This window comes from Bacteroides timonensis (assembly GCF_000513195.1).
Classification (GTDB): domain Bacteria; phylum Bacteroidota; class Bacteroidia; order Bacteroidales; family Bacteroidaceae; genus Bacteroides; species Bacteroides timonensis.
In genome coordinates this window covers 1-41,567 of sequence record NZ_CBVI010000018.1, presented here as the reverse complement: position 1 = coordinate 41,567, position 41,567 = coordinate 1, and the positions used below count along the sequence as shown (strand labels likewise).

Below are 41,567 nucleotides of genomic sequence, written 5' to 3'. Positions count from 1 at the left end.
TACGAGGTGTCTCCTTTTTTATTATCCGTACAGATGGAGCGCGTAATTCGCCAAAATATAGTATCTTTGCGTCCGGAAAATACTTTTAAATCATGAATATAGAAGATAAACTGGTAGCGTCCGTCATCAACGGACTGAAAGCGCTGTATGGACAGGATGTGCCTGCCGCACAGGTGCAACTGCAAAAAACCAAGAAAGAATTTGAGGGACACCTCACGCTGGTAGTTTTTCCTTTCCTGCGCATGTCGAAGAAAGGACCGGAGCAGACAGCACAGGAGATTGGCGAATACCTGAAAGCTAACGAGCCTTCGATAGCTGCATTCAATGTAATCAAAGGTTTCCTGAACCTGACTATCGCTTCTTCCGCCTGGATTGAATTGTTGAATGACATTCATGCCGATAAGCAATACGGTATTGTTGCTGCCACGGATAAATCTCCGTTGGTGATGATTGAATATTCTTCACCCAATACCAACAAACCACTTCACTTGGGACATGTACGCAATAATCTTCTGGGTAATGCTTTGGCCAACATTGTGATGGCAAATGGTAATAAAGTGGTAAAGACAAATATTGTCAACGACCGTGGTATTCATATTTGTAAGTCCATGTTGGCCTGGTCTAAATATGGAAATGGTGAAACGCCTGAATCATCCGGTAAAAAGGGCGATCATTTGGTGGGTGACTATTATGTAGCTTTCGATAAACACTATAAAGCCGAAGTGAAAGAGCTGATGGCTAAATTCCAGGCTGAAGGTGTGACGGAAGAAGAAGCTAAAGCGAAGGCAGAAGCTGCCTCTCCTTTGATGAACGAAGCTCGTGAAATGCTGGTGAAATGGGAAGCCGGTGATCCGGAAGTACGTGCACTTTGGGCAAAAATGAATAATTGGGTGTACGAAGGTTTTGATGAAACTTATCGTAAGATGGGTGTGGGCTTTGATAAAATATATTATGAGTCAAATACCTATCTTGAAGGTAAGGAGAAAGTTGTGGAAGGTCTTGAAAAAGGTTTCTTCTATAAGAAAGAAGATGGTTCTGTATGGGCCGACCTTACTCCTGAAGGTTTGGATCACAAATTGTTGCTCCGTGCCGATGGAACTTCAGTTTATATGACTCAAGATATCGGTACAGCTAAGCTGCGTTTTGCGGATTATCCTATTGACAAAATGATTTATGTTGTAGGTAATGAGCAGAACTACCATTTCCAGGTGCTTTCTATCTTGCTCGATAAACTTGGCTTTGAGTGGGGAAAGAGCCTTGTGCATTTTTCGTATGGCATGGTGGAATTGCCTGAAGGTAAGATGAAGAGTCGTGAGGGCACGGTAGTGGATGCCGATGACTTGATTGAAGAAATGGTAAGCACGGCTAAGGAAACTTCTAACGAACTGGGTAAACTGGACGGACTGACTCAGGAAGAGGCTGATAATATCGCCCGAATTGTAGGACTGGGTGCTTTGAAATACTTTATCCTCAAAGTGGATGCCCGCAAGAATATGACGTTTAATCCGAAAGAGTCAATCGACTTTAATGGGAATACAGGTCCGTTCATTCAATATACGTATGCGCGTATTCAATCTGTATTGCGTAAGGCGGCTGAAGCCGGCATCGTAATTCCGGCTGAAATCCCTGTAGGTATCGAGTTGAGTGAGAAAGAGGAAGGACTTATCCAAATGGTGGCTGATTTCGCAGCTGTTGTGAAGCAGGCGGGCGAAGATTATAGCCCGTCTATTATAGCCAATTATACTTATGACCTTGTGAAGGAATACAATCAGTTCTATCATGATTTCAGCATCCTGCGCGAAGAGAACGAGGCCGTGAAAGTGTTCCGCCTTGCTTTATCGGAGAATGTGGCGAAGGTAGTTCGCCTTGGCATGGGACTGCTGGGCATCGAGGTGCCGGACAGAATGTAAAAAGGGTGTTGCGTTTAGTATAGGAAGATATAAAAAGAGCGGAAATCAAATTTCCGCTCTTTTTATATCTTAATTTCTTAACACTCTATATTAAAGTACACGGAATCCCATGACAAATTCACTACCGTCTTCCTCGTCATAGGCTTTGAGGAACATGAATAGTTTGTGGTTGCTCTCCGTTGCCCATGTACCATGTTTTCAATGCTGTCTCATTCTTTATACCATACCCAGTCAAATACTTCGCCTCCATCCTCTTCATCATCTGTTATCTGCATTATCAAGAAGTCTTTGTTCAGACATATAACGGGCATTTGCTCGGTTTCACCACCTATATGGAATGTAATCATCTTGGTATTTGTGTCATAAGTATAGTTCCCGGACATGGTACCTTCTTCTGATAGAGAGAAAGTACCGTTGCTGCGAAGCGTTAACTTTTCATTATCATAGCTTCTCCATACACCTTTTAACATCTGTTTATTGTCACGGTTATCCTCCATTTGATAACCGGTTAAGTCATCCTTTAACCGTGCCAATGGAGAGACGATGTTGTCGGGGGCAAAGAAAGGAGTAATCAACATATTCTCAGTCAGTTTTTTAATGACGATGTTCACCGTACTTCCATCTAAGACTGTTGTGATTGTTTTGGTTGCCTCATTATACGAATATGCTCTCGTAATAGTTGAAACATGGCCTTCACTGTCATAGCTATAGAAGGTTATGCCCCCTTCTCTTATTACCAATACAGGCTGTTTCATTATTCCCCAAGCTCCATATAGCAGATTTGCTTTATCTCCTTCCATAACGACAGTATAGGTGGCTGTCTTTTTATTGGAAGCCAGCTGGGCGGTCAGTATGTCTCCTGTTTGGGTAGGTGTCCACATCACAGATACTTTTCCGTCGGCATCTGTAGTAGCGGAATTGCTGCTCAATGTTCCGGATGTTGCAGAAAAGGTTACAGTTTCCGAAGCGCAGGGAGTACCTGTATTGCCTTGGGCTACCTGGAAGGTTACGGTGACCGGACTTCCCTTCTTCACTTTCTCATTGCTTTCCGGAGAAATTCTTTTGATTTCTTTGGTTACAATCGTAGGAGTGAATACCTTCTTCGTAATACTGTTTCCGGCTTTGTCCTTGATTTCAGCGATTAGTCTGTCACCGGTGTTTTGGGGAATCCAATGAAGGGTGACTGTACCGTCTTCATTCGTCTTATGAACCTCAGATACCCCTTCAGCAGAAAAGTGGACGTCACATAAAGCATAATCAAATGTCTTTCCGCCGGTGGAATACTGGACTCTAAAGGTAACGTCAACAGCTTCCCCCTCGTTTATTTCTATTCCATCAGCGGGTGCTACAATAGATATCCCCGACTTGATGGCAGTGGGTGCAAAGGACTTTTCTATCAGCGTTACCTGTTTCTTGTTTCCTTCATTGTCTGTTATTTCGTTTATGACCTTGACCGTAAGCTTATCTCCTTCCTTTTGAGGCGCCCAACTGACGGTAACGATACCCGATTCGTCTGTAATGGCAGAAACCGAAATGTCGGCGGCTGTGAATATCACTGTCATGCCGCTTTTGGGAGTCTCCTTATTGTCTGCGTCAATGGTTTTTACGGAGAAATGAATGTCTTCGGCATGGCCGATTTCCATCTTGTCGTTGTCCTTATGTGAGTCTAAGTCCAATTTCAACTTTTGTATGACAGGCTCGAACACCACTTCCCCTATTTCTTCCCCGTTTTCATCCTTCAGTGTTTCTCCATTCTGGTCAACTATTTTAGCAGTAAGTTTGTCCTTATTCCCTTTGGGAAACCATTTCACGGTGGCAAGACCTTCTGCATCGGTGGTTACAACCTCTTTGTCCAGCTTTCCGCCCGCTTCGGAAGAGAAGCTGACAAAGGCTAATGGGCAATTGAAACTTTTATCTTGAGTAAATGCGCAAAAAGAAGTGACCCGGAATGTGACTTCCGTTTCATCGCCTTCCATGAGGCTCATGTTGTTTTCCGGAGAGACGAGTTCTATCTTGTAGGGAGCTTCAACAAGAGTTTTGTCATAAAGATTGAAAGGGCAGTCCGGTATTGATATGTCTTCCGGATCCCCGAAAATGCCAAAGTCCAAAGACAATCCAAAGTCTAAATCAACCCCTGTGTTGATTTTTGCTTTCCAACCGGTATAGCTGTCTTTGCCGGATGCCGTTGCTTGTGTTTTGGCATCCAATGCCCCTTCCAGATAGGGTTTTACCGCCAGACTTGGCCCGATGACATTGTATATTTTGACAGAGAGTTCCGGATAATAGGAAACTTTGCTGTGGAGAGAGGCTTCGGCAGAAAAAGTGGGTGGATAGACAGTAAATTGCTTGTCGAAATTATGTATTGCTTTGGCTCCGGCTTCTTTACTCCACGAAACTCCTAATTTGGCACTCGCATTTAGTTCAAAGCCCGTGCTTATGGATATCTTTCCACTGGCAGTGGCTTGATATTCTTTTTCGAAATCGATTCCGGCCGTAAGAGAGACAGGCACAGAGCCTACGGGAAATGTAATAGGTGGAAATAATTGGCTATAAAGAGTTTCGTTGCCCTCTTGCTCTAATTCTCCGGAAATGCCATATTCCAGTTGGTACCTTGCGTTGAAGTTTCCTTCCAGATAATATATGAAAGCGTTCAAATCTCCCAAAAAACCTTCTGCCATTACATTCTCGCCAAAAGAGAAATAAAATATCCCTTTCAGGTTGATGTCGTAATTACATTCTCCCCAAGAGAGATATCCGTCATCTACTTTGAAAATGTCTTTAAAGTCATCTGCAAGATTGCGGCTATCACTGAATATTTCATCGCTGCCCTGATAGTCAACTCTTGTGGCATTACTTGCGTTTCGGGCAAAGGGAGTGATTACCCTTATTCTTTTCTTGCCCGAACGAGTGCGGACGTCATCTATGGAAAGCGACGGGTCGGTGGTAAGGATGAAATCTATGTTTCTGAATATGTTGCACATATTGCCCTCTTCCGTCTGGAGTGTGACACTGTTTCCTGATACGGTGACATCCTTCACTACACGTATGGCCGTGCCATATTCTTGCGGCAAGACGATGGCTTTTCCTTTTTCTATTGCTGGTGGAGTGGACTGGCTATATTGCACCTTCAGTTCTCCGCTCTTTTCATCATAATTCGTAATGGTTGCATCTTTGTCAAATCCCATATCCAGATAGTTGGTTTCTGCCGCGGCATATTGAAAGACTTCCACTTTAGCGGTGGCTTCGCCGCAACTGAACACCAAGGCGCAAGTACGGTCTTCGGAGGAGGTATTTGCCGACACGCTTACCGAAACCGTTTGCCCGTCGGAGCCTTTGTCGGGAGAAACCTTGCACCATTCTGCCTGACCGCTAACCGTCCATTCGTCACTGCTTGAAACGGTCAGAGTCTGCAAGTCTTCGTTCGAATCGAAAGTTAGCTCGTTGGTGCTGACTATAATGGATGATAATTTGTTTTCGTCTTCACTATTGCAGCTCCAGATTAGTAGCAATAGTAGTAATGGCAGGATTTTAAGTGTGAATTTCATAACTCTTTCATTCTTTTAGTTTGTTCTACTTATGTTTCAATAATCAAATGCCTGTTATATGCTGTATCAAGGATGTTTTTCTAATGTATATTCTATCGAATAACTTCCAGATTCACTACAGTATATCATTCTAAGTTCATTGGCTGTCCACTTCTGTATGGTATATGTTTGGGCCATTCCGGCTGGTAGCCCAGTGTCAGATTAAAAAACAAGTCCGAATCTTTCAAGTCTCTATCATAGACTACATTTTCGTAGGCATCCACTTTCTTGGCGTGTGTAGCCACCCATAGCCCCATATATGGTGCTTGGCTATCTATCTCATTGTCCTCATTGCCGCAAGAGGTAAATAGTAATGGAAGGAAAGCCATAAATAGTAAAAGTTTCTTCATGGTTATGTGTCTTTTTCTCATCAATATTCGTTGTAATGGTTTTGCGTTTCAGGCATCAGATAGCATCGTTTCCTAATTAACATGGCACCTTTTACCTAGTAGGGAACTGTTGCCGTTAGCTGTATCAGCCGTATCTCCGTCGATATTAATCAATGTTAGTATTCTTTGTAAAACTGAGTCCCTTATCACGCCAATGGAAATAATGTAATGACTTATCAGTTCGTACATCGCCGTTTGTCGTTTTCAAAACTATCCACTCCAAATTTTCGTCATAATGATTTTGTTGAATGGTACTGCTCAATTGCCGAATACGTTGTGTGTTGTCGCCGTCAGACACTATTAAATCATTGTAACCCGAATAAACCAGCCCATTGGCATAATGTTGTTCTTCAGGACCGTATTCGTATTGCATAATGTGATATTGCCCCTGCACAACGAATGGTGCACCTGTTACTGTGTAGTGCAAATCGTAATCATACCATGCTGAGCCAGGAACTTCCTCATTTCTTCCCGTTTCTTCATTGTAGCTCACTGCTGGATAAGGACCTTGTATTACTTCGCATGAATCAAATTTAACTGAAACTGGTTTATCGTAAATCAGCCATACGTCGATGGGGGTGCTGTACTCGAATTCTGGCGCACCGTTCTGAACGTCAAGAATGTTTCGTCTGATCCATGTTCCAACATGAATTTTTTTCTTCGCCAAATGCTCTTCGTAACTGAAATAATCAAATTCGTTCTCTATGAACTTAAAATGCATTTCATCGGTGTAAGCATTAGAACCGCTGGGTGCATAGTATTTATCATAAACGCCATTTTGCAGTAAATATATTCCCCATTCTCTATAATCTTTATAGTCGCTTACCACTACAGATATGTTTATGCCAAACGTTATTACTCCCATTAATCCATTGGCATACGATATATTATAGTCAACGATTTCTGCATTGGGAACTTCGGGAATAACTTCTTCCTCTTCTTCATCATCATTGCTGCAAGAGGATAGCCCGATGAGGAGTATAGAGACCAATAATAATGTGATTTGTTTGGAGTATCTTATAGCTCCTGGAGTTAAAAAAAAGTTTTTCTTAAATGATTTTGTTGTTCTCATAACCTTTTTCTTTTTTTAGATTGGTCCTACTCGTATAGCTTTTCGGTTGCGCTTTAAATGCCACCAAATTTCGATAATAATATTTTATTGAGCAACAGCGGAAAATAGTTTTCCTGTATGAAGTGTCGGAATCCTTGAATAAGATTCTCTATTTTGTGAATAACTTGACTTTTTTCTTATATTTACTGGTTGTAGTTGTATGAATAAGGTATATAGATGCAGACCTCTGTACCTTCTTTCTCATGAATATCGAAAGTGATGTGTTCCCTGTTGCGGGCATTCATCAGTACGAGGGTCTGATAAATGACCTTCAGGCCTGTGCCGGTGTTGCCGTTGTCGCCGGATTGGAATGGAACGTACTTCTGCCCGTTGTTCCACACGGTGATTTGTATGCCGTTCGGCATTCTTTTGACGGAGAGGTCGAGGATGCCTTGTCCTATCCCTGCGAAACCGTGTTTGATGGCATTCTCCACGGGAATCTGAATAATCATGGAGGGTACCTTTACGGCTGCTGTGTCCACGTCTTCTTCTTGGTAGAGGTGGAAGCTGAAGTGCGTGCCGGTGTCTTGCAGCAGGCTGACGTAGGTGCTCACAAAGTCCAGTTCGTCTGCCAGCGGAATGGCAAGCTGGTTGGATAGCGACAGACCTTTGCGCAGCAGTTTGGTGAGCTGCATCAAGCGGCTGTATTCCATTTCCGATTCGGGATGGGTGTTTATTTCACGGTTCAGCACATTGAAGATAAAGTGCGGTGATATCTTTTCCCGGATGTTCTGCATCTTCAATTTGCTGATTTCATACAGATGCTGTTCGAACTGCTGCCTGCGGCTTTTCTGTATCTTCTTACGGTATTCGATGAATCCGACAATCAGTATGAACATGACAGCGAATCCGGAAATCACTTCCAGCCGGAGAAGGGCTATCTTGTTTTCTTGGGTGGAGATGGTTATTCGGTTTCTCAGGTGAGTGGTGTCATTCATATAACGCAGGTTCAAGTCTGCCACATATTTTTTCTGCCGGTCGCTTCTCAGGGAGTCTTCTATCAGTGAATTGGCTTCATAAAGGGCGAGTGCCTTCTCGTAGTCGTGCATCTTCTTGTAGTAGGCTATCAGGGCAGAGTTTCGGAAACTCAGGTGGTCTATCTGTACGTTGTCCGTAGGCTCTTTTTCAAAGCGGGCAACAAGTTCCTGCGCTTCCTGCAGGTCGTTCTTTGCAATGGCCAGCGATAATTGCATACTCTCCAGATAGTAGTTGATGAAGGTCACTCCCACGCTTGCAAACAGTGTCTTGGATTCTTTGATATACTCTTCAGCTTTCTCCATGTTTTTCCCCGACCGGAGGGCGAGGTCAGCGTAGTTGCCTTTTATCATGGCATCTTCATAGGGCATGCTGTCCTTATGAGGTTCTATGAGCTCGTACAGCATTTCCATGTATTTCCAGGCTTGGTCATATTTCTTTTGGTAGTAATAGTAGTTGATGTAATTGTTGAACGCAAGAAACTGCTCTTGCAGGGTGAGCCGGTCCTTCAGCTTGTATGCCTTGGCCAAGTACTCGCCTGACAGTTCGAAATCTCTGACAGACAAATAGCTGGCTCCAAGTGCAGAGTAGCAACTGAATTTCTCTATTTCGGGGATGTTGAGCGAATCGGCCACAAGCAGTCCCCTTCGATAATAGTAAGCTTGCAGGGGGAAGTCATTCTTCATGCCGTAAAGGTCGCCTAGCTTGCAATAGACTGCCGGAATCCATTTGGGGTACATGCTTTTCAAACTGTACTCCGCCACATGGCGATAGACGGCGATGGCAGAGTCGGCTTGTTGCCGGTATTGCAAGATGAGCCCCTGGTTATACTCAGCCATAGTCAGCATGGTATAGTGAAGTATGTTGAGGCGAGGTTGTTGCGAGCAGAAGTTTTTGATTCGGTCGATGCAGTTCAAGGCGGAGTCCACGCTGATGTTGTTCAACAGCAGTGATGAACGGACGGATTCTGCCAGGTAATATTCGCTGCTGTCCTTGGCTTCCTTCTGGGCCTTGTTGATGTACTCTTCTGCTACTTCGGGCTTGGCTTGCAGAATGGTGTCTTGTGCCAGTTGCGAAAGCGTTATGGAAGGTGTATTCGTGAGATCCTTTTCATTGTCTTTACATCCCGACAATGTTATGAGGGCGAGGCACGCCGCACCGTACAAGAGGTGAATTGCTTTTTGCGTCATGATTGTTGTTCCTTATAATGGGTTTGTTCTGCATGTTGTTGTCCCAAACAGTGCCTGTATTGATGGACAGCGCAAAAATACTCTTTTTTCTTGAAAGTCCTGCCTTTTTTGAATTATCTGCCTTTTTTAGCGCATAAGATGCCGTTTTGGGCTGATAGAGGTTGAAAAGTTCGGTATAAGGAGATTCTTTTGTGGATTGTAAGACTTGTTAATTACGTTTTGAGATGTTACTTTTGCGTAAAAATATGATAGGAAGTCCGGTTATGGAGAAGATGTATAAGGTATTGATAGTAGAAGATTCGGAGGAAGATAGTGAGAGATTGGAGAAGAGCTTGGAGACATACGGCTTTTTCCAGGTGATGGGAAGTGTATCTTCGGGATTTGCTGCACCTGCCATAATCAGAGGCATGCATCCGGACTTGCTCTTTATGGATGTGGAACTATCGGGAACCAAGGGCTACGATGTCTTGGGCAAGTTGCGCGGTCTCGTCACTTGGGAAATGGAGATAGTGTTCTATACGGCTCATCCGCAATACATGATTGATGCCATACGTATTTCCGCTTTCGATTATCTCCTGAAGCCTTTTGAAAAGAAGGATCTGGATTTGATAGTCAACCGATTTATGCAGGCAAAAGTGGGGGGACAGACCCTGTCTTTGCGGCCGCTTTTGCCGGAAGCACGGGCAGAAGGGGATAAGGTGACATTTACTATCCAGCTTCCTATGGGTGATATTCATATATTGAGGCTTACCGATATCGGCTACTTTAGGTTCAATGCATTGCGCCGTTGTTGGGAGGTCTTTCTCTATACGCAGAAGTCACTGGTGATGCGTACCTCTATCAATGCTGCACAGATACTCTGTTTCTCTTCGCAGTTTGTGCAGATTCATAAATCGTATATCATCAACATTCAGTATTTGGCGGTTATCCATAGTGATGTATGTATAATGTTTCCCCCTTTCAATAAGGAAGAACTACCTATTTCCGGAAAGTATAGGAAGGAGTTACAAAACAGTTTCATTCAGTTCTGACATATTCTCTTGTTTTTGTTTCACTGTCTCTTTTTAAAGATCAGCCCCAAAATGGATATTCTACATTTTGGGGCTGATTCTTTGTATGATTAAAAATAACTTTATGCTTTCTTCTTGGCATATTTCCCTCGTTTTGCTTTTGCCGGAGCTGATGCGGCTTTTTCACTTTGCAGTTTGACGATTTCCAAACAGGCGTCCAGATTTAAATCTTCCGGAACGATATCCTTCGGGATTTTGTAATTACTGCCTTTATAAGCAATGTAAGGGCCATATCTTCCGTTCATGATTTCCAATTCAGGCTCTTCGTCGAACTTCTTGAGGTGTTTCTTTGCTTCTGCTTCCGCTTTTTCCTTTATTAATTCCAAAGCCTCTTCCAATTCTATTTCCATCGGATCTACGCCTTTGGGAAGTGAAGTATAAGTCCCGCCGTAGTAGATGTACGGTCCGAAACGTCCGGCATTGACGGACACCGTTTTGCCTTCATGCTCGCCAAGAGTACGCGGCAGCTTAAACAGGTCTATTGCTTCCTCTAAAGTGATTGTTTCGATGGATTGACCTTTCTTTAAAGGAGAGAAGCGGGGTTTTTCTTCATCTTCGGCGCTTCCAATTTGTACTACAGGGCCAAAACGTCCGATTTTGACACTTACAGGCTTGCCGCTAACAGGATCATCTCCCAATACGCGTTCTCCTGTTTTGTGTGCATTCTTGGCGGCGAGAGTACTTTCTACAGACGGATGGAAGGTTTTATAGAACGTCTTCATGATAGTCGTCCATTTTGTATCTCCCTCGGCAATCTCATCAAATTGCTTTTCTACACTGGCTGTGAAGTTGTAATCCATGATGCTGGGGAAGTACTGCGTCAGGAAGTCAGTCACTACTGTACCTGTATCTGTAGGTAGCAGTTTTGCTTTTTCTGCTCCGGTGATCTCAGTACGGGTGGCGTCTGTAATCTTGTTTTTCTTCAGGGTAATTACATTGTACGAACGTTCCTCACCTGTTTTATCTCCTTTTTCTACGTACTCACGTTGTTGAACGGTAGAGATCGTAGGCGCATAAGTAGAAGGACGGCCAATGCCTAATTCCTCCAGTTTGCGCACCAAGCTTGCTTCTGTATAGCGGGGTGGATGTTGTGTAAAGCGTTCAGTGGCAGTAATGTTTTGGTACTCTAACTTCTGGCCTTTCTTTAACGGTGGCAGCAGATGAGTTTCATCTTCCTGTTCCACATCGTCATCATAAGATTCTCTGTATACACGCAGGAAACCGTCGAATTTCACAACTTCTCCCGTGGCACTGAAAGCCTCGGATGTATTGCTTATACTGATGGTTGCTGTTGTTTTTTCCAGTTCGGCATCTGCCATTTGAGAAGCAATGGTACGTTTCCAGATCAGATCGTATAGTTTCTTTTCTTGTGCACTACCTTCTATCTGTGCATTCTCCATATATGTGGGACGGATAGCCTCATGCGCTTCTTGTGCTCCTTTGGTTTTGGTGCTGAAGTGGCGTGGATGTACGTATTTGTCTCCCATCATATTGGCAATGGCTTCTTTGCTGCCGTTGATGGCGAGTTCCGATAAGTTTACGGAGTCGGTACGCATATAAGTAATACGTCCTGATTCATACAACCGTTGAGCTACCATCATCGTTTGTGCTACAGTGAAGCCAAGTTTGCGTGCGGCTTCCTGTTGCAAAGTAGAAGTAGTGAACGGTGCAGCTGGGCTCTTCTTTACCGGACGTGTCGTAATATCTTCAATGGTAAATATTGCCGATTGGCAGCTTTCCAAGAGCTTCTGCGCCTCAGCTTTGGTCTTAAGGCGGTGTGCAAGTTCCGCCTTCATTTCAACGAGTTTTCCGTCAGTGTCGGGAACAAGGAAAACAGCAGTGACTTTATAGGATGCTTCACTTTGGAAAGCATGTATTTCACGTTCGCGCTCCACAATGAGTCGTACGGCTACGGATTGTACACGTCCGGCAGAGAGTGCGGGTTTCACTTTTTTCCATAATACGGGAGAAAGTTCAAAACCTACAATACGGTCAAGAATGCGGCGTGCCTGCTGGGCATTGACAAGATTGATATCAATATTGCGTGGTTGCTCGATAGCTTTCAGTATAGCGGTTTTGGTGATTTCATGGAATACGATACGTTTGGTATGTTCCGGTTCCAGTTTTAATACTTCATACAAGTGCCAGGCGATGGCTTCTCCCTCGCGGTCCTCATCGGAAGCCAACCATACGGTATCAGCATCTTTTGCTTCAGCTTTCAGTGTCTTAACCAGTGCTTTCTTATCTTCCGGAATTTCATAGTCCGGTTCAAAGTTTTTTTCAACGTCAATGCTGAATTCTTTCTTCTTCAAGTCGCGTATATGACCATAGCTGGAAAGAACCTTAAAATCTTTTCCCAGGAACTTCTCAATTGTTTTTGCTTTTGCCGGTGACTCGACAATGACAAGGTTTTTTGGCATAAATTTCTGTTTTATAGTGGCTCCTGCCACTGAATTTGCCCGCAAAAGTAGAAAAAAACAATTGTTTCCACCTTATAATATGTGGAGAATATATTCTTTTTTAGCAAAAATGACTTTTTTTGCCATGCTGTTTGTTAAAAACGGAAACTGACTCCGCCCATGAAATTGACGCCTTCTGTGGGGTATCCCCAATAATATTGATAGTCTTTGTTCAATAAATTGTTTGCACGCACATAGATTGATATGCCTTCAAAGACTTCGTAGCTACCGCCAAGGTATAGATTTCCAACTGGATCTACACGCTCGTTGCCTATCTTCTCACGAGTGATGTGCTGATAGCCGAGGTTGATCAGGACAGAAGAAATCGGACGAATGTCTACCTTGAAATTTGCTTCGAAAGAAGGCATGTAATAGAGTAGCTGGTCTCCGCTGTTATTTTCTGTCTTAGCAGTTTTCCAGTCACGGTAAACACCCGAAGCGGTGAAGGAAATAATATCCTTATAGCTGTAGTTGACTTCGGCGCCTGCATATATGTTATGCATATTTCCTTGGAGCAATTGAAGGTATGAACCGCTATAGTTCGCAATTGCGGCAGAAGCAAGATTATTCTTTAAATCCTGATATCCACCATAAATATTAAACCATAAACCTGTTACTGGACTGGTCTTGAAGCCGAGGGCGGCATTCAGCTGTTCGTAGGTGGCATCCAGTTGTGTATTACTCTGGCCATAAGGTGAAATCATTTCTAGCCTGCGGAAATCATTAGCCTGTCGTCCGCCTGTAGCCTGGGCGTAGAGAATGTAACTGTCAGAGAAGATATATTGGGCTGTCACGTCCGGTGCTACCCGGAATTTCTTGCCAAATCCGAATGCAAAATCCACGTGAGCGCCGAGACGGATTTTCCAGTCTTCGCTCTGATACAGATAATAGGGATTTAATTCCACAGAGGTATAGTCTTCAAAAAGATTGTTCTTGTAGAACGTATTGTCCATGGAGAGATCTACTCCAACAAACTGCTCTTCAGAGATCGTTCCCATTGCACCGGCTTTTGTCCGTACCATAACTTCCTGTGCGTTCTGATATTGTATATCGTGTTGGCGTTCGTAGAACATCAGGTTGGTTTCGGCATGAAATTGAAGCGGTAATTCTTCGCTGGTTGATTTTATTCCGAAATGTACATCACCCGACAGGAATTTCTGCTTATTATTTGTGCTGCCGGGCATGAAGTTGAAGTTGCTTAGCCCGAAGTTTCCGGCTACATTTAAGTCCATTTTCCGGAAAGCATGTACATAATCCATGCCCGCATGTGTACGGTAATAACGTGCATCCCATTTATCCTTGGAATCAGGCAGATCTAACTTGCCATCCATGCCGTTCATGTGGAAATTCAGGTTCAGTTTGTCACTGTTAGGCAGGATGAACAGATAATTGGCACGAGCGTCCAGGTTGCCGTAGTTGCCATATCCCAGACGGGCGTAGCCGCGTTTGGCTTTATCCTGGCTTTCGGCTCCTGTATACGCCTCCATGGTAGTTGCAGGGATATTTCCCGCAGGTGCGAGTGTGGCATCATATTCCACAGTCTTTTTGCTGACTGTTGGCGGCATTACCTTGGGCAGTACGTTTACTTTGGAAGCATCTATGATGTCCGGATTATATTCTTGTTCTACCACGACCGTGCGGCTCAGGGTAGTATCTTTAGCTTGCGTTTGGGCTTGCACCCAGTTCGGTATGGTTATAAGTGCCAATGCCCCGAATATATATTGTACCTTTTTCATATTTATAATTGACGAGGTTTTTACTTCAGTTTTTCTAATCTTTCATTAATCATCTGTTCGATGTCATCGTCGGCATGGTAATTCTGTTGCAGGCTCAGCAAGTATTGGCGTGCATCCAGTTTTTTATCCATTGCTACATATACATCCGACAGCAGAACGAAACTTCTTGCCAGCCAGTAAGCGTGTGGTGTGCTCTGATCAATGAAGTTGAGTATTTCCTTTTCAGCAGCAGCGTATTCACCTGCCTTATACAGTTGTTGAGCAACCAGATATTTGGCTTCGGCCCCATAAAGTGTGCGTGTATCCTTAGCCAGTGTCTGAAGGTCGTTCATGGCTTTCTTGTCGGCGCGTTGGTTCAGATAAGCCTTGGCACGGAAATACAGGGCTTCGTTGCGTAGCTCCGGTGTCAATTTGGTTTCGGCAAGCAGGTCGGTGGCAGCAGCGATTGTTTCCACGTCATCCTGCATCAGGGCGGCACTGCGCAGCATTCCTGTTTCTGCAAGCTGTCGGCGTTCGGGAGTGGTAGCTTTTGCTTTCAACTGTCTGTAGTCATTCAATGCCTGGTCAAACTGCTTACGGTTGAACAGGATTTCCGCACGTGCAATGAGTGCTTCCTGTGAATAAGGATTATCTGGATATTCCAGCAGTTTGCCGGCATGTTCCAATACGGCGGCTTCATCCTTCTGTTCTTTGCCAATCACACAAAGATAGTAATGGGCGTTCAGACTGAATGCACCGTTGGGGAAGCTTTGCAGGTAACGGGTAAAGCTTGATTTGGCAGGAGCGATCTCTCTCTTCATATATACCTTTTCTGCGGCGATATAAGTCAGAGAATCCTGCTCACTGGCATCAAAGCGGATTTCTCCCGGCATCTTGGCTGCCAGGGCGGCAAATTCATCTACGCGGTTAGCGTCTACATAGATCGATTTCAGGTCACGCATGGCGAGACGTGCTTCTTCACTACCCGGATACTGGGTTACTACATGCTTGTAAGCATCTATCGCGCGATCATATTCATCGTTTTGGTAATAAAGCAGGCCGATTTCAGCAGCGGCTTTACGGCTGACCGGGCTTTCGGGATATTTATCCAGCAATTCTTTAAATGCTGCGATAGCCTGGCGACTGTTGCTTGTCTGTACATACGAACGGCCTTTTTCGTAAAGAGCATTTACGGTATAGGGTGAAGACGGATATTTGTTTGCCATGCGGTTGAGCAATGCAACCTTACCATCATAATCTTTTTGCAAGCCGGCAACCAAAGCCAGCTGATAGAAAGAATAATCACCTGCAGGAGCTCCCATGTTTTCTGCTTTGGTATAATACTGCTTGGCTTCATCGAAACGGCGTACGTGCAGATAACAGTCACCTATGCGATTGTAAGCATCTGCGAGTGCAGTGGGATTTTCTCCTTTTTCCAGTTGTGTGAATTTCAGGAAACGGTTCTGGGCAAGTGTGTAATCTTTCTCATGAAAAGCTATGTAGGCCAGATTATAGTATGCCAGTGCATAAGTTTCCGTATTTCTGTCCGGAGTAAGATTCAGATATTCACTGAAGTTACTTGCTGCTTCCTGCATCCGGTTCAGACGATAATAAGCTTCTCCTCTCCAATAAATAGCATCCGCCTTGTTTTGCAGATTATATTGTCCCAAGGCTACAGACTGGTTAAAGTAACCGATAGCTTCCTGGAATTGTGCATTGGCAAAAGACTGTGTACCGAGATGGAACAAGATTTTCTGTTTCGCCTCCAGAATTGCAGTGCTCGGGTGAGTGATTCGTTCGATGGATTTCAAGGCGGCTTCGTAACTGCGGGTATTCATGTATACCTCTACCAGATAACTGCTGACTTTGTCTACATATTGGGAGCTCGGGAATTCATTAAGGAATTTCTCGAAAACAGTAACAGATTCACCGAAAGCGGAATAGGAGGTTTCGTGAATACAAAGGGCGTAATTGTAAGCCGCCTGCTCTTTGACTTGCATATCTGCATTGGAGGCAGCAGCTTGCTCAAATGCCATGCGTGCCTTGTTCTTATCTGACATTTGCAGATAAGCCAACCCCATGTGCAGATAGGCATTTTGTGCCAATGCGTCATTTTCAGCGGTTACTTCACCGAGGGTATTGGCCGCTTTGGAGTATACACCGCAGTTGTAGTACGAAAGTCCCAGCATATAGAGTGCATCCCGACGGGGGGCAGCCTCTTTATTGTTTTCCAGATACTTTTCAAATGCCTCCATGGCTTCGTGATACTTTCCGAAGTGATAGTCGGCATCACCGAGAACACGGTACATTTCAGCTGTATATTCATTATTCGGGTAGGCGGACAGATAATTCTGCGCTACTATTTCCGCTTTATCATAATTCTTTTTAATCAGGTAAATCTCTGCGATATAATAAGGCGCAAGCGCTTTGTATTTGGCGTTATCCTGTAAAGACAGGAAGCCGGTCATTGCTTCGTCATAACGTTGCTGGGTGTAGCGGATATAAGAAATGTAGTATGTGCAATCGGCTGCATACTTTTTACTGGTGCTACGGAGAGTTTCGAACCATATGGCAGCTTCTTTCACATTACCTGTTTTCAAATAACAGGTTGCCAGACGGTACGTCATATCGTCGCGTTCTTCATTTCCCAACAGATCGAGACGGGAAGAATTGAACATGGCCATGGCCTCATCGTATTTTCCTTCGAAGAAATATACGGATGCCATAAGTGCATAAATGCGATTGGCATAGGGGGTATCGGGATATTCATCCAGATAGGCCTGCAATTTGTCTAAACTTTTAAGGTCTTTTAGTTCGTAGGCAGCACATACCAGCATATACTCGGCTTCCATCCGTTCGCCTGCGACAGGCAGGGGCTTGCCTTCTGCATCTATCTGGCGTACGAATGCTTGCAACGGTGGGATGGCAGCTGCATACGCTTTTTGTTGGAACAGTGACTGTCCTTCCTGGTAAAGTCGTTGAGGGGAAGTGATATTCTCGCTGGTCTGTGCCGTAGCGAGCAAAGGTGCACAGCAGAGTGCCGTGCATAGTATTCGGGAGAGTTTATTCTTCATAATGCAACGCGTTTTTACAAAAGTACGGGTTTTAAGTCGAATTTGTTACACTTGTTTGGCTTTTTTAGGAATGGTGAGAAATAAATAGCATCTTTTTATTCTCCTATTGGGGAAATATTTTTTGCCAATAGGAGAAAAAAAACTTCTTATTTGAGTCATTTTTCCTTTTCTTTCAGGAATATTTCTAATCCTTTCCGGATTGAACCTAGTCCGAAATCTTCTGTATGTATATCTTTTAGCGGCAGGAAAAAAACATCTGCCGCGTCATCCATGGCTTTGTAATGCAATGTATCGGTGACTGAGCACCGGAAAAACTGATCCAGTGTGTGGACAGTAAAACCGGAATACACATATATATTAGGCAAGGAAAAGAGATATTCCGCCTTTTCCACTTCCATTCCTGTCTCTTCTTTTACTTCACGCGTAACTCCTTCTTCTCCGGTTTCCGCCATGTCGATGAAACCACCAGGCAAATCCAGTGTTCCTTTGGCGGGGTCTTTGGCACGGCGGCATACCAACAGTTCGTTCCGTTCATTCATTATCAGTGCCACGGTGGCAGCGGATGGGTTGAAATAATAGACGAATCCACAGTCGGCACAGCGTTTGGACTTTTCATTGTTGATATCAAAATGTGCGGAGCCACACTTGGGGCAGTATTTGAATTGGGATAGGGGATGTTCCATAAATGGTTAAATATTAGGTTTAGAATGATGTATTACTGAACTACTGATTTTTAATTGATACCTTTATCGAGTATACTTGATACGCCACTCAATCAGATTTACAATCCGTTGGGACGGGGCTCTATCTTAAGGTTCTGGAAATTAATTTGATCTTCCATCTAATAATAAGAGAATTCGCTCACCTGGCCCAGATATTTTATACGTTTGTTTAGGACTTGTTCTTCTATTTGGGAATTCCATTTCTACCCAGCCCAGTGCAAGTAGCGGATCTAAGTATCTGGCTCTATTATCAGAATGGTTTTTTAATCCCATTTTTTCGAAAAGCTCGGTTCGGGGAATTCTTTGCTGCAGGAGCACTAACATTTCTTTAACTCTACCATGAATTTCTTTATTTAGTATGTCGCTAACTTGGTCGCTAACTTGGTCGCTAACTTGGTCGCTAACTTGGTCGCTAACTTGGTCGCTAACTTGATTTGCAAAGTCAATAAGGTCATTTATATTGCTAAAGGTTAGCTTAATATCTATATCGGCACTTGGTTTTGTAAATATCTTGTCCGCTAAAGAATGAGCAGGGATGATTGCCAGAAAATAGCTACTGATATCATCTGTTTCAAAAATAGGCTTAGGTGAGCCATTGGCTTCTAATGCGCCGTATATTGCAGGAAAACCAGTCCCTCTCCCTTCAGTTAGTTGTAATTCTTTCAGAAAATCACCGATACGTCTATTCCTATATTCACGAGCCACAATGCGACGTTTGGTTTTCAATACTTTAAAGTCTACTGGGGGAACAGGACCTGGAAAACTTAGTATTTCTATTTTATCTGGCCATATTTGTATTTCTATTGGAGATTGTCGTTCATAACTTTTGTGATATATTGCATTTGATAAGGCCTCTTCTATAGCTACATAGGGAAAATTATAGAATCTTAATGCCTCTGCCTTGTTTTTTTGCTTGATAACTTTTTCAGCGATGATATTAGTGCGAATAAAGTCCAGAACATTTCTTAATTGCTTTTGTATGCATCCTTTGAAGTAATATTCTTCAAATAGTTGTCCCGATCCATCTTTATGCCATACCAATTCAATCCATGAACGGGGAAAGAATTTCTCGGGATTTTTTGAGAAGAATAGTAACCCAACGTTTACCGGACGTAAATCTTCTTCCGGACCTTTTGCTATATACATTGCTTTTGCCAAATCTACTAGTGGCATTCTGGTACTTTCGGCATATAAGTCACTTTTGATTTCTTGTAAATGAGCTTGAATAAGACTTAAATCAAAATCATCGATTTTAGCTTGGTGATTAATGCGGTCGTCGAATGGAATATGTGCAGTTTGTTCTAGCAGTTGACGCAGGTTTTCATCTTTGGCTATAATACTCTCACTACCTACACGTATATAAGGTTGCCGTTGCGCTTTTGAACCAAGCGTTACTGGGGCAGTATACATACGGTTATCTCCTGCAGGGCACCAAAGCACTAAAATGTGTTTACCCTGCAGAATATAGGGTTGGATGATTGGAAAGTAGTTAGGTTGTATTTGGTAACCTATGTTAATGATCTCCTTTTGCAATTTATCTAAACAGTTTTCATTTAATCCAATGGGAGGTAATTCCGGCTTACCATTATTTTCATTGATTCCGATGGTTATATATCCCCCTCCCCAGTTATGGAGATCATTGGCAAAAGCACACAAAGTATGGATGATCGTTTCCGGATTCCAACCGGATTTGAATTCAATTCGTTCCCATTCAACGGTGTTGCCTTTTATTAAGTCTTCTATATTTATTGGTAAAGCCATATTAAGTCACCTGTATTTCTGCAAATGTACTGAATGTTATTGGTATGGCAATAAATGGTAGAAGATAAAATCAATCACTAAGCCTAATGTAAGCTTAAATACTACTGATTATAGTTCTTTGAGATATATTTCTATTCTGATAATATCCATGTACGAGGACGTGCCGCATATATATGACTGCTTCCCATTACACTTTTGCAATAATCGTCCTTTATCTTTAGGCTTTTCTCTCATAGATTAATATTTTATCTCGTTCTGCACTATCCTTGGCAAAATCTTTTAATTGCCCTTCTTCTACTAAGTCTATATCTTTATGTAATACTTTTCTTTCAATATCACTTTCATGTGTTTCTTCGCCGCGAGAGTAAGAGCCGAATACCCATGCTTTCTCGATAGGTTGTAGCTTAAAAAAACTTTTAACTTATTGACGATAACTTGTTTCATAGAAAAACGGCTTTTTGTAAATGTACTAAATGTTATTGATATGTCAATCATTGGCAGAGATAAATACTGTTATAGTGATTTAGAAGAAAGGTCCTATCACTCATTTTATCAGGGTGTAGGACCTTTTCTCAAATTACAAACAATTTACTTATTGAACCAGAATCTTTTTTCTTGCCAGCAGATAGATGCCTTTTTCCAGTCCGGTGACAGCGGTGGTACCTTCCTGTACTTCAACCTGACGTACCATGTGTCCGGCTGTGTCGTAAATGGAAAGCGTACGCTCGCGGTCGTTCTTGATGTAAAGAACACCATATCGGACATAGATTTCTATTCCATTCCATGCGTCGGAAGGTAGTGCTTCTATGCCGGTGATTTCTCCTCCTATTCCTCCGATACTGTAAAGTTTCGGTGCGTTGACTATTGCCTCTTTGCTAATCAGATAAGCTTCGAAGGGTTGCACATCGCGCGAATTACGGACAAATGCGCCGCCCGGGGCGATATTCTCATACGTAGCCGAGTTGATGGCATACACTGTGTCATGCTTGAATACCGTTTCATAAACTGGAACCATAATCCGGTTGCTTCCTTCTATGCGTACAAGCTCTTTGTTGGAGGTTGCTTTTACCTCTACCCCTTCCGTATCTTCGGCATGGAAGAGTACTTCTCCGCTGATGTTGAACTCATCTTCATACGAATCGCTGTTGGGCATGGAGATGATATAAGGGGTATTTGCTTTCATGGCAGTGGTGTGCTGGAAACCGTCAGTGGTCATTTCCGCCAGCCAGAAAGGTTTAACTCCTTCCTTGCCACTGTTGAAAGGTGCCAGTTCCCCTTTCTTCTCGTTGCTGAAAGTTTGTACACTGAACGGCAATACGATTGCTTCCCAACCGGCTGCATCTATCTTATTGCCGGAATGCATGCTGAAGTTACGTTTATAGGTAATGTCTTTTGCCTTAAACGGTTGCGGGGCACGGAAACCTTTGCCGTGAGCTAAAGTAATCTTTTCGGCTATACCGCCGATAACTACATTTCCTTCATATGTGCATTCTGTTCCTTCCGGTGCAAATATAAGCAGATTGCCCATCTTGGCAGGTGTGTCGAAACTCTCGGCTGTGATAGTTGCTTGCGCATTCCAGTCTATTAGCAGCAATTGGCTGCAGCCATTGAATACGGCTTTCCCTACGGACTTCACACTGGCAGGAATTTTCATTTCAGTCAGTCCGGTACAACTGTTTAAAGCTGCTGGGGCAATCTCTGTCGTCTGATTGGAGAGTACGAGCCGTGTCAGGTTGGGCAAGTTATAGAACATATAGTCTCCGGTGACATCATCAGCGGTGAGGTATTTCTCATAATATTCATCCCCGCCTTCTACTATACGTGCTCCGCCTATATCGAGTCGTTGCAGGTTCGTCAGGCTGCGAATGAACTTGATATCGGTTCCGTTGAGATAGCCGGTAAGTGTCAGATTGACGATAGCTTCCTTGTCGCCTGCCAGTTCGGGAAGAGTGCCGGCAGGTTCCACATGAATGGTGTCGGAGGTGTTTTGCCCGATGCAGATGATGATGATCGCATCCTTGTTGTAGGTCTCGTCATGGGTCGCATCGTGCAACAGGGCATAGTACGTGCCTTTTTCTTCGGTCTTCACTTTTTTACCTGTTAATATGTCGCTGCCACTGAGAGTATATACCAACTCGTTTTTCGGGTTGAAGATAGAAAGGATACAGGGTTGATCCGCTTTCCAATAGACGGAATCTTCTTTGTTGATATCAATGCTAATGGCATCTAATGTTCGGCTTGCAGGCTTTTGAAAGCTATTTCCTTTATTCAGGGTCAACGGTTTGGTGTCTATCGTTTGCTTGCTGGTATGTGCAAAGGTGTCGATAGAGGCGACACTCCATCGTTCCGCTTCATCCTTAAACTGAAGGTTTAATTGTACATCGTTTGTCCAGGAGAATGTTGCTGTTCCGTTTTCTTTGCTTGTGCCTGTCAGTTGAATGCTTTCCGGCATCGTTTTCGGGATGATGGCTTCCGGTATGTCAAGGAGGAAGCCATCCCATTGGAGGACTTCTGTTGGTGTGAGGTTTCCGGTCTGTAACGTGTTCAAGTCATCGTTTAGCCAATAAGCATAGTCGCTGATCTTGCCTTCTGCTATGTTTTCTGATGGACATACAAAGTATTGTGTCAACAGACTACTCCAGTTTCCGAGTTTGTCTTTTGCTCTGAAGTTCAGATAGTGCACGCCTTGCTCCAAAGTAGCGACATCTAAATCAAGTATGATTGTACCGTTGTCGCTTTCTGTTGTTTTCTTATTTGTCACATCTTTGTCAATCCAGTACTCATAACTGTTCAGGGCATTATCTGCCCCGTTGTTCGTACTGGTACGATAGAAGTATTGCGTCAATAGGTTACTCCAGTTTCCGAGTTTATCTTTCGCTCTGAAGTTCAGGTAATGTACACCTTGTGATAAGTCGGACACGTCTAAATCGAGCGCAATCATTCCGTTGCTGCTTTCTGCGGATTTCTTATTCGTCACGTTTTTATCAATCCAGTATTCATAACTGCTCAGGGCATTATCCGCTCCGTTATCCGTGCTGGTGCGATAAAAGTATTGCGTCAACAGACTACTCCAGTTTCCGAGTTTGTCTTTTGCTCTGAAGTTCAGATAATGTACGCCTTGCTCCAAAGTAGCGACATCTAAATCGAGCATGATTGTACCGTTGGCGCTTTCTGTTGTTTTCTTATTTGCCACATCTTTATCAATCCAGTACTCATAACTGTTCAGGGCATTATCCGCTCCGTTGTCCGTACTGGTACGATAGAAATACTGGGTTAAAGGAGGACTCCACTTCCCTTCGCTGTCTTTTGCACGGAAGGTGATATAGTGTAGTCCTTGATTGAATGTGGATACATCTGCTTCGAAAGAGATCTGTTCTTGGGTATGGGCAGTATACACTTTCGATGGATAGTCAGTATCGAACCAGTACTCATATCCTACCAGACTTTGTCCTTTAGCCAGTGTAGACAAAAGGAGTAAGGATAGTATATAAGTTATTCTTCTCATGTCTTTTATAGTGTATTATCTCCTGCTTTTACAGTAATACTGACTTTCAGTTTTCCATTCTCTGTTTGGGGGGCAATGTCCTTTGATACAATGGTGGGGATGGTAAGGATGGTATTGAAAGGGCTGCTGCCGCCATATATCCCGACTTGAGTGCCGTCTGTACCGATATATTGGGTTAACCATTCGTCGGGGAGGGTATATTGAGATGCATCATTATAATCAGAAACGAAAAAGCCATAAAAAGTAACACGATAATTAGAGCTTTGTACAACGACATTCTCGAGAGCGTCGTAGTTAAATAGATTATTATACGCAGTACATTCCGATTTTAACAATCTTGGATGGTCAGCAGGGGCGCTTTCAAAACCTTTATACCGATCCACTCTATATATAATGTTATTCCTAAATGTTCCAATAAAACTATCCGTAGGGCAGTCAATGACATTATTCTGCAACAATATTGAAGATGTTGCTGCATTACTTCCCAGATAGCTAATGATACTGTTACTAACCACCATATTCTGTGAATCTCCCGGTTCCAGCCAATTAGCAACCCGGCAATGAATAATAGATACCCCATCAGATGTTGTCATATTCTTATTTTCCGCATCCCAAAAGGTCAATTTGTAGAATCTGCACTTTACGAACGATGCCGTAGACAAATGCTTGGTTATTCTGACACGGTCTGCAGAATAAATACCTTCTATATATAACCCTTTAGCCGGTGTGTCATTTACAGCTTCAAGTGCTATTGCAAAATCTCCCGCTATTCGGGTGGGAAATGCCATATTCCCTTCTTTTTGCGATGTAGTATCTGCTCTCATCTCATATCCATTACCATAGATAGACACTGCCTTTGTGATGTCTATAGCATTATATGTGCCTGCTCCCAATGTAATGGTGTTCCCATTCTCTGCTGCTTCCATTGCTTCTTTAAAAGCATCCGAGCCATAGAAATACTGTGTAGTTTCTCCTTTTTGCAATGTTGCCAAAAGGACATCCTGCGCTTTTGCGCTGCTTATCGCAACACAAGCCATAACTAACGAAAATAATACCTTCTTCATAATCTTCAATTTTAGTAGTTAATATTTTATTTCTTTTTTATCGTTCTTGTGTCCGGAAATGCCGGATCGTCAATGCTTGGGTCAGCCTTTTTAGTTCTTGCTGTCGTACTATGGCTGTAAGCGTATCCATTTTTGTTATGAGCATACGCCCGGATATAATAGGTTGTATATCCGATAAGTCCTGTCATTGTAGCTGACATTTCTCCCGTAGTACCGTCTATCTTGATTATTCCTTCATTTTCTTCTACAGTCGGCGTTCCTGTATGGCTATAGACGAATCCCCGTTCATCAATCTTCGCTCCTCCGTCGGCGGTAATCGTTGCAGATACATCCAGAGTAGATGGGGTGGGGTTGCTCGCCGAAATATCCTCTGTCGTGGCAATAGTGGAACTTCCCGTCTTTATCTTAATGAATGCACTACTGTATCCCACTCCTTTCGAATTGATGGCATAAGCCCGTACATAATATTCCGTATTATACTTCAGTTGGGTTAATACAGCTTCAAAATCATTTCCGGTAGCGGATGAGACGACAGAGTCGTTATCTATGGTCGGCTCAGAATTACTTGTACTCCAGCAGAACCCTTTTTTAGTAATGGCAAGTCCACCGTTGTCTGTGACGGATGCTTTTATGATTGCATTATCATCGTTTACCTGCACTTCCTGAAGGTTGCCGAGTGTCGGCTTAAAGGTTTGTTGAGTCTTCACTGTAATACTGGTGCTGTAGAATACGCCGTCGCGGGTACGTGCGTATGCGCTAATATAATAAGTCGCCCCTTCTTCAAGCCCTGTTACTGTGAGGTCTACGGCGTTTCCTTCTGACTTATCCTTTGCCGATGTGTCATTAATTGTCGGTGAAGTTACCGTTTTGCTGTAACAAGCCCCTTTTTCGATTATATTGAAATCGGCTGCTGCCGTGATGATAGATTTAATATGTACGGATGACACATCCAAGTCGCTATAATCCGGTATGGATAGGGAAACGGTTTGTTTGACGGGAGTAGTGCACTCTATGGTATTGCTGTAGCCGATTCCCTTTTCATTGAGAGCATACGCCCGGATGTAATATCTTTTTTCCGGTTCTAATCCTTCGATAAGGGCGCTGAAAGCATCTGTTGTCTCTTTCACTTCCACTTTATTTCCATTCACGGAAGGTTCGGCGGTTTCCGCACTCCAACAGAATCCTCGTCCGAGGATGTCGAAGCCCCGTTTGTCTGTGATGGTTGCCGATACTTTCATGCTGCTGGCAGTCAGGTCTTTGTCGGCAATGCTGCCCATGTTCAGGCGCGGAGTTTTTTCGGTGATACTGAATGATACGATTTCTCCCCGCTTTACGCTGTATCCACTGGAAGCGTAAATGCAGAAATAGTAGGTTCCCGGCGACATCTCTTTTAAGTCGCAGAGGTATTTGTTGCCTGTATTTGAGGAAGCGGTTGCTTTTATGGCCTTTTCGCTTCCGGAAGTGATGATTTCCTCCGAAGTGGCGATTAGAAATCCGATTTCATTCTGAATTGTGCTTTGGGGATTGGTTGCCACTTCTCCTGAAAGAGTTATGTCTATGCCCGGTTTGTCCAGGTCTTCTGCACTTCCGGTCGTCACGGCGGGAACAAAGCTTGTAGGTTCCGTGTCCTTTTCACAGCTTGCCACAAGTAGCAACAAGCTGCACCAAATGATATATTGTAGTCTTTTCATTGTTCAAATTAAGAATTAAAATTAAGAATCAGAAGAAGAAACCGATACCTGCACTCAGTTCGTGATATTTGAAGTTCACGGTCTGGAAGCCGACGGATATGGCAAACTGCCCTAAACGGCCGATGGCTCCTATTTCGGCGGCTACACCTGTGGCGGAGTGGTCGGTGTTCTTTATCAGTTCGCCGTCTATCGTTTCCCATGCCAGCACCCGGTTGCCGTATCCGGCGCCAATGTAGGCATACAATGGCTTGACAATTCTTCGTAAGTATCCTGCTGTGATGGACATGCGTGCTTTGGTTGTTGCGCCTTCTTTATAATAAGGTGTACCTGCGCCATTGGTCAATGCTCCTGTGTCATCGCATTCCAGCTCGGTGGAAGCTGAGCCGAAGTCGCTGCGGAAACGAATGTATGCCCCGTTGTTGCTGACTATGCCGACCATCGCCCCGTAAGAAGTTTGTGACGGGTGATAGCCCACTTCCGCCATTACCAGCGTGCGGCGCGGCTCTTTGGGCTTGATGGTCGATTTCATCTTGAAAGTGAGGCTGCTTGTCTGTCCGGCTTTAATCGTTACGGTACTGTCCATTGGGAAGAAAAACTCTTTTTCTATACCTACCCGATAGTCTTTCAAGGGTAAGCGGTCACTTTTATAGGGAGTTTGCCCCGCCAATTCGTTGTCTATAAAAACTTTGGCATCCTGTTCGGGCAGGGAGAAGACTTCCAGATATCCGAATCTTGGTTTCAGCGTTACGCTCATGATTTTCTGTTCGCTGCCCAGGTCGATGATTCCGGCTTCGGGGGCATACATGGGAGCTTCTACGCGATAGGTATGGGTACCTTTTTTCATGGTGGCGGTGAACAGTCCGTTTTCGGTAGGCACTTTATCGTCATCAATGTAGATGTCGGCTGTTGCCGGGTCGGGGCGCATGACGATGAGTTGGGTATTGCTATCCACGGGTGCTTGCTGCGTTCCGTCTCCTACTTGTATTTCCATTTCGTAGACAGTAGCTTTCTCAATAATGTCAGGATAGAAGTAATTGCGGAGTACACCGAACTTATCGTGCATGATTGAGATGCGCCGTGCTCCACGGGGGATGTACAGCCAGATTTCTCCGGGTTTGTTTTCGCGGGTAACGATGCCGAGCGCGTCCGGTTCGAACATCAGGTCTTTTTCAGTAGTGACGATACGGATGAGGGCGCATACTTCTCCGTTCTGATCCCGTTGCGGAGCGGTGATCCGGGCGGTGACATCGGTTTCCATCCGGTTGAATGCAGTTACCTGGATTTTGTTTTGCGCTTCTGTAGCAATGGTTGCGAAGAGCAGACACAGCGTTAAAAGAAGTTTTGCCAACAACCATTTTGCAGACTTACTGTTTGCCATAGCGTGTTTTTCTGTTTCTTCCGTCTGTCCTCTTTGGCGGAGGTTACTATATAAAAAAGCGTGAGGACCGTTTCTGTTCATCTACCCTTAAGGTTCTGGAATACCCTGCATCAGATGAACAACAGCCCTCACGCCTATGTTATATATAACGTAGACGTGAAGAAACTGTTGCTATTGCTCCGATGCATGAATTTTCCAGATTCTAAAGGAGGAACAATAACTTTCGCTTCTTGCGTTCTTAAACTCACATTTTATAGTCTTATGCGTTACCTATCTCTATAGGTAGCAAAACTTGGTACAAATGTAGGATAATATTTCTTAATAAAGAATTTCCTTGGATAAATTTTTTATTATAAATAGTGGAATACCGGTTAATGTCTGCGTTGCTTTTTCTGCATAATTTGTTATATCGACCACTTAGCATGGATATAATGCTGTTTATCTATAAAACCGTATCCTGACATTTCTCGGATGCTGCTTGTTCTGTAGCAATTCATGTTTGGATATGACAACTATCCCTTGAATCTGAACTTTGATTTGTCCTTTCTATAAATCTACTTTTCTTCTTACAGTTCTTTCAGCTTTTTCCGGATCGCCCCATTTAACGGCTTTACGGCTGAAACTTCCGGTGTATGAACTGAATCATCCAAAAATTACTCAGTGATGCCATACTTTATCAATCTGACAGATTGACAAAGTGATAATCCTAATGCGTGAGAATGTTTTCTTTCAAACCCTACCGGAGGGAAAGAAGAAAAAACGCAAGGATAACGTTTGGCGGAAGTGCACGATGAGAACTGTTTGTGGAAAAAGAAGGCACAGTGTTCTTCTTGTGTTCTATTTCATTCCAAATAATCTTCATCTTTAATGTAATTACAGCAAAAAGTAATATGCCGGATGATCCGACTTCGTATTCAAATAGAACCGAATAAACCGGTTTTGGAGGAAGGCTACACCCTTTTTCTCGGATCGTATCACCCTTTTAGCAGGATGGCTACACCTTTTTCCAAAAAGGGTGTAGCCATCTTACAAATTACACCGTTAGTTTTACCCTGTTACACCGTTAGTTTTGCTTAATTACATCGTTAGTTTTGCTTAATTACATCGTTAGTTTGAGGTAAACCGATGATTTATTTCAAGGAAAATGAGGATTCATTGTTCCAGAAGAGCATTTTTAATCCAAGCGTGTGTTAGCGGAATTCGTGTATTGGAATCTTTATGCTTGTAAAATAGGAATATTAGCGTCATTATTTTTATTCGTCAACTATAGGCGTATCGTATATTTCTGCATGACACTCTAAAATCAGATTAAAGTGCATTGATGTATGTAGTAAAGCTATACATTTGAATAAAGGAGAGACTGAGGATTTTCTTGTAATGTTTTGTATTACCGCTTTTTATTGATTAGCTTTGTAACCTCCGTAACGGTTACGGGAGTTACAAAATTGATATGACTATGAGATTCTATGATCGTACGAATGAATTAGCTGAGTTACAGCGTATAAAAAATCTGTCGTTTAATGACCACTCCCGCTTGACGGTAGTGACCGGTAGAAGACGTATAGGTAAGACAAGCCTTATCATGCGATCTATAGAAGACTCACCTACTGTGTATTTATTTGTAGGTCGTAAGAATGAGGCGACTCTTTGCGCTGAGTTTATTCCTGTCATCGCTCAGTCCCTGGAGACTTTTGTCCCTAATGAAATTCGCACTTTCCGGTCATTGTTTCAGTATTTGATGGAATTGTCTGTGAGCAGGGCATTTAATCTTGTTATTGATGAATTTCAGGAATTCTACAATATTAATGAATCTGTTTACAGTGATATGCAGAATCTTTGGGATCAATATCGTAAGAAGTCCCGTATGAATCTGATTGTATCCGGTTCCATTTATTCTTTGATGCAAAAGATATTTCAGAATTCAAAAGAGCCGTTATTTGGCAGGGCTGATAACATCATCAAATTATCAGCTTTTAGCTTGACGACTTTGAAGGAAATCATTCACGATCACAGACCTGATTATTCTAATGATGATTTGCTTGCCCTTTACGCTTTTACAGGTGGGGTGCCAAAATATGTAGAGTTGTTCTGTGATAACGGAACGTTGAGCGTAGACGAAATGATAAATTTCATGATTCGGGAAAACTCTCCTTTTACCGATGAAGGAAAAAACCTGCTGGTAGAAGAATTTGGTAAGAACTACGCTACCTATTTTTCTATATTAAGTGCTATTTCGGGAGGCATTAATACACAACCTGAAATAGAGGCTGCATTGGGAAATAAGAGTATAGGAGGACAGATTAAACGACTGATTGAAGATTATAATATAATCGTACGGAAGCGTCCCATATTGGCAAAAGAAGGAAGTCAGACTGTCCGTTATGAAATACAGGATAATTTTATTCGTTTCTGGTTTAATTATTTTGACCGTCATCGCTCTTTGATAGAAATTAAAAACTTTGTGGGACTACAGGCTATCATTAAAGCGGATTATCCTACCTATTCAGGTAAGATGTTAGAAGAATATTTCAAACAGAAATTTGCGGAAAGCTTTCAGTACAGAGCTATCGGTTCATGGTGGGATACCCGAAACGGGCAGGATGAAATTGATATTGTAGCTTTGAAATTAGAGAAAAAGCAGGCGGTAGTTGCAGAAGTGAAAAGGCAAAAGAAGAACTTCAAACCGGAATTGTTAGCGGCGAAGGTTGAACATCTTAAGCGTAAACTATTGCCCAAATATCAGATAGAAATGGTTTGTCTATCATTAGATTCTATGTAGTATATGCTTGCCGGTTTATGACTTTTGAAGGTCGGGACAAAAAAGTCTCCCTTCGGATTAGGTGTCGGAGGGAGACTTTTAAGATAAGCGTCATAAAGAGAGACAGGCTTAGTCTATCTTCATAAATTTCTGTTGTATAACCTCATTATCGGTTTTTATGATTATGAAGTAAATCCCTTTACTCAGTGAAGAAACATTGATTCCTTCGCCAGGAATTACTTGTTTGTCCACTATCAGTGTTTGCCCCGCAGTATCAGAGATGCGTACTTCTTCAATGTTGCCAATATCTCCCCGAATATACAAGCGGTGGCGTACGGGACTTGGATAAACCAGCAGGCCTTCCGAAATAGGAATAATTCCGGTTGCTTCGCCTATATGCAGGCTGACAGGGGTGGTTAAACTGCCCGTCAGTGTACCGCTCCATTCTATTTCTTCCTTGACGTTGTATTCCAGCTGGTCGGCAGTGTCGAAGGCACGTAGGGTCAGTTTGCTATCGGTTTGTTCTCCGTGGGCAGTGATAAACAGATAACCGTCTTTTTCAATAGCTATACCTCTGCATTCACCGTCCACAAATACACCGACAAGGAATTTTCCCGTTTCAGCCTTTTGTTCTCCGCTGTAAAGCTCGGCTATGGCAATCATGTTGTCTTCGGACTGGTGAATGTCATAGCTCCATTGTGCTGACGGGGCGGATGGTTCTGATTCTGTACCGTTCGCGGCATAGTTGAAAGACTTCACTGACTGAGAATAGTACATGTAGCCTTCACCGGGAAGCAGGTGGGTCAGGCTGCCTGTCCATGCACTTCCATCGTATATGGCAAAACTGTCCAAGCCTTTGATAAGGTCATTCTCTTCAGCTTGTAGATTTTGCAAGGCTTGCTCCAATGGTAAGGTGACGGTGGGGACATAGCCTATCCAGTTCCAGCCCTGGTTTAGGGTGATGGTGTTGCTTGTCGGATCTGCCCCCTTTCCGGTCAGTTCAAGAGTTGCCTCTTTCTTCATTTTTATCTTGTAAGCTTGAGTGGTGTTCAGGCTGTTCAATGAACCTTCCCAATCACTTTCATTTTTGTTCGTCAATTCTCCGTTTTGTCCTTTCAGGATGAGGACGGATTCTTTGATGGTAGCGAGTAGAGCTGGTATATCGTTCAGATTCTGATCCTGTACGTTGATAGAGAACCAGTTCCAGCCCATAGCGAGTGTGTAGTTTTGAGTGATGTTTTTTTCTCCGGCTTCCACGACGCTCACTTTCACTTCCGGTTTCATATCCATACCTTCGACGGCAAACTGTATCATAGTCTGTCCCGGAAGTTCGCCCGATATACTGAAGGTGGCTTTGCCTTCTTCATCCAATGTGGCTTCTGCCGGTTCTATGGCAGCAATGGTGGAGGAAACGGAAGTTGCGGTCACTTTCTTGCCTGTTGAGGCTTCTGCCGGTTCTACGGTTACTGTAATTTCAGCCGTTTCATTGTACACCACTTCAATCTCGGAAGCGACCACTGCCTTGGGCTCTTTTTCAATGGCTATCTCTTGGCTATAATCACTTTCCATTTGTATGCCGGCATAGCTCTTCACCCGTTTGCTGACGGTCAGTATCACTTTATCGGTGGTAGCCAGAGCCTCGGAAGGGACAAAGCGCACTTTCGAAACGAACTGCTCATTTTTGTTTTGCGGGTTTGCTTCGGCATTCTTGAAAGTTACTTCTCCGGTTACGGCTTCTCCGTTGCGAGTGATGGTGATGAACTCGGCAGTCATGGTTTCGGGCAGCATGAACTTGCTGAAATCAATTTCTATGCCTGTCTCATAACCGCGCACGGCTGTCACGGTAGGCTGGGCGGTTTGTACCATGCCAATATTCACTTCCAACTGTGGAGGAGGAACGGGGAGCCATTCGCTGTAAGTGGTCTGGTAGCCTTCTTTCTCAAACTTCACTTGCCAGAGCCCTTGGGGGACATCCCACTGATACATTCCTTTTTCATCAGTAAACAGAGGGTTTTCCTGAGCATACTCGGCTGCATTCCAAAGTACGATGTTTTCATGCAGGTCGCCGTACATGTCTTCTACCATCTCTTTATAGTAACAGGTGGCGGTCACACCTTGCAGACGGTTCGTCTCAACAGCTTCGTAGACGTAGCCGGAAGGGTCGTGGATAGGGCTGGACGGCGGAGTTGTTGGTGTAGGTGGAGTATTATCACCATCATCGTCGTTGTTGCATGAAGGATCATCACACTTTTTACATTTAAGTTGTGATATCTTGGCTCTAATTTCCTGTTTTCTCCTGTCTATTTCCCAATTGAAAACTGCGTCAATCGCTAATCCTGCAACCATTTTGCCTACAGCTGTAGCGAAAGCGGTTCCTATTGAAACACCCCCTGTAGCACCTGCAGCGACTACTTGGCCAACAGTTGCTATGTCTAAAAGGGCGTCTACACCTATTTTTACAACCAAAACCCCTTCAGCTTTAATTGCTCCTGATATTGTTAAATCTCTACATTGCTTTGCTCTTTCTTCGTCATCTTTACATGGATTTGGAACGGATAAATATATTTCTTGAAATTGCTGAATGATTGAGAGCCCATTGTATATAGCATCTGCATATTTTACAAGTGGTATTGATTTGGCTAATATTCCTTTCATCGGCCTTGACAATTTGAGAACTGTCGATGTTAGGGCGCGATTTTTAGAAATTCTTTTTAAAAGTTTTTCTGCTTCTTTTACTTCCGTCTTATATGTGTCAACATGTAATTTTTTCAGGTTATACATAGGATCGGAAGGGGCTAATAGACTTAATTCCTTTTCCAATCTTTCTAATTTTACTTTCTTCATGTTGAAAGTAAGATTTTGTCTATTGAATAAGGTGTTGGCTTCTGATAGCTCTTTTTCTAAACCAGCGACCAAAGAACCTATCATTTTCTCCATATCTCCATAGGCTTTCGCTATAGGCTGATATAGACTGTTGATTTTGGCTATCGCTTCATTGAATATCTTTAAATCATCTTCTACAGATCTGGTTTTTACTATTTGGTCAATAGTTGAACTACTGACTATTATTGTATGGCAGTTTCTGGAGAGATCAATATATTCAGTTTGTTTTTCTGTTGCTCGCGTGTAGATGTATTGTCCTTCTGTCGTTTCATAATGGCTATAACCCATATCGAGCAATAAGGAATCAGACGTGACATTGCAAGGTTTAGAAATGAACTTACTACCATCAGGTAAATCGTATTCAAAAAAGACTTCATTTGAATACATTTTTTGTAGCGCTGATATCGCATTATTTATTGAGTCTGAAATCTCACTTGTATTTGTTGTATCCTGCTTAATCAAATCATCTAATTCTTCGTCGGATAGCCCTTGTAAATACTTGATAAAGGAGCTGTCTGAGATTGTGTCGTTTTTATCAATGAAACCATTTACGTATAAGATTTCCTCTAACTCTTCAATACTTTTATCCAGATCGGAAATAGAATCGAGAAGCTGAACGTCAATAGCGAATTGTTCGGTCAGCTTGCTGTACATATCAGGTATTTGTTCAAGTAAGTTCTGGTCTATGGTGGGATTTGTTATCGCATCAAATCCTACACTTACATTTATCGGTAAGTTATTTGACTCGAATTTCGAAGTTGCAATCCATCTGTCTTTCTTTTCGTCATAAGTAGCTTTTAATGGCCTTATCTCGTTTTGATCGGTAAAAACATATAGTTTGACGTTTGAAATCACATCAGGACTATTGTTCGTGAAATTTGTAATAAATGTAATATCGGTGGCTGTGTAGAACATATAAGACGATGGGCTGGTTGTCCCTTTCAGTAAATCAAAGACGACTTCTATATTTTGCTTCAACCATCCATTATAAAAAGTCATTGTTACAGTGGAAGCTTCTATGGCATTCATGTCATACGTTACTTCTTGTGTTTCGGACTGTAACTCCAACCCTTGTTTATTCGTTACTTTTGCATGAATGCTATGTGTTGAAAGGTTGTATGGTTCGTTCAGTTCACACGTGGTGGTCCATATTCCATTGGCCAGTGATGTGGTTTGACCGATGAGTATGTTGTTGTCGTAGATGTTGATTTCTGAACTTCCCTGTGCCGTTCCGCTAATAGGAATTGTTGTTTTGGCTACGGTTTTTGGCACGGAGATAGATAAATCCTTTACTTCGTAATAAGCTGAACCGATCGGTTGCCGGACTGTTTTCCCGTTCAATGTAAATTCGGTGAACGCATTAGGATTATAAGTTCCTCCGGTTGTGGGGATGATGCAAAAACGGACCTGATCATTGTAATTGCTCATTGGGACGGTCAATTGATTGCCGTCTATCGTGTAAGCGCCGACCTGGCTACCTGTCATTACAGAATTGTCTACAAATGAACAGGATTCCGGCAAGTCAATTACTAATTGTACATTGCTGACGGAAGCGGCATATTCTTCTTTGAAGTCAATCTTTCCTTTTAAAGTCAGGTAATTACCGGCAACGATAGACGCTTTGTTGACGGTGAATGCAGTGCCTTCACCGGTATAATAGAGTTTACTCTCATCCAAAGCGGGAATTTCCTCATTGTTTATCAGTTCTATAGTGCCGCTCTTTACTGTTATAGGGTTTAAAATGTAGTCTGTTCCTTCTTTCAGTCCCGAAGTTTCCAGTGAAGAAAGTTTCAGAATTGAGTTGAAGAAACTGCTATTGCTCATCGAAACCAAGGTATAGGCTCCATCTGTCAGGTCGGAAATTGAAAGTGAAGTATTGGTATAACTATATTTTTTCAACAGTTCTCCTTTGCTGTCATACAGGATACCTGCTACGTTTGCATTGTCCGTTGAGCCGTAACTGGCACGGATTCCTCCTAAGCCGACTATATTGAAGGTAATATCTGCTTTATTCTCCGCGCTGATTGTAGTCGGACTTTCCACAGGGAGGAACGCATTAGTTTTGCTGGAGGCTGTGATGCGGAGCTGGTCGCCTTCGGCAACGTCTTCTAATAGGACAATAGAAGGATATTGTACGGAATATTGGGTAATTACTTTCCCTTGAGTCACGTTATATATTGTGTAAGAGATATTGGTATAATCAGAATACCAGGTTTGGGTTTCCGCTTCTTCGCCCGCGGCTACGCTGGGGGTGTACGTAAAGTTTAAGCTTATCGTGGCACCGGCTATCGTCTTTAGTTCAATCGTTCCCAAATCCGTTCCTTGACTGAAGTCTGCTTTCGTCAGTGTTTGGCTGACGTAGTCGGTGGCGGATACGGAAATTGTGCTTTCAGCATTGTAGATTTGCTGGGCAAATTTTCCTTTAGTGTCAGTTTTGGTTATGAATGATTTTGAATATTTGCCGTTCAGCTTCTGTGAAATGGAAATGACAGCACCCGATAGTGTGTTGTCATTTGCGTCTTTGACAGTTCCGGAGATTGTCGTCATCTCTATAGGAGTCAACGTATAAACCAGCCGGTTTTCTTTTTCCTTCACACTGTAGACCTGATTTACCGGAGCTACATACTGCATCCCTAAATCCTGATTCAGAACCATTCGATACCCAATTTCGGTTCCTGCTGTCTGTGCCTTCAGCAGGTTGCCTTGCGACAGGTATGCCTGCTTGGAATCCAGCCACGTAATCTGTACCTGGCTGGTGACATCTGTTCCGTCCGGAGTCAGCACTTGCAGGTTTACGTCAAGCAAAGCTAGCAGTGAAGTGAAAGTTACAGAGCAGTTCTCATCTTTGATCTCAATGTTTTCTATCTGCCCCAACACTACACCAGTCGGAGTTTTCAGAGAGACATTGTAGGTGCAATTCTTTAGTAATCCGTTGAAAGTGTACGACGTGCGGTCGGACACCACATAGCGTTGTTTCTGTCCGTTCTGCAAATTTTGCAATTCCAGAGTCATATTCTTGTAAACTCCTTCACTGTCGGCAGGCAGGTTCACTTCCAGGGTTCTGACGTCTTCTGTCAGTGGCAGGATGGTGAGGTCTTTCCACACTAGTGCCTCTGTATAGAGAGGAATGGCAGAGGCAAGCACATGGACAACGGCACCATCGGCGATTCCTTCAAAAGTATAGTTGCTTACTGTTGGCGGTGTGATGGCATGGCAGATGATATCCGTCAGATTTTTGCAATTACGGAAAGCGTAGTTGCCTATTCTTTCTATGCCGGCCGGCAGGATAATCGTTGACAGGTTGGTGCCGTCGAATGCATAGCTGGGAATTTCCGTATATCCGCCTGTCCGGCTAAGGTCGAGCAGAGTACAGTTACTTAGGTTTTGGGCGATGCCGAAGTCGTAGCTGTTCATCTGACCGCTGACAATGACCATCGAAACTTTGCTATAATTGCTTGAACCACCGACTACATTGCTTACGGCATTCATGATGCTGCCCGGAGTGAAATCGTCGATAATCAGTTCACCTGTTTCCGCATTCCAGTGATTGGCTCCCGGGTTTCCCGGGCTGTCCGGATTGAAGCGGAATAAGCCGGTTATGGAAACATCTTCTTTCCCTATCACGAATGAATAAGGGCTTTCAGTGGACAACAATGTCTCTCCCTGTTTCCAACCCTCAAACTGATAGTTGCTGTTCGGGTAGGCATAGACAGAAATCGAAGTTCCTTCACTGAAACGTTCTCCCGAAGTGATGTTGAAACGTCCTCCTTCGATTGGCGAAGCTGTCAAATTTAGTTTATACTTAATGACTTCCTGCGACGGATCGTCGGGATCGTCGGGGTTGAAGCTGTCTGTAGCCTTGAACACGGCAGTTATGGCAGTATTTTTTGCCGGCATGGTATAATTGAAAGAGCGACTGCGGGAAATCGTATCTCCGTCCTGCGCCCAACCTACAAACTGGTAATAGTTGTTGGCATTAGCGCTGAGGTAAACAGATTCTCCCAGAGCATATTGCTGCTTCCCCGAAGGTGAGGTGCTGCCTGCTCCGTCGGGGGTGACGTTGACCGTCAAATTATATCTCTGGCCCGGTTCGCCGGGGTTGGAGGGGTTAAACCCATCCCCTCCTTCTTGTCCCCATGCCGCGATGCTCCAGAGAGCAATGAATAGGCTGAATATATATTTCATGGATGTTCTGTTTTATTTGATTACCATAATTTTGAATGTTTCCTTACCGATAGTTACGATGTAGAAACCCGGTGCGACGGGGAGCGAGGTTGATGACTGTGTCAATATCCGACGCTCAATGACTTGTCCGGTGACATTGCAGACCCTCATCTTATCTCCCGGTTGGGCAGATATTAAGATTTGTCCGGCTCCTGCCGTCACTTGGGCAGCATTCGTATCATGGAATTTTTCTATTCCGGTAATGGTACGGGTAGTCAGGCGCAGTTCGAAGCGGTCGGTGCAGAAGCCGGCTTCTGCCGTAAAGGTGTAGCTGTCGAGGTCGAGGCGTGTTTCGCTTCCTGTCTGCTTATCTGTTAAGATCACTTCGTCGGCTGTAACTGTGGCGTCTGCCAGGCTCAGGGTATATGTGCCGGCTTTTCCTGCGTAAATGCCTACGGAGACAATTCCATTGCCCAACGGTCGTTCGTTGATGGCGTAATATCTGCCTGTAGCGTCTAGTGTAAAGAGTTGTGGCACGTCTTTGTCGTCGCTCATGAATTTGGCAGCATCGCGGGACATTTCATAATCCATACTTGCTTCGGGATTGATAACTACGCGGGTACGGTCGGTATAAGTGTCATCCTCCAAAGTAAAATTGAAGACGGTACGATCCGGCGAAACGGCGGAACGGGTCGTGGTGCGTTGGCGTACGGCAGTATCCAGTTGGCGGCCTTCAGCGGAGAAACTGATTTCTTTCGTTTCCACCGGCTTCTGAATGAAGAACGCTTGCATCGGGCTGAGTATGTAGTTATCGTCTTCGGTTGAGACGGCGGTGTAAGTCCGGTTACGGGTGTCCCATATTGTAATGGGAGAGGTGTAGTCCATGTAATAAATGTCATAGAAGCATGGATAGGGGTTGCCTATGAAATTCCAGCTGGCATTGTGGGCGAACTCGGAGGCGTACTCATCCAGTGTCCGTTTTAAGGCATTGCCGGAGAAAAGCCGGTTCTTATTGTCATTGTTGATGGCTTTCAGGGTAAGTTGGGTTTGTTTGTTGGCCTGGATGATATAGCCGGTTCCGGCTTGCAACGTTCCACCGGCGGGTACGTCTTTCCAGTTGCCGGTTTCGCCGTCGGCCCGTGCTTTACTGTCGTAGTAACGGATGACAAAGAGGGCGTCATTGCTGACTTCTATGTCTGCTCTGTTCACATCAAAAGGCAGTGTGATGAACTGCCAATAGTCTTTTCTCAGATTCAGTTTGTAGATGACACTATCGGCACGCATGGCTCCGGACTCGCTGAGCAAATTCGTATAAACAGCTTCTCGGTAGGACCAACTGTTATCATCATATCCACTGAATGTGTGGCTTTGTGTGTACTTCTTCATAGAGAGCGCATCGGTTCCTCTGACTGTTAGTCGGCCGTTATCAAATACGGATACGGTCGGATTGTTCTTGAAACGGATATCTGCCGCTATGACCAGTTCGCCGGGCACGTTGATGAGGTCTGTTTCATAATCCAGAGGATTGATTGTAGGAAATGCATCCCAACCCGGAGCCAGCTTATAGCTGTTTACGGACCAGAAAGGAACTGCAAGTTCTGCACTGGATTTATCTACACCATAGAGAATATCATTGTTGTTTTCTAATGTAGGCGGTACGGATGCCAGACAGGTAACTTTCTTGATATTGTGACATTCATAAAATGGATGATAGCAATAAGTCAGTGAAGCGGGCAGAGTGATTTCTGTGAGATTCGTACAACGGTAAAAGGCACTGCTTCCCAGACTTGACAAAGTCGAGGGGAAAGAGATTTCTTCCAATGCGGAACATTGATAAAATGCATTTGAACCTATGGTCAGTAGTCCTTTGGGCAAATTTATTTTGGCTAATGCACTGCATTCTTGAAATGCGGAATTGGAGATACTCTGCAATTTAGCCGGGAACTTCACTTGTATTAATGAAGTGCAATGGTAAAAGGAGGATTGACTGATAGTGGTAACATTATCGGGTATTTGGATGCTTGCTAAACTCCAGCAATTTTGAAAAGCACCATTTTTAATATCTGTCAGTGTAGTCGGCAACTCAATTTCTTTCAGTGAAATACATTCGTTGAAAGCGTAATCTCCGACAATCGTTACCCCTTCTGGTATAGTTATTTGGGTTAATCCGTGGCATCGGTAAAAAGCATATCTTCCGATACTTTTCAGGGTAGCAGGGAGCTTTATATCAAGTAAGGCGGCTCTCTCGTAGAAGAAATTTTCAGGTAATGATTCTATGGTGGCTTTGGTCAGGTCAATAGAAATTAAATTGGTGGCTTGTTGTTGTATCTGATAAAAATCATCGCTGTTTAGGGGGCCGTTTATTACCAGTTCATTAACTTGTTTTACGTAGTCAACTTGTTTTAGGATTTCTTCTCCCAAAGTTCCGGCAGTAGTTAGGGTTACTGTTATCTTTTTGGGCGTATTTCCGTCTATAATGACCAAATTAGACCAGTTGGTGGCTTCCTTATAGGTTTGTGCAGCACCTTCCGGTACATAAAATACTTTAGTGTAGTTGAAAGTGTTGTCGGATATTACCGGTGCGGTTTTGCCTTTAAGTGTGGCTGTGTGTAGGCGGAAACAATCGTTAAAAGCATGGGTGCCTATTGTTTCCAGCTTTTCCGGAAATGTAACTTTTTGCAGTTGCTGGCAATATCTGAAAGCATTACTTCCTATTGTTTTTAGACTGTCAGGGAATGCAACCTCGGATAAATTGCATTGACGAAATGCACTATTGCCTATGCTGACTAATTTTTCAGGGAAGTTCACTTTCTTTAGGTTGTAGCATTCGTAGAAAGCAGCATCCCCTATGTCTTTTAGTTTATCAGGAAGTGTGACTTCGGATAAACCGCACTGATAGAATGTATGATATTCTATCGTGGCTAATGTTTTAGGGAAAGTGATATCTTTCAGGTTGGAACAGTAGGCGAAAGCATTATTTCCTATTGCTTCCAAATTGTCAGGAAGTATGATTTTCTGTAGTGTTTTTTTTGAGTATAGCCCAGACTCGGGAAGTCTGTTACCTGGCACTGTAACCTTGCTTGTGTTCAAATAAACCAGGTTTGGCATTTGCTCTCTGATAAACCAAAAATCATTTCCATCCAGATTTCCCGAAATGGTGATGCTGTCACAGTTTACATCTTGTACTAAAGAACTCAGTTGCCCGGCAGTAGGGACTTCTACTGTGACATGGGTTGCTGATACTTGGTTCATGAGTGCCATTCCGATAATGGCCGTTAATAGAGTAGTAATTTTTTTCATAAGTCATTTAATTTATGATGTTGAAGTAAAATGTTGTATATGCTTATCAGTTAATCATTCAGGTCTGCTGGTTTTGCTTCCATTCTGACTGATTTTGCTACAAATATTATAAAATATATTTAAAGAAACAAATTCTTTGAGTGAGTATTTGGGAGGCTAAAGGAACGAATTGCTACACTAAAATATCTTATATTTCCATTTAGTTTCTACTTTTCTATATTTATCCTCTATTTGGGCAACTTATCTTTTTTTTTATGTTTTCGGAAAATATTTCTGTTTGGTTACAAGGCAACCGCATTCCAATGAAATTCTTTTTAATTTCTCACTTGTCTACATACTGCCTTAAAAACAGCTTCCGAAATTTGGACTACTTATACTGCCAAGGAGATATGGAGAAGCGGTTCTAAATGTATGAAGGTCTTGTTCCTTTACATAGTAGTGCTTGATTAAGAGTATTATAGTGTTATGTCTGTGCTGCAACGTTGCTGTACATACCTTAACAATACTGCTGCACATGCCTTGCAATGAAACTGTATATGGTTTGCAGTGACACTGTCTTTGTCTTGCAGCGACACTGAACATGCTTTGCAGTAATACTGTCACAGCTTTGCAGTAACTCTATGTCATGGATCTAGGGAAACACGTATATAAAGGGAGGCTATCCTATTATATGCAAAATATGAAGTACTCTTTTGATATACAATCTCATACGTCCGAAAATAGTCTGAAAATCAGTGCTGACAAACTGTTTGTCGTCACTTATAAACACCTTGTCAGCACTGCCGTCAAACTACGACTGACAAAGGGTTTGGGTGTTGTCAGTGCTGGAGTGCTGACAACTTATTGAAAAACTTTATTGAAGCC

20 protein-coding genes are annotated in these 41,567 nt (G+C 43.2%); 4 read left to right on the top strand and 16 right to left on the bottom strand.

Annotated features, from left to right (window positions below; all coding sequences use genetic code 11):
* Positions 1 to 92: 92 nt before the first annotated feature.
* Positions 93 to 1,910 (top strand): arginine--tRNA ligase, encoded by a 1,818-nt coding sequence (argS, locus tag BN161_RS06030; RefSeq protein ID WP_044263880.1) that lies wholly within the window; start codon positions 93 to 95, stop codon positions 1,908 to 1,910.
* Between the two features lie 209 nt (positions 1,911 to 2,119).
* Here argS and BN161_RS06025 read toward each other — a convergent pair whose 3' ends face one another.
* The 4 genes from BN161_RS06025 to BN161_RS06010 form a co-directional block, all read right to left on the bottom strand.
* The gene (locus BN161_RS06025) at positions 2,120 to 5,455 is read right to left on the bottom strand and encodes a BACON domain-containing protein (RefSeq protein ID WP_044263878.1); all 3,336 of its coding nucleotides are present in this window, start codon (positions 5,453 to 5,455) and stop codon (positions 2,120 to 2,122) included.
* 125 nt (positions 5,456 to 5,580) lie between these two features.
* Positions 5,581 to 5,844: a hypothetical protein gene (locus BN161_RS06020; protein ID WP_044263875.1), complete on the bottom strand. Its 264-nt coding sequence runs from the start codon at positions 5,842 to 5,844 to the stop codon at positions 5,581 to 5,583.
* 145 nt (positions 5,845 to 5,989) lie between these two features.
* Positions 5,990 to 6,955: a hypothetical protein gene (locus BN161_RS06015; protein WP_044263873.1), complete on the bottom strand. Its 966-nt coding sequence runs from the start codon at positions 6,953 to 6,955 to the stop codon at positions 5,990 to 5,992.
* A 182-nt stretch (positions 6,956 to 7,137) separates the two neighbouring features.
* A complete protein-coding gene (locus BN161_RS06010; RefSeq protein WP_044263870.1) occupies positions 7,138 to 9,159 on the bottom strand; it encodes a tetratricopeptide repeat-containing sensor histidine kinase in 2,022 nt (673 codons plus the stop codon).
* A gap of 245 nt (positions 9,160 to 9,404) precedes the next feature.
* Here BN161_RS06010 and BN161_RS06005 point away from each other — a divergent pair, with 245 nt between their 5' ends.
* A complete protein-coding gene (locus BN161_RS06005) occupies positions 9,405 to 10,190 on the top strand; it encodes a LytR/AlgR family response regulator transcription factor (RefSeq protein WP_244436425.1) in 786 nt (261 codons plus the stop codon).
* Between the two features lie 101 nt (positions 10,191 to 10,291).
* On the opposite strand, the gene topA is transcribed toward BN161_RS06005, so the two are convergent.
* From topA to BN161_RS05960, 10 genes are all read right to left on the bottom strand, one after another.
* A complete protein-coding gene (gene topA, locus BN161_RS06000) occupies positions 10,292 to 12,649 on the bottom strand; it encodes a type I DNA topoisomerase (RefSeq protein WP_044263883.1) in 2,358 nt (785 codons plus the stop codon).
* Positions 12,650 to 12,783: 134 nt separating this feature from the next.
* On the bottom strand, positions 12,784 to 14,424 hold the full coding sequence (locus tag BN161_RS05995) for a TonB-dependent receptor (RefSeq protein ID WP_044263868.1): 1,641 nt from the start codon (positions 14,422 to 14,424) through the stop codon (positions 12,784 to 12,786).
* Positions 14,425 to 14,444: 20 nt separating this feature from the next.
* Complete coding sequence (locus BN161_RS05990; protein WP_044263866.1) at positions 14,445 to 17,477, bottom strand: tetratricopeptide repeat protein; 3,033 nt, start codon at positions 17,475 to 17,477, stop codon at positions 14,445 to 14,447.
* Between the two features lie 155 nt (positions 17,478 to 17,632).
* Positions 17,633 to 18,160, bottom strand: a complete 528-nt coding sequence (locus BN161_RS05985) for an NUDIX domain-containing protein (protein WP_044263864.1) — start codon at positions 18,158 to 18,160, stop codon at positions 17,633 to 17,635.
* Between the two features lie 141 nt (positions 18,161 to 18,301).
* On the bottom strand, positions 18,302 to 19,960 hold the full coding sequence (locus BN161_RS05980; RefSeq protein ID WP_044263862.1) for an RNA-binding domain-containing protein: 1,659 nt from the start codon (positions 19,958 to 19,960) through the stop codon (positions 18,302 to 18,304).
* A 217-nt stretch (positions 19,961 to 20,177) separates the two neighbouring features.
* Positions 20,178 to 20,354: a nucleotidyltransferase domain-containing protein gene (locus tag BN161_RS28480; RefSeq protein WP_244436426.1), complete on the bottom strand. Its 177-nt coding sequence runs from the start codon at positions 20,352 to 20,354 to the stop codon at positions 20,178 to 20,180.
* Positions 20,355 to 20,552: 198 nt separating this feature from the next.
* Positions 20,553 to 23,465: a leucine-rich repeat protein gene (locus BN161_RS05975; RefSeq protein ID WP_081743639.1), complete on the bottom strand. Its 2,913-nt coding sequence runs from the start codon at positions 23,463 to 23,465 to the stop codon at positions 20,553 to 20,555.
* Positions 23,466 to 23,470: 5 nt separating this feature from the next.
* Positions 23,471 to 24,529 carry a hypothetical protein gene (locus BN161_RS05970; RefSeq protein ID WP_044263857.1) on the bottom strand — a complete coding sequence of 353 codons (1,059 nt, stop codon included), beginning with the start codon at positions 24,527 to 24,529 and terminating at the stop codon, positions 23,471 to 23,473.
* 26 nt (positions 24,530 to 24,555) lie between these two features.
* Positions 24,556 to 26,220 carry a fibronectin type III domain-containing protein gene (locus BN161_RS05965; RefSeq protein WP_044263855.1) on the bottom strand — a complete coding sequence of 555 codons (1,665 nt, stop codon included), beginning with the start codon at positions 26,218 to 26,220 and terminating at the stop codon, positions 24,556 to 24,558.
* Between the two features lie 28 nt (positions 26,221 to 26,248).
* A complete protein-coding gene (locus tag BN161_RS05960; protein WP_044263851.1) occupies positions 26,249 to 27,598 on the bottom strand; it encodes a PEGA domain-containing protein in 1,350 nt (449 codons plus the stop codon).
* 1,456 nt (positions 27,599 to 29,054) lie between these two features.
* Between BN161_RS05960 and BN161_RS05955 the strand changes: the two genes are divergently transcribed.
* The gene (locus tag BN161_RS05955; protein ID WP_044263848.1) at positions 29,055 to 30,377 is read left to right on the top strand and encodes an ATP-binding protein; all 1,323 of its coding nucleotides are present in this window, start codon (positions 29,055 to 29,057) and stop codon (positions 30,375 to 30,377) included.
* A 108-nt stretch (positions 30,378 to 30,485) separates the two neighbouring features.
* Here the strand turns inward: BN161_RS05955 and BN161_RS28475 are convergent, their stop codons facing one another.
* Positions 30,486 to 37,424 carry an InlB B-repeat-containing protein gene (locus BN161_RS28475; protein WP_044263844.1) on the bottom strand — a complete coding sequence of 2,313 codons (6,939 nt, stop codon included), beginning with the start codon at positions 37,422 to 37,424 and terminating at the stop codon, positions 30,486 to 30,488.
* Positions 37,425 to 37,436: 12 nt separating this feature from the next.
* On the bottom strand, positions 37,437 to 40,703 hold the full coding sequence (locus BN161_RS05945) for a leucine-rich repeat protein (RefSeq protein WP_044263842.1): 3,267 nt from the start codon (positions 40,701 to 40,703) through the stop codon (positions 37,437 to 37,439).
* 679 nt (positions 40,704 to 41,382) lie between these two features.
* Between BN161_RS05945 and BN161_RS29705 the strand changes: the two genes are divergently transcribed.
* Positions 41,383 to 41,550 carry a hypothetical protein gene (locus BN161_RS29705; protein ID WP_167332495.1) on the top strand — a complete coding sequence of 56 codons (168 nt, stop codon included), beginning with the start codon at positions 41,383 to 41,385 and terminating at the stop codon, positions 41,548 to 41,550.
* Positions 41,551 to 41,567: the final 17 nt, after the last annotated feature.

Coding starts and splice junctions, on each gene's coding strand:
- BN161_RS28475 (WP_044263844.1), bottom strand. CDS start 37,424: ATGAAATATATATTCAGCCTATTCATTGCTCTCTGGAGCATCGCGGCA.
- argS (WP_044263880.1), top strand. CDS start 93: ATGAATATAGAAGATAAACTGGTAGCGTCCGTCATCAACGGACTGAAA.
- BN161_RS05970 (WP_044263857.1), bottom strand. CDS start 24,529: ATGAAGAAGGTATTATTTTCGTTAGTTATGGCTTGTGTTGCGATAAGC.
- BN161_RS05960 (WP_044263851.1), bottom strand. CDS start 27,598: ATGGCAAACAGTAAGTCTGCAAAATGGTTGTTGGCAAAACTTCTTTTA.
- topA (WP_044263883.1), bottom strand. CDS start 12,649: ATGCCAAAAAACCTTGTCATTGTCGAGTCACCGGCAAAAGCAAAAACA.
- BN161_RS05975 (WP_081743639.1), bottom strand. CDS start 23,465: ATGAGAAGAATAACTTATATACTATCCTTACTCCTTTTGTCTACACTG.
- BN161_RS06010 (WP_044263870.1), bottom strand. CDS start 9,159: ATGACGCAAAAAGCAATTCACCTCTTGTACGGTGCGGCGTGCCTCGCC.
- BN161_RS06025 (WP_044263878.1), bottom strand. CDS start 5,455: ATGAAATTCACACTTAAAATCCTGCCATTACTACTATTGCTACTAATC.
- BN161_RS05990 (WP_044263866.1), bottom strand. CDS start 17,477: ATGAAGAATAAACTCTCCCGAATACTATGCACGGCACTCTGCTGTGCA.
- BN161_RS05995 (WP_044263868.1), bottom strand. CDS start 14,424: ATGAAAAAGGTACAATATATATTCGGGGCATTGGCACTTATAACCATA.
- BN161_RS05985 (WP_044263864.1), bottom strand. CDS start 18,160: ATGGAACATCCCCTATCCCAATTCAAATACTGCCCCAAGTGTGGCTCC.
- BN161_RS06005 (WP_244436425.1), top strand. CDS start 9,405: ATGATAGGAAGTCCGGTTATGGAGAAGATGTATAAGGTATTGATAGTA.
- BN161_RS05965 (WP_044263855.1), bottom strand. CDS start 26,220: ATGAAAAGACTACAATATATCATTTGGTGCAGCTTGTTGCTACTTGTG.
- BN161_RS29705 (WP_167332495.1), top strand. CDS start 41,383: ATGAAGTACTCTTTTGATATACAATCTCATACGTCCGAAAATAGTCTG.
- BN161_RS06020 (WP_044263875.1), bottom strand. CDS start 5,844: ATGAAGAAACTTTTACTATTTATGGCTTTCCTTCCATTACTATTTACC.
- BN161_RS05980 (WP_044263862.1), bottom strand. CDS start 19,960: ATGGCTTTACCAATAAATATAGAAGACTTAATAAAAGGCAACACCGTT.
- BN161_RS06015 (WP_044263873.1), bottom strand. CDS start 6,955: ATGAGAACAACAAAATCATTTAAGAAAAACTTTTTTTTAACTCCAGGA.
- BN161_RS05945 (WP_044263842.1), bottom strand. CDS start 40,703: ATGAAAAAAATTACTACTCTATTAACGGCCATTATCGGAATGGCACTC.
- BN161_RS05955 (WP_044263848.1), top strand. CDS start 29,055: ATGAGATTCTATGATCGTACGAATGAATTAGCTGAGTTACAGCGTATA.